Here is a 54,921-nt window from a genome sequence, read left to right as displayed (position 1 = left end):
GCCGCCGTATTCGCATCCGCGTCCGCCGCCGCCTGAGCAGCCGCCTGAGCCGAGGCGTTCGAGTCGTCATCGGCGTTCGCCGACGCCGACGCCGAAGCCGCCGCGTTCACGTTGCCATCGGCATCCGTGTCCGCGTTGGCGTCGGTGTCCGACCCGCTCGTGCCGTCCGTGACGGTGAGCTCGTCCGTGGCCGGCGTCCCGGAGGTCTCCCCCTCGGCGACCACGTCGAGGACGCCCGGCTCGGTGCCCTCCGGCACCGTCCACTCCTCGGAGAACTCGCCGTTCTCGTCCGCCGTGACCTCGATCGTGCCGATCACGTTGCCGTCGGCGTCGGTGATCTCGATGACGACCGTCTCCTCCGGCGCGAAGCCGGTGCCCTCGATCGTCGTGGTCTCGCCCGGAGCGACCTCGGTCGGCGAGACCTCGATCGACGTGTCGTACGCCACGGCGTCCGCGCGGACGGTGGCCGAGGCGAGCGACAGCGACACCACCGGCTCGTCCAGGATCGGCAGCAGCGTCAGCTCGAGGGCGCGCTGCGTGAACGAGCCCGGCGAGTGCGCGGTGTCGGTCGTGAACGTCCCCGGGTCCTCCTTCACGTTGGCTGTCAGCGACACGACGCCGTTGAGCACGTCGGTGAGCGGCGTCAGCAAGGCGTTCACCGCCTCGACCGGTGCACGGAAGATCGTGTCCGTCAGGCCGGCACCCTCCAGCACCTCGCTGAACACACCGCCCAGAACGGGCAGCACCTCCGTCGTGATCGGCGTCAGCAGCGCCTCGGCGATAGTCCCGACCGGCACCGTGACGGCGAGCGGCGGAAGCCCCACGCTGATCGAGGTTCCCGAGGCGTCCACGGCGAGCGGTTCGGCGTCGGGGTCGAGAAGCTGACCCAGCTGACCGTCGAGCTGCACGTCCAGCGTGCCGCTGACGACTCCGCCGACCGCCGAGATCTCTCCGCCGATCGCGATGTTCACGTCGGTGCTGTCGAGCGCCTGCGTGACGAGCTCGTACGCCCGTGCAGGGATCTCGTCGAGCAGCGTCCCCGCCGTCCCGTCGAGGATCGCCTGAACGAGGTCCGGCGTGAGCAGCTCGGTGTCCTCAGGCAGGTTGTTGAGGGTGCCGTCGTAGACGCCACCCTGGGTGTCCGCGATGAGGCGCGCGAGGTCGACCTCGATCGTGCCTTCGCTCAGATCGATGGTCAGCGCGGCGTCGTCGCTCGTGAACTGCTCGGTCAGGAGCGGCGCGAGTGCGTTCGACAGGTCGACGTCGACGGTCGCCTCGATGGTCACGTCATCGATCGCGACGGCCTGGCCGACGAGCGGAATGGCGCTGATCGCATCAGTGATGGGCGCGATGACCTCGTCGGTCACGGCTGACAGAGCGCTGTCGAGAGCCCCGCCCTCCCCGAGTGCACTGTTCAGGGCGTCGGAAAGCTCAGCGGCGGTTGTGTCCAGAGTCTCGGCGAGGCCTCCGATGGCAGGGCTCGTGATCACGAGCCGCCCGTCGGCGATCTGGTAGTCGCCCTCGGCCGTGCCGTCGACGGTCTTCTCCGCCGACGCGCTGACGGCGCCAAGGTCGAGCCGCAGGTCGGAGACGACCGTTTCGACCAGGTCCTCGACGCCGATCTCCGCGCCCACGACGTCGAGCAGATTCCCGAGGTCCAGGTAGGCGCTGTCAGCGGGGTCGGTGCTGCCCCAGGAGATGGCGCCGGCATCGGACACCGCGCCCGAGGCTCCGTAGGCCCGCGCCTCGTCGGTCTCGGCGTGCTGTCCGAGAGCGCCGACACCGATCACGCCGTTGTTCGTGCCGTCGGTGAACAGCTGCACGCCGTTGCCGAGGCCCAGATCGATGCCGTCGAGGAGCGACAGCGCCAACGGGCTCGCATCGACATCAGGCGAGCTCGGTACCGCCGAGTAGGCCTCCACGAGGGCGGCGACCTGATCGAGATCGATCGTGCCCTCGCTGAACGTGAGAACGCGGCCCTCCGCCTCTGTGACGTCGGACTCGAGCGCGTTCGCCCCCGATGCTCCCGCGTATGCGCCCCCGGCCACGAGCGCCGAGACGGCTACTCCGGCCAGCGGCAGGAGCCTCCTTCGTCTCAGATGCTCCTGCGCATCGGATTTACGTTCGACAGACATACACCCCTCCTGCTCGGTCATCGCAGGCTCGCCCACCGGCTCAAGCAGACGGGAGCCACCCACTCAGCGTTTACTCAGCGAGAGTGTGTCAGCCAGTCAACTGGCATGTCCAGGATATCGACATAAAAAGCGCATAAAAGACACAGGGTTGTCCGTACGGTCATTCCGGGGCGCCGTGGACACCCCGAAGAGGGCCGTGAGAACCTGCCGAAGAGCGGGAGGAAGCTCAGTTCGCGGCGATGACGGAGAGCACGGCGTCGCCGTAGGCCTCGCGCTTGCGCTCGCCGATGCCGCTGATGCCGGACAGCGCGTCGAGGCTCGCGGGACGGTGCTCGGCCAGGGCGCGCAGCGTGGCGTCGCCGAACACGATGTACGCGGGAACGCCCTGCTCGCGCGCCTGCTCGGCGCGCCACGAGCGCAGGGCCTCGAACAGCTCGCGATGCTCCGGCGCCAGCTGGTCTGCGGCCGAGGCCTTGCGCGGGCCGCCGGAGCGCGACACCCGACCGATCGCGTCTCGGCGCAGCGGCACCGGCGTCTCGCCGCGAAGGACTCCTCCGCTGGCCTCGCTCAGCGCGAGCGTGCCGTACTCGCCCTGAGCGACCAGCAGACCGCGCGCCAGCAGCTGGCGGATGACGCTTCGCCAGTCCTGCTCCGACAGGTCTGCGCCGAGGCCGTAGGTGGAGAGGGCGTCATGGCCCATCTTGCGGATGCGGTCGGTCGACCCGCCGCGCAGGATGTCGATGAGGTGCCCGGCCCCGAACGCCTGGTTGCGCTCGCGCTTCAGGCGCACGATCGTCGACAGCAGCTTCTGGGCGGGCACCAGGCCGTCCCACGTCTCGGGCGGCGTCAGGCACGTGTCGCAGTTGCCGCACGGCTCGGACGCCTGACCGAAGTAGCCGAGCAGGTTCTGCCGGCGACAGCCCACCGTCTCGCACAGGGCGAGCATCGCGTCGAGATGCTGTCCCTGGCGCTGCCGGATCGCCCGGTCGCCGTCACCCTGCTGGATCAGCCGCCGCTGCTGCACGACGTCGCCCAGCCCGTACGCCATCCACGCCTGCGCAGGCTCGCCGTCGCGGCCCGCGCGCCCCGTCTCCTGGTAGTACCCCTCGACGGACTTCGGCAGATCGATGTGGCCGACGAAGCGGACGTCGGGCTTGTCGATGCCCATGCCGAACGCGATCGTCGCGACGACGACGACGCCGTCCTCGCGCAGGAAACGGGACTGGTGACGCGCCCGCGTCGCCGCGTCGAGGCCCGCGTGGTACGGGATCGCGTCGATGCCCTGACGCGCCAGGTACTCAGCCGTCTGCTCCACCGACTTCCGGCTGAGCGCGTACACGATCCCCGCCGACCCCTCGGGCTGCGATCGGATGAACGACAGGAGCTGCGCGCGCGGCTCACTCTTCGCCTCGATGCGGTACCGGATGTTCGGCCGGTCGAAGCTCGCGACGAAGTGGCGTGCCTCCGGCAGCCGGAGGCGCTCGGTGATCTCGCGGTGCGTCTCCGGCGTCGCCGTGGCCGTGAGCGCCAGGCGCGGCACCCCCGGGAAGCGATCGGCGAGGCCGCCGAGCGCGAGATAGTCCGGGCGGAAGTCGTGCCCCCACTGGGACACGCAGTGCGCCTCGTCGATCGCGATCACGCTGAGCGTGCCGCGCTCGAGCAGGCGCAGCGTCTGCTCGCCGCCCAGGCGCTCCGGCGCGACGTAGAGCAGGTCGAGCTCGCCGGCGAGGTACGCGCGCTCGACTCGGGCGCGCTCGTCGGGCGCCTGCGTGGAGTTCAGATAGGCGGCGTGCACGCCGTTGGCGACGAGCGCGTCCACCTGGTCGTGCATGAGCGCGATGAGCGGGGAGACGACGAGACCGGTGCCCTCGCGCACGAGGGCGGGAACCTGGTAGCAGACGCTCTTGCCGCCGCCCGTGGGCATGAGGACCACGGCGTCCCCGCCGCCGACGACGTGCTCGACGATCTGCTGCTGGTCACCTCGGAAGGCGTCGTATCCGTAGACGGTCTTGAGCGCCTCGAGCGGGGTCGCATGCTGCGGCGCTCGCACGCCGGACGCGGGCGGCGCGACCGGCGTGCGCTGCCCCGCCGGCTCGTTCGGGGGCACCCACTCGTCCGGAGGCGGCACGTCCTGATACGGGTCGAACGGCGGCTCGTCGTACGGGATCCAGTCGCCCGGACCGCCCTGATCCTCCGGCGCGCCGTCCGGCGACGGCATCGCGGCCCACGACCCCCAGCGGGGAGCGGGATCGGGGCTGGTCGGCGTCACCCGATCGAGTCTAGGCGGGGTCGCCGACGACCGCGCCGACCGTCCACAACGGTCACGGCGCGCGGCTTCCCCGCCGTGCGGACACGACGTAGCGTGAAGGTTCCGACGAGAGGAGCCACCATGGCGGACGTGAAGGTGACACGGAACGACGACGAGGCGCGCTACGAGCTGCATGTGCCGGACGAGAACGGTCAGGAGACGCTCGCGGGCTTCGCGCGGTTCGAGGAGGAGACCGGACGCGTGCGCTTCACGGGCACCGAGATCGACCCCGCGTTCCGAGGGCAGGGGCTCGGCGACGTCCTCGCGTCGGAGGCGCTCGCCGACGCCGCCCAGCGCGGCGACACGATCGTCCCCGTGTGCCCGTTCATCGCGTCCTACCTGACGAAGAACGAGGTCGCCGGCGCGGTCGTCGACTGGCCCGGCGAGACGCCCACGGACGCCGCGACTCCGGGAGAGTCCTCGGCGTGATCCGCCGCGGGGCACCCCCGACCCGGCGCGGCCCAGGCCGCGACCATCGCCGACCCACGCGCGAGCTCACACGACGAGGGCGTCGGACGCGGCTCAGGCCACCTTCGTCAGACCGATGAACTTCATCTCGTCGACGCCGTAGAAGCAGGTCTGCAGCGCGAGCTCGCCGCCCAGACCGACCAGGTCGTCGGTGCTCGACCAGATCTTCGAGGTCAGCCGGATGTCGACGATCTCGTAGACGTCGTCGCTGCCCTCGACCTGGATGCGCTGGCCGATCTCCCACGGCAGGGCGACGTCGCCGCCGCAGTTGTTGTGAGCGGCCCACACCGGGGGCACGCCCTCGCGTTCGTACGACAGCATCTCGGTGAACGTGCCGTCGCAGCGGTCGAGCTCCGGGATGCCGCCCGACACACCGAGCTTCACGACCGGCAGCTCCTCGAAGACCTCCTCGCGCACGTCGTCGACCCGCTTCGTGACCTCGGTCTTCACCACCCCGTACGCGTGCTCGACCTGCTGCGGGGCGAAGAGCTGGAACGCCAGCACCGCGGCGCCGGCGAGCAGCAGCAGCACGCCGATGACGCGCATCGTGTAGGTCCCTGCACCGGCTCGCGCTCCCATGAGGGCATTATCCCTGCCCGGGCGCTCGCGCGCAGTGTGAAATCGCGGGCGCGGGCGACCGACCGTCGCACGCCCGACGGTCGGTCACGCCTTAGGCTCAGCACATGGCACGTTCGCTCGACACCCGCACCCTGCTCGTGTGCGCGGCGGTCGGCGTCGCCACCGGCCTGCTGGGAGCGGTGGCCGGATGGGTGACGATCGCCGTCCTGGCGGCCGCCCCCGTCGTGTACGGCTTCGTGCTCGGCGTGCACGTGCTGCCCGGCGTGATCGCCCAGCGGCTGCTGCGGCGTCCCGGTGCCGCGCTCGCCACGCACGTGCTCGCCGCCCTCGTGTCGAGCGCGTTCGCCCCCATGTACCTCTGGCAGTTCCTGCTGACCGCACTGCTCTTCGGCGGCGTCCAGGAGGCGTCGGCGGCGATCGGCCGGTACCGGTCCTGGTCGCCGCTGCGCCTGATCGCGACCGCCGTCGCGATCGGGGCCCTCGTCGCCGTGGCGGTCGCGTTCGCCGCCGACCTCGAGAACCTCGCCCTGTGGGCACAGGTGCTCTACATCGTGCTCGCGGTCGCCGGGCCCGTCGCGTGGAGCATCGTCGGCCTGTCCGTCTCGGCCGCGCTGCGCCGGGCCGGGGTCGCGGGCACCGAGGCGTCCCGACAGGGTTAGGCCGCCCTAAGTCGCTCGTATTAGGGTGAGGCCGTGCCCCTGGCCGAGACGCCTCCCCTCCTGCGCCTGACCGACGTCTCGATCACGCATCCCGACGCGGTGCGGCCGACGCCGCGCGCAGTGTCGCTCGACGTGGGGCTCGGCGAGGTCGTGCTGCTGCTGGGCCCGAGCGGCTGCGGCAAGTCGACTCTGGCGCTGTCGCTCGACGGCCTGGTGCCCCATGCGCTGCCGGCGACGCTCGACGGCACCGTCGAGGTCGACGGGCTGGACACGGCGTCGCACACCGTCGCGCAGCTCAGCACGCGCGTGGGGATGGTCTTCCAGGACCCGGACGCCCAGCTCGTCGCCGGCACGCTGCTCGACGAGGTCGCGTTCGCCGTGGAGAACCTGCTGCTGCCGCCGGACGAGGTGCTCGCACGCTCCGAGCGCGCCCTGCGCCGCATGGGCCTGTGGGAGCACCGGTCGTGGAACCCGGACCGCCTGTCCGGCGGCGGACGGCAGCGACTGGCGATCGCCTGCGCGCTCGCCATGGACCCGCCCGTCCTGGTGCTCGACGAGCCGACGGCGAACCTGGATCCGGTGGGCATCGACGACGTCTACGCCGCCCTCGCGGAGGTGGTGGCCGAGAGGGACCGCGCCATCGTCCTGGTGGAGCACAACCTCGACGCCGCAGTCGGCCTCGCGACTCGGGTGGTCGTGCTCGACGCCGTCGGCGGGGTCGCCTTCGACGGGCCGACGCAGGCGGTGCTGCGCGACCACGCCGATGCGCTCGACGCGATGGGGGTCTGGCTGCCGTCGGCGACGCTCGCAGCGCTGCGGCTGCGGGACGGCGGTCGGCCGATCGATCCGCTTCCGCTCACGCCCGACGACCTGCGCGACGCACTGGAACCCGACGAGCGCGACGCCGCGGGAGCGGCCCTGCTGGGCGGCGCCGCCTGGCAGGAGGGGGCCGAGCCGCCCGCGGTACGCGTGCGCGGCCTGAGCGTGACGAAGCACCGCGCGCAGATCCTCCGCGACGTCGACCTCGACATCCCCGCCGGGTCGTTCACCGCGGTCATCGGGCCGAACGGCGCGGGCAAGACGACTCTCGTGCAGGCGATCGCCGGTGTCGACGAGCCGCCGGCCGGTCGTATCCGCACCGCCGGGCTCGACCCGGCCGAGGCGTCGCCGCGCGCGCTGTCGGCACGGGTCGGTTACGTGTTCCAGAACCCGGAGCACCAGTTCATCGCGCACACGGTGTTCGACGAGCTCGCGCACGGGCTGCGCCTGCGCGGCGCCTCCGACGACGAGGTGCGCCCGCGCGTGGAGGCGATGCTCGATCGGTTCGGCCTGACGGAGCGCGCGCAGGCCCACCCCTTCCTGCTGTCGGGCGGCCAGAAGCGGCGCCTCTCGGTCGGGACGGCGCTGATCTCCGGAGGCGCAGGGCCGGCAGGCCCGTCTCTGCTGGCCCTGGACGAGCCGACCTTCGGGCAGGACCGGGCTCGGGCGTCCGAGCTGCTGACGCTGCTGCGCGAGCTGCACGCGGGCGGCACGACCGTGCTCATCGTCACGCACGACCTGCAGCTGGTCGCCGAGCACGCGACGCACGTCGTCGTCGTGGCGGACGGCCAGGTCGTGGCATCGGGACGCACCGTGGAGGTCTTCGCCGACGAGGGGCTGCTGGAGGGCGCCGGGCTGCGACTGCCGCCGGTCCATCGCGCGCTTCGCGCGGTCTCGACCGTCGCCGTCGGAGGACGTCCGACGGCGACGCCGTCGACGACGGGCCCGTCGCGAGATCGAGGCGACGGCACGATCGCCCCTCAGCGCACCGCCGTCATCGATCCGTACGCGCCTCTCCCGCCCGCCCCCGCATGGCGCTTCCTGCACGGCATCAACCCGCTCGCCCTCATCGCGGCCACCGCGCCGGCGATGATCGCGCTCGTGTTCACCCGCGACGTCGCGACGCCGCTCGCGATGCTGCTGCTGGCGGCGGTCGTGCTGCTCGTCGGCGCACGGCTGCCGCGTCGGCTGACGCTCGGCCTCGCGGCGGGCGTGCCGCTCGGGGTGGCGGTGGTGGGCGTCGGGTTCTCGCTGTGGATCGATCCGGCACAGGTGTCCGAGACGGCTATCGCGTTGCGCGTCGGCGACTGGACGCTGCGCACGGGCGCCTTCGCGATCGGCTTCGCCACCTCTCTGAGGCTCGCGGCGATCGTGATGCTCGCGGTGCTGAGCGGCGCGGTGACGGCGGGCCCCGACCTCGTGCGCGCCGCGGTGCAGCACCTGCGCGTGCCGTACCGCATCGGCTACACGGCGCTGGCGGCGTACCGCTTCGTGCCGCGCTTCAGCCATGAGCTCGACGTGATCAGGGCCGCGCATCGCGTGCGCGGCCAAGGCGGACGCGGACCGCTCGCGCGGCTGTCGCGCTCCTGGGGCTATGTCGTGCCCCTGCTGGCGAGCGCGATCCGACACGCCGAGCGCGTCGCCCTCGCCATGGACGCTCGCGCCTTCGGCGCCTTCCCCACGCGCACCGAGCGTCACGTCGTGCCGCTGCGAAGACGGGACCTGGTGTTCGTCCTGCTCTCCTGGGCCGCCTGCGCCGCGGTCTTCGTCGTGACCCCCACGCTCGCACCAACCCTCTGACCCGCATCGAGAGGACCACCATGGCATCTTCCGCCCGCCTCGTGAAACCGGCCCAGCAGGAGCTGCTGCGCCTCACCGTGCGTCGCGCCGAGCGCCTGTCACCGCACTGGATGCGCATCACGCTCGCCGACGGCGAGATCGAACGGTTCCGCCCCATGGGATACGACCAGTGGTTCCGGATCTTCCTGCCGGTCAGCGGCGAGGAGGGACTCGAGCGCCTGCCCGCCAAGGCGAACCGTCTGCTCGGGTACCTGAGATACCTCCGCATCCCGGACGGCCTGCGCCCGGTGATGCGCAACTACACGGTCCGCGCGTACCGCGCGTCGAGCGCCGACGGCGGGCCGGAGATCGACGTCGACTTCGTGCTCCACGGATCGGCCTCCGACGGGACGGCGGGCCCCGCGTCGCGCTGGGCCGAGACGTGCGCGCCGGGCGAGGACGTCGTGATCATCGACGAGGGCCTCGGATTCAACCCGGAGCGAGGAGTGCGACAGGTGCTCCTGGTCGCCGACGAGACCGGACAGCCGGCGATCGCCGGGGTCTGCGCGACGCTTCCCGACGACGCCTCCGGGCTCGTGCTGATCGAGGCCCCGCACGCGGACGACGTGCTGGAGTTCGATCGCCCCGCGGGAGTCGAGGTGCGGTGGCTGGTGCGGGACGACCCGCACCAGGTGCCCGGCGCCCGGGCCCTGGCGGCGCTGCGAGAGGCCGACGTGACGCAGCCCGGCCTGCACGCCTTCGTCGTCGGCGAGCAGGCGCTGGCGACCGGCGCTCGTCGCCTGCTGGTCGGCGAACGCGGCCTCGACAGGAACGCGGTCAGCTTCGTCGGCTACTGGCGGTCCGGGTCAGCGTCCCCCGCACCGAAGGCGGCACGCGCCTCGGGCGAGGCGTCGTGAGCCGCGTCTCGACGGCGTATCTCCTGACGTGCGCCGCGCTCGGGGTCGCGGGCGGGCTGCTGCTGGCGCCCGCGAACTGGGTCTCCACCGCTCTGTTCGCGACCGTGCCCTTCGCCTCCGTCGCGATCGCCGGGCTCTGGATCCTGCCGGCGGTCATCGCCCTGCGCCTGCTGCAGCGGCCGATGGCGGGGCTGCTCACGGGAGTGATCGCCGGCCTCGTGATCGCCCCGTTCTCCGGCTACGGCTTCTACAGCGTGCTCACCAACGCGTGGTGGTCGTTCTTCCCCGAGGCGCTCTTCCTCGTGGTGCTGTGGCGATTCTGGACCCTCTGGCAGCACTACGCGGGCGCCGTCGCGGTGGGCGTCGTCTACCCGATCGCCGCCGCGGCGTCCTTCGATCTCTGGTCGATGTCGCCGGTCGCGATCGTCGGATTCTTCGCCCTCACCATCGCGAGCTGCGTGGCCGCCACGGCTCTGGGGATCCTGATCGCCGATCGACTGCGCCACGCCGGCGTCGCCGCGTCGGTGCGACGCCGACGCCCGACGACCGGCGGCTGAGCGCCCATCGCCGATCGCCCCGTCGCCGCGCATCGCCCGACGGGGCGCGGCGAGGCGGGAGCGACTCAGCTCAGGTTGACGGCGGTGCCGACGAACGTGCCGACCACGGCGGCGATCAGCCCGATGATCGCCAGGTTCACGGCGATCAGCACGTAGCCGAGCACGAGCCCGGTGATCGCCATGCCCTTGCCGCCCTCACCTCTGCGGTTGATCTGCACGACGGCGATGTGCCCCAGGATCACCGCCGCCAGCGGGAAGAGGGGCGTGAACCAGCCGATGACCGGCACCCAGGCCACCGCGGCGCTGAACACCGCGGCGAGGCCGATGACCATCGAGGTGACCGCGAGCCCGTTGGTGCGGGGCGGCGGCGGATAGCCGTACACGTTGACCGTCGGGTACGCCGGCGGGGGCGGGTACGGCGCACCCTGCAGGGGCGGCTGATCGGGCGTGGGCGTGCTCATCGGTTCCTCCAACAGGGTGGCACCGCCCGCTCGCGGCGCTCAGCCCCGACTCTAGCGACACGGGCGGACACGGTGACACATGTGAACATGCGTTCTATTGTTCTTGACACCGACATGGAACGGATGTTCGATTGACGACATGCGATGGCAGGGACAGCAGCTGGCGGCGATCGACGACGACGCCCTGCCGGGGATGGAGCGGCTGGACGGTCTCGTGCGGTCCGTGACGACGCCGGAGTTCGCCGGCATCACCTTCCACGAGGTGGCCGCGAAGTCGGCGCTCAACCACGTGCCCGGGCCGAGCAGCATGCCGTTCGACTGGACGGTCAACCCGTATCGAGGCTGCAGCCATGCGTGCGTCTACTGCTTCGCTCGAGGCACACACGAGTACCTCGAGCTCGACGCGGGGAGCGACTTCGACTCGCAGATCGTCGTGAAGGTGAACGTCGCGGACGTGCTCCGGCGCGAGCTCGCCCGCGGCAGCTGGAACCGCGAGCACGTCGCGCTCGGCACCAACACCGATCCGTATCAGCGCGCCGAGGGCCGTTACCGGCTGATGCCCGGGATCGCGACCGCCCTGGCCGAGTCGGGCACGCCCTTCTCGGTGCTGACGAAGGGATCGCTGCTGCGCCGCGACCTCCCCCTGCTGTCCCGTCTGCATGGGCAGGTGCCGATCTCGATCGCGATGTCGATCGCGGTCTACGACGACGACCTGCAGCAGGCGATCGAGCCCGGCACGCCGACGGCACAGGCGCGCCTCGACACGGTGCGCGCCGCGGCGGACGGGGGCTTCGCCGTGTCGGTCTTCCTGATGCCGATCCTCCCCCACCTCACCGACTCCGCCGACGCGCTCGACGCCGCGCTCGCCCGAGTGCGCGCGGCCGGCGCCGCCCGTGTCGTGCACGGCGCGCTGCACCTGCGTCCCGGCGTGAAGCCGTGGTTCATGCGGTGGCTCGCGCGTGAGCACCCCGACCTGCTGCCGGTGTACCGCGGTCTCTACCCCGGCGCGTCCGTGAACGCGCCCCGCGCCTACCGCACCGCGCTGTCGCAGCGCATCCGTCCGCTCGTCCGTGCACACGGGCTGGACGGACGCGCCGACGGCGACCCCTGGCAGCAGCCGTCGGCGCGGCCGAACGCTGTGGCGAACCCTTCGCGCATCGTCACGACCGCGCGCGGCCGGGCTGCGGCGCGCTCGAGGCCGCCCGAGCCGGCGCGTCTGTTCTGAGACCGCGGATCATCCGTAGTCGGGGGCGGCGGGCAGCCCGAAGAACTCCTCGAGCGTACGGAACCCGCCCTCGTGGTAGACGGCCGCGAGCTCTTCGCCGATGTAGCGCAGGTGCCAGGGCTCCGGGTCGTACCCCGTCGTCTCCGTCTGGCCGTCCTCGTAACGGATGATCCACCCGAAGCGCCACGAGTTCTCGGCGAGCCACTGCCCCTGCGCCGTGTCGCCGAGCTGGTAGATGGTTCCGCACCCGCCCGCCTCGCAGGCGACCACGTCGACGGCGAGGCCGAGCTGATGCTCGCTGTGCCCCGGATGCGCAGACAGCGCGTCCGCCTCGGACTCGCCCCGGGCGCTCACCTGGGCGTCGTAGGTCGCGACCTGCGTGGCGTACGAGCGGTATCCGCTGAACAGGCTGACGCGCCCCGCGCCCTCCTCGTCGGCCGCGGCGACCATCCGCTCGAACGCGTCCACCACGTCGACGCGGAGCCCGCCCTCGACCACATGCGACGGCGGGACCTGCACCTGTGGCGCGTAGTCGACGGGCACGATCGCGCGCTGCTTGTTCACCACCACCCACGGCAGCACGGGATCGTCCAGCGGGACGCACGGCGCCGCTCCCGCGGCGACAGCCTCGCGCAGCTGTTCGGCACCGCCGAGCGCCTCGATCAGCGCGGCCGGATCCTTCGCCGTCAACGCGTCACCGGCCGCGGACGACTCGCAGCGCGGCTCCTCGGCCTCGACCTGATCGATCGTCGGCACGGGGATCGTCAGGCCGGAATCGTCCGGGCTCTGCGCGGCCAGCACGGCCGCCGACTCGTTCCGCGACACGAGCTGGCTGATCAGCGACACCTCGACGATCAGCATGAGGGCAGCGGCGAGCGCCACCAGCAGCACACGGCGGGCGCGACGCAGGAAGACCGCCCGGCGACGGTCCGCCACCCGCTGGGCGTAGCTCATGACCCCATTCTGACCCGGCGCGCGCCGCACGTCGCGGGTGTGAGCGGGGTGTCGTCGGCGAGGCGGACGCGCTCGTGCGACGGTGCGACGGACGTCGACGCCGTCGCGCGGAGCGTCCGGAGCGTCCGCGTCATCGGCCGGAGAAGCGCACGCCCCAGCGGGCCGTCCACGTGCTTCCCGGCGCCAGCCGGCGCAGGTCGACGCCCGAGTTGAAGGCGTCTGTCGGCGCCGTCATCGGCTCGACGGCGACCGCCATCGACTGGCCGGGATACCTGGTCGTGTTGAAGGCCTGGATGTATCCCCAGTTCTCGTCCTGCCACAGCGTGACGACGCGACCATCCGGCGCGGTGAGGGTCGACAGCGCGAGGCCGTCGGCGCCGCGGACCAGGGAGCCGAACCCCGTGTCGAGGTCGAGACTGCCTACGCGCGCACCGTCTCTCAGGTCGCTCGCGCCCGCCACGGGGGCCTCCCGGAGCGGCAGCAGGCGGTCGTCGACCTCGAAGACCCTCTGCGCGGGCAGGGCCAGCACGAGGTCCTCGGTCGGCACCCCGCCGATGCAGAAGAAGGGGTGCGTGCCCAGGGCCACCGGCGCGTCGCCCTCGCCGACGTTCGCGACCTCGTGGGTCACCTCGACGCCGGTGTCGGTGAGCGCATACGTGACGGCGGTGCGAAGCGTGTACGGGTAGCCGTGCTGGGGATGGATCGATGCGGTGAGCGTGGCGCTGTGCTCCGACGCGTCGATCGCATACGGCGCGTACCGCAGCAGCCCATGGATCGCGTTCGAGCGGTCGGGCTCGGTGATGTCCAGCTGACGGGCCGTCCCGCCGTCGTTCCATCGCCCGTCGCGGACCCGATTCGGCCACGGCGCCAGCACGATACCCGAGCCGAACGGCGTAGGCGTGCCCTCCGGATACCGCGCGACGATGTCCACCCCGCCGACCGTGAGCGCGCGAAGCGACGCTCCGACCTGGGCGATCTGCGCCGTGACCTCACCCTCGGCGCCGTCGCGGCGCAGGTGCGTCTGCAGACCGGTGGGGTCGATCGGGGAGGTGTCGATGCGCGTCGCTGCAGTCACCGGGAAAGCCTATCCGGGCACACGGGCGTCGAACGCGACGGACCCGCCCTCGAGGGAGGTGAGGGCGGGTCCGTCGGTGCGGCGTGCCGGCACAGCATGCGCCGGCAGGCGACGGTCAGGCGGTGAGGTCGGCGACCGTGGGCGCCCCGGCCAGCTCGTCGAGCAGGTCGTCGCCCGGGCGCACGTCGTCGAACGGGGCCTCGATCTCGGCCCGCTCGAGCATCTCGGTCATGCGACGACGGCGCTGGCGCGGGATGAGCGTGACGACGCGTCCGGTACGTCCGGCTCGTCCCGTGCGTCCGGCCCGGTGCAGGTACGTCTTGTACTCGTCGGGCGCGTCGGCCTGGATCACCAGGTCGACGTCGTCGACGTGGATGCCGCGGGCCGCGACGTCGGTGGCGACCAGCACACGGGCTCGACCCTTCGAGAAGCGGTCGATGTTCCGGGTGCGCTTGGCCTGGTTGAGGTCGCCGTGGAGCGAGATGGCGTCGACGCCGGCGTCGTCGAACTGCTCGGCGAGCATCTCGGCGTAGGCACGCGTGCGGGTGAACACGAGCGTCTTGCCCTCGCGCGCCACGAGCTGGTCGAGGATCTCCGGCTTGCTGCGGTGCTCGACGACGAGGATGCGGTGCTCGATCGTCCCGGTCTCCTGCGTCTCGCCGGCGACCTCGTAGACCTGCGGGGCGACGAGGAACTCGTCGACGAGCGCGGCGACCTCGCGGTCGAGGGTCGCCGAGAACAGCAGCTTCTGGCCGCCCTCGGCGGTCTGTCGCAGGATCTCCTGCACCGGCTCCAGGAAGCCGAGCTCGCACATGTGGTCGGCCTCGTCGAGCACCGACACAGACACCTGCGAGAGGTCGAGCTTGCCCTGACGGTGCAGGTCGCCGATGCGGCCCGGGGTGCCGATGACGATGTCGACGCCCTTCTTGAGCGCGCCGACCTGGCGGCCCTGGGGCACGCCGCCGTATACCTGCGTGGTGAACAGCCCGACGCTGCGGGCGAGCGCCTGGACGGTGCGGTCGATCTGGAGCGCCAGCTCACGCGTGGGCGCCATGATGAGCGCGACCGGGGCACGACCGAAGTCGCGCTTGACGCCCGCCTTCGCGCGCAGCACCTTCTCGACGAGCGGGGCGCCGAAGGCGATGGTCTTGCCCGAGCCGGTGCGTCCGCGGGCCAGCACGTCGCGGCCGTCGATGATGGACGCCGCGGTGGACGCCTGGATCGGGAACGGCTTCTCGGCGCCGAGCGCGGCGAGCGCACGCACGATGTTGTCGCCGAGACCGAGGTCGGCGAAGGTCATCTCGGAGACCTCGTCGGCCTGCACGGCCTGCGCCTCCAGGCGCTCGTGCACGACGTCGATCCGGTCCTCGGCGGCCTGCGTGCGCACGGGACGCTCCTGACGGCGCTCCTCCCAACGGCGCTCGCCCTCGGCACGCGGGCGCTCGGCGCGGGCGGGCCGCTCGTCACGATCGAAGGAACGGCGCTCGCCCTCGCGAGAGAACCGCGGGCGCTCGTTCCGGTCGTATCGGGGACGGTCGTCACGGCCGAAGGGACGCTCGCCGTCACGCGCGGGACGCGCGGGACGGTCGTAGCGACGCTCGCCGTCACGGGCAGGACGCTCGGCACGGTCGTAGCGCGGACGCTCCGTCCGGTCGAACCGACGCTCGCCATCACGCGACGGACGCTGATCGCGGTCGAAACGACGCTCACCGTCACGGGCAGGACGCTCGGTACGGTCGTAGCGCGGACGCTCCGTCCGGTCGAAACGACGGTCTCCGTCACGGGCGGGACGGTCGGCACGGTCGTAGCGCGGACGCTCCGTCCGGTCGAAACGACGGTCTCCGTCACGGGCGGGACGGTCGGCACGGTCGTAGCGGCCGGCACCCTCGTCCCGGCGCGGGCCGCGCGCTCCGCCGTCGTTGCCGCGGAAGGGTCCGCCGGCACGCTTCTTGGCGTAACGCGGGTCGAAGTTCTGCGAAGGGCGGCCGCCGGCCGGCTTCTTGTTCTTGGGCATACGAAAACGAACCTCTCAGAAGGGGGTGATCTAGCGGCCAACAGGACACACCGTCACCCGCGCTTCTTGCGCGGCATCCCAAGCCGACCGTTCAGGATACCAAGGCGGCCTGTGAGAACGCCGGTGGGCCGTGCGGGGCGCATCCGGCCGGCGTCAGCGGGTGAGCGCGCGGCCGGAACGGGTCGCTCCCCACCGCACCCCCTTGAGCAGCGGGTAGATCGCCGAGAACACCCACATCGGCACCCGCAGCTTCGCGTCCTGTATGCCGTGAGCGTCATACGTCCGCTCCCAGCGCATGACATAGCTGTAGTAGTCGCGTGGGCCGTCGTCGAGCCGCCTGGCGGACATGCCCGCCACCATCGCCGAGCGATAGACCGCGCGGTGCCCTCGCTCGTGCAGATGGATGGAGATGTCGATGTCCTCGTGCATCTCGTCAGCCGCGTCCCGGCAGACGTGCGACCGGATGTCCCGCCAGGCGCTCGCCCGCAGTGCCATGTTGCTGCCGAAGATGTAGTGGAAGTCTCGTGCCAGGCGATGCACTGCCCGGCGGAGCGCATCGTCGGCGCGGTGTCCCCAGCGACGCAGCGGCATGTCGTAATAGATCATCGGCCCGGTCGCGGCCGACACGGTCTCGTCGCGGAAGATGCGCCGGACCTGCTCGACCCAGTCGTGCTCGAGCACGGTGTCGGCGTCGATGCGCCCGAGCACGTCGCCCGTCGCGGCGTCGAGCCCCAGGTCGCGCGTCGGGACGAGCCCCTGGCACGTCCCCTGGGACATCAGCCGCAGCGGCGCATCCGGGCGTTCCCGTTGCAGCGCCCGCACGATGTCCACGGTGGCGTCCGTGGACAGGTTGTCGACCACGATGATCTCGGCGGCCGGCTGGGTCTGGTCGATGGCCGCCAGCACGCACGCGCGGATCGTCCGCTGCTCGTTGAAGGCGGGGATGACGATCGATATCGCAGGACCTTCGGAGCGCAGGTCGGCGATCATGGGCCCGACACTAGCCGGGCCGGCACGGGCGCGCACCCGTCATGACGCCACGACTCCCCGCCGACAGCGGCACCCTCCCCGCCACTGCGGCGCCGGTCGCGGCGCCCTCGCCTCAGCTGCGGCGCCGGTCGCGGCGCCGCAGTGGCACCTGGACGCTGGTGGCGCTGGGCAGCGCGGTCGTGCTCGGCGCGATGTCGGCGTCGGCCGGGCGGCCTGTGCCGTGCTGAGCCGCTGTCACGGGTGCCGCCGGCTCCTGCGCGGCGACCGCAGGATCGGTGTGCGTCGGTGCGTCCAGGTCGCCCGAGCGCCTCTCCCGCCGGGCGCGACGCCGCTCGCTCGCGCCCTCGACGAGGTTGTAGAGCGTCGGCAGCACGATCAGGGTCAGCACGGTCGACGACAGCAGGCCGCCGATCACGACGATCGCGAGCGGCTGCGAGATGAAGCCGCTGTGACCCGTGATGCCGAGCGCCATCGGGGTGAGCGCGAAGATCGTCGCGAGGGCCGTCATCAGGATGGGGCGCAGGCGCTTGGACGCACCGGCGACCGTCGCATCGTGCGCGCTGAGGCCCCGCTCACGGTACTGATTGACGAGATCGACCAGCACGATCGCGTTGGTGACCACGATTCCGATCAGCATCAGCACGCCGATCAGCGAGGCGACGCCCAGCGGGACTCCCGTGGCGATCTGCAGCAGGATCGCGCCGGTCGCCGCGAACGGCACCGACACCAGCAGCAGCAACGGCTGCCGCAGCGATCGGAACGTCGCGACCATGATGACGTACACGATCAGGATCGCCGCGAGCATCGCCAGGCCGAGCTGCGTGAACGACTCGACCTGGTCCTCCGCGACGCCGCCGATCTCCGCGTCGGCCCCGTCCGGCAGGTCGACGTCGGCGAGGGCCGCGTCGATCGATGCGGTGGCCTGGGCGAGGTCGTCGCCGACCGGCGGCACGGTGATCGTCGCGGTACGGCGCCCCTGCTCGGTCGTGATCGACGTGGGGCTGTCGGCCATCTCGATCGTCGCGACGTCGTCCAGCGCGACCGGTCCGACCGCAGTGGGCACCGTGAGACGGCGCAGCTGCTCGATCGTCGTCGGCGGCTCGTCCGTGGCGATGTACACCGTCAGCGCGGTGCCGTCGATCTCGACCGATCCGGCCTGCTGCGGCCGCATCGTCCCCGACACGATGGTGCCGATCGCGACCTCCGACAGGCCGCGCGCCGCGGCCGCGTCCCGATCGACCTCGACCGCGATGTACGGCAGCGACGCCGCGAGGTCGTCGGTGACCCGGCCGATGCCGTCCCGGCCGTCGAGGGCCGCGACGATGTCGGACGTCGCCTGCTGCAGCTCGTCGGGCCCGGGGGCGGTGACGGTGATGGCGATGTCGGTCGAGCCGAAGCCCGCAGCGGCGTTCACGGTGATCTCGCCGGCGTCCTCGAGCCCGTCGATCGCGCGCTCGACGTCCTCCCGAAGGACCTCCTGGTCCGCGTCCGAGTCGGTCATGATCGAGTACGTCACGCTGCCGCCGCCCGAGAACGCGTCCTGGAGCGCCGACCCGCTCGAGCCGATCGACACCTGGACGTTCTCGATGCCCTCGACGCCCTGCAGCGCCTCCTCGACCTCCCGGGCGGCCTCGTCGGCCGTGTCCAGGCTCGCGGTCGGGTCGAGCTCCTGCGAGATCGTCAACGTGTTCTGACCCGAGTCGCCGAGGAAGTTGAGCTTCATCAGGGGCGCCGCCGCCAGGGTGCCGCCGAGCACCAGCACGGCGAGAAGCAGCGTCACCCACGAGTGCCGCAGGGTCCAGCGGAGGACGGGCAGATAGGCGCGCTGCAGCCGGGACGGCGGCGCGTCCGGGTGCTCGGGGTCGATGGCGTCGCCGTTCGCGTCGCGAAGCGGCTTGCCGGGGCGCAGGAACCAGTACGCCAGCACCGGCACGATCGTGAGCGACACCAGGAGCGACGCGACCATCGCGATGGTGACCGTCATCGCGAACGGCCGGAACAGCTCGCCCACCATGTCGCCGACGAACACGATCGGCAGGAAGACGGCCACGGTCGTCAGGGTGGACGCGGTGATCGCCATCGCGACCTCCCGCACGCCCAGCCGGATCGCCGCGCCCTTGTCGGCGCCCTCCACGTAGTGGCGCTTGATGTTCTCGATCACGACGATCGAGTCGTCCACGACGCGCCCGATGGCGATCGTCAGCGCCCCGAGCGTCAGCATGTTGAGCGAGTACCCGAACGCCTGCAGGCCCACGAACGTGATGAGCACGCTGGTCGGGATCGAGATCGCCGTCACGATCGTCGACCGCAGCGACAGCAGGAAGACGAGGATGACGAGCACGGCGAACACCAGCCCGAGCACCCCCTCCGTCGCGAGCGTCTCGATCGACTGGGTGATGAACGGCGCCTGATCGAAGACGACGGTGAACTCGGCGTCCGGGAACGTCTCGCGCAGGTCGGGCAGCACGTCGAGCACGCCCTCGGACACCTCGACGGTGTTCGCGGCCGGAAGCTTGGTGACCGCGATCGTCAGCGCGTCCTCGCCGTTGACGCGCGAGATGGACGAGACCGGGTCGGTGTTCTGTTCGACCTGGGCCACGTCGCCGATGGTCGTGACCGTTCCCGGCTCGACGGTCGTCGCGCCGAGCAGCGGCAGAGCGGACAGGTCGTCGGCGCTCGCGAGCTTGACGCCGGTCTGCACGGTGAAGGTCGAGCCGTCCTCGGTGATCTCACCGCCCGGGAACAGCACGCCGTTCTGCTGCAGCGCGTCGTTGATCGCCTGCTGCGACAGACCGCGCGCGGCGAGCGCCGCCTGGTCCGGGGTGATCGTGATGCGCTGCCCGATGCCGCCGACGATCGACGCGGAGCCGACCCCGTCGACGTCCTCGATGTCGGGGATGGCGACGGCCTCGAGATCCGCCTGCGCCGACTCGCCATCGGCGAAGCCGGTGACGGCGATCTGGATGACGGGCAGGTCGTCGAGGCTGATCGACAGCACCTGCGGGGAGACGTCCTCGGGAAGGTCGCCCGAGATGCGGTTGACGGCCTGCTGCAGCTTCTGCTCGGCGGTGGCCAGGTCGGTGCCGTAGGTGAACGAGGCCTGCACGACCGAGGCGTTCGTGGTGCTCGTGGCGCTCGTCGCCTCGAGCCCGGCCACGCCCTGGATGGCCGTCTCGATGGGCGTGGAGACGTCGTTCTCGACGACCTCCGGGGACGCCCCGGGGTACTGCGTCATCACGAGCAGCTGCGGCAGCTCGATCGCGGGGATCAGCTCCTGCTTGAGGGTCGTGAGCGAGAGGCCGCCGAAGATCGCGGCGCAGATCGTGATCAACGCGATGAGAGCGCGGTTCTTCAGGCTGAGTTCGGCAAGTCTCGACACGTCGGCTGTCTCTCGTTCGCAGGCGGCGGGGATCCGCAGGGCGGCGGAGCCGCCGATACGGTGCTGTATCCCCCGCGTTCATTCTGACACGCACCGCGTACGCGGCCCCGCCCGGTCCCCTGGGGTTATCCGGAGACTTTCAGCGGGTCATCCGGACGCGCCGAGCGCCAGACCGGCGAGCGCCGCGGCCACGGCGAGCGCGAGCGTGCCGAGCGCGTCGGCCCAGGCAGCGCCGCCTCTCCCCTCGCCCGCCAGCACCTGGGTGTCGACCGCGACGGTGCTGAAGGTCGTGTACCCGCCGAGCAGGCCGGTGCCGAGCACCGCGAGCCATTCCGTCCCGAGGGCGGCGCCGGTGATCAGACCGAGGGCGAACGACCCCGTCGTGTTGACGACCAGGATCGCCCAGGGGAAGCCCGACGGCAGGAGCCGCGACAGCAGCACGTCGGCGAGCCAGCGCAGGCCGGCGCCGACTCCGCCGGCGAGGGCGACCAGAAGGAAGAGCACGGCGGGGCTCACGGGGCTCCCCTCCTGCGGGCGATGTCGGCGCCGGCCCGCAGGCCGAGCGTCGCGCATGCGGCGGCGGCGATCAGGGCGCCGGCGGCGAGCGCCGCGGCGGCGAGGCCCAGGCCCTCGCGGAGAGGCTCGGCCAGCAGGACGGCGAAGCCGCTGTAGGTCGTGAAGCCGCCGATCACCCCGGTGCCGAGGAAGGCGCGCAGCAGCGGTCGCCCGCCGGCCAGCCCGCCGACGACCAGTCCGAGGACGCCGGCGCCGACGGTGTTGATCCCGATCGTCGCCAGCAGAGCGCCGAGCGACAGCCCGCCGTCGCCGGCCTGGCCGGCGAACGGCAGCAGCAGCGCCTCCCGCACCGCGACGCCGATGACGCCGCCGCCCACGACGAGCGGCAGCATCGCCCACCGGATCGGCTGCCTGGTCACCGGCTCAGCCTACGGGCGCGCGCCACTGCCGCCTGTCCCCGAAAGGCGTCGGGCGCCGTCCCTCCGCGCAGGCGCCCGGAGGAGGGGCTGGACAACTCGAGATATATCGTGTCTAATCCTCCTATCGAGATATATCTCGACTTCATCGCGAAGGGATGCAGAGCCATGACTCTGGAGAAATGGATCGTCCAGCCCGGTCAGCACCGTGTCATTGACCTCGAAGACGTGCACCGGCTCAAGGTCGGCCTCGCCGGCGGCCAGATCGACATCATCGGCCATGACGAGCCCGGCACCCGCGTGGAGGTCCACGGCGTCACGGTCAAGGACCTGCGGATCGAGGTCTCCGGCGACGAGCTCGAGATCGACCACCCGCAGCTGCGCTGGGACAACTTCCTCGAGGTGTTCCGGAACTTCGGATCCGGCGGGCCACGCGCCGAGATCAGCGTCGCCGTCCCGCGGGACGTGGCCCTCACGCTCGGCGTCGTGAGCGCCGGCGCCCTCGTCGCGGGCCTCGCGAACGACGCGCGTGTCAACACGGTCTCCGGCGACGTGCTCGTCGACGGCCTGTCCGGCGACCTGTCGGCCAACGCCGTCTCGGGCGACGTCCAGGCGCGCGGGCTCGACGGCGCGTTCTCGGCGAACACCGTCTCCGGCGACGTGACCGTCAGCGGCCGCGTCCGACGGGCGTCCGTCGACTCGGTCTCCGGCGCGACCATCGTGGACGGCGAGGGGACGATCGACTCGGTGTCCATCAACACCGTCAGCGGCGCGGCGACCCTGCGCCTCGACGACGGCCTCGCGGCGAACTACCTCGTCCGCTCGGCCAGCGGGAAGATCGTGCTGGACGGCGTCGTCCGCTCCTCGGGCGGCCCGAGCACCGTCAACACGTCCCACGGCGAACTCTCGGGGACGTTCGTGGACGTGCGGGCCAACACGGTCTCCGGCGACGTGACCGTGCTGCGACGCGCGGCCGCCGAGACGACCGGGGCGTCGGCACCCGCCGAGGCCGCAGCACCCGCCGAGCCGTCCGCCCCCGCCGAGACGTCGGGACCTGAAGAGGGGAGCATCTGATGCCCCCGGTGTTCTCCCACGGAGATCTGCGCCTGTACCTGCTGAACCTGCTGGCCGAGACGCCGCGTCACGGCTACGACATCATGCAGTCGCTCGCCGAGCGGACCGGCGGCACCTACACGCCGAGCGCCGGAACGATCTACCCCCGGCTCGCGAAGCTCGAGGACGAGGGCCTCGTCACCAAGACGACCGACGGCCGCAAGACCGTCTACGAGATCACCGACGCCGGCCGCGCCGAGCTGCAGGAGCGCGCCGGCGACATCGAGGGCATCGAGGCGGGGCTCGCCGACACCGTGCGGCTGATCGCCGACGAGGTGCGCCTCAACGTGCGGGAGGCGATGCGGAGCCTCCGCGCCGATCTCGCCGCGGCCGCGACGCAGGCGCCGCGCGAATCTCCCACGACCGCGTCGGACGACGCCCGAGTGCGCTCGCGCGAGCAGCTGCAGCGGGCGGAGGCCGCGATCGCCGAGTTCCGCGGCCGCGTGCGCGGCGAGCTGCGCACCCATGTCGCCCGAGGCGGGGAGCTCGCGTCGGACGTGGTCGACGCCCTGAACACGTCGCTCGACGACGCCGCCCGGGCGATCGGCGAGGCGCTGCGCCGCTGAGCCGGCGCCCTCCCTCAGACGGCGGGAGCCCCGAGGCCGGCAGGCCCCGGGGCTCCCGCCTGTCCGCTCGTCAGCCCTCGACCTCCGGGAAGGCCTCGTCGTCGCCCAGCGGGGCGTCCTGCGGCACGACGAGGATCGGGCGGTGCTGGCGGTGCGAGAGCCGCGCGGCGACCGAGCCGGTGAAGAACTCGCGGATGGACTCGCCGAAGCCGCGCTTGCGCGTGCCGACGACGATCAGCGACGCGTCGATCTTCTCGGCGAGGCTCTTGATCGCCAGAGCAGGGTCGCCGACCAGCTGACGGACCTCCCACGAGACGCTCGTGTTCGCCAGATGCGTCTCGGCCGCGGACCGCACCACCTGGAGCTCGCCCTCCCCCGCCTGCACGTTGATGTCGACGGGAGCCGAGTGCACGTACCCGTCGGGATCCTCGTAGGTCACGAAGCGGGTCACGTCGACATGCACGACGGCGAGCGGCGCGCCGAGAAGAGCCGCATACCGGGCGGCCGCCTTCAGGACCCGAGGCGACTGATCCGGGATCACCGCGGCGATCACCGCCCCCTGCAGCGCTGCGTCGACAGGCGCTTCGCGGCGGCTGCCCGCCGCCTCATCCATCGGCTGTTCGGTCATCTCAGACCCCTCTCCGCTGCCGCGGCCGGCCGAGGCGCCAGGGCCGCGTGGTAATCTGAACTCTACTCTTCACCGGCGTCCCTGCCGGTTTCAGACAAGCGCATCCGGGCATGTTCCCGGCAGCCACACGTGAGGGGGTCTCGCCCATGGGCCGTGGCCGTCAGAAGGCGAAGCACACCAAGCTCGCCCGCGAACTGAAGTCGTTCAGCCCGAGTGTCAACTACTCGGCGCTCGAGCGCGAGCTCGGGCACCCGAGCGACGAGAACGAGTACGTCGACAAGTGGGCCGACCTGTACGGCGACGAGAGCGACGACTCGGACGAGGACGAGGACGAGTATCAGGCTCAGCAGGCCTGACTCCCTCCCTCACTGACGCGACCGCGAAAGGCGGCCCGGTCATCGACCGTGCCGCCTTTCGCGGTGCGCGCAAACGAGCGAGACGCCGCCGGACATCCCGCATCCGGGAGCCGGGGACGCCGCCGGCTCAGGAGCTCTGCGTGCCCTCGACCCAGGCGAGGTACTCCGCGCTCACCGTGCCGGTCACGTAGCGGCCGTCGAAGCAGCTCAGGTCGAGGTCGTCGAACGTTCCGCCGTCCTGCGCGCTCTCCATGATGGCGGCCTTGAGGTCCTCGACCTCCTGGTACACGAGGTAGTCGCAGCCGAGCTCGGTCGCGATCTCGGGGATCGTGCGGTCGTGCGCGATCAGCTCTTCCCGCGACGGCATGTTGATGCCGTAGACGTGCGGATGCCGGACGGGCGGGGCCGCCGACGCGAACGTCACCGACGCCGCGCCCGCGTCGCGCGCCATCTGCACGATCTGCTTGCTCGTCGTGCCGCGCACGATCGAGTCGTCGATCAGCAGCACGTTCTTGCCCTTGAACTCGCTCGACATCGCGTTGAGCTTCTGGCGCACGCTCTTCTTCCGTGCCGCCTGGCCGGGCATGATGAACGTCCGGCCGACGTAGCGGTTCTTGTAGAAGCCCTCGCGGTACTCGATGCCGAGCACGCGCGAGACCTCCATCGCCGCGGGACGAGACGAGTCGGGGATGGGCATGACCACGTCGATGAGCCCCTCGGGCACGTGCTTCGCGATCGTCGCGGCCAGCTTCTCCCCCATGCGCAGGCGCGACTCGTAGACCGGCACGCCGTTCATGATCGAGTCGGGGCGGGCGAGGTAGACGTACTCGAACGAGCAGGGCATCAGCTGAGGCTCGTCGGCGCACTGCTTGGTGAACAGCTCGCCGTCGCTCGTGATGAACACCGCCTCGCCGGGCTCGACGTCGCGGACGATCTCGTAGTCCGCGTTCTCGAGCACGAGCGACTCGCTGGTCACGACCCACTCGTCCGTGCCGTCCTCGCCCGTCCGGCGGCCGAGGATCAGGGGGCGGATGCCGAACGGGTCGCGGAAGGCCAGCAGGCCGTAGCCGGCGATGATCGAGATCACTGCGTAGGCGCCCTCGATGCGGCGGTGCGTTCGCGAGACGGCCTCGAAGATCCGCTCGGGCTCGAGGTCGACGGGGCTCGTGGTGGCCTGCAGCTCGTTCGCGAGCACGTTCAGCAGCAGCTCGGTGTCGCTCGAGGAGTTGAGGTGCCGGCGGTCGCGCTGGCCCATGTCGGCGGTCAGCTCACGGGTGTTGGTGAGGTTGCCGTTGTGGATCAGGATGATGCCGTACGGCGAGTTCACGTAGAAGGGCTGGGCCTCCTCCTCACTCGAGGCCGTGCCCTTCGTCGCGTACCGCACGTGCCCGAGACCGACGTTGCCGAGCAGCGAGCGCATGTCGCGCGTGCGGAAGGCCTCGCGCACCATCCCGCTCGCCTTGTGCGTGTGCATCACGCCGCTCGGCTCGGCGGTGGCGATGCCGGTCGCGTCCTGACCCCGGTGCTGGAGGAGGAGGAGAGCGTCGTAGATGTCCTGGTTGACCGGGGCGCGCCCGACCATTCCGACGATGCCGCACATGGGGACTTACTTCACTCCGTCCGCGACGTTGTCGTGAGAATAGGCTCCGACGAGCCGCACGGCCCCGCCGTCGACGCCCTTGGCGCCCTGTTCGAAGTCGCCCTCCGGCAGCGCGGCGTCGCTCACCACGCCGACCTGCCATGCCGAGATGCCCGCGCTCTCGATCAGCGCGACCGCCTCGTCGGCCTGATCGCCCGCGACCACGGCCAGGAAGCCGATGCCGAGGTTCCAGGTGCCCTCGCTCGACTCGAGCGAGGTGCCGGCGACGTCGCTCAGCACGCGGAAGATCGGCGACGGCGACCACGTCGCGCGGTCGACGTCGACCCACGTCCCGCGGGGCAGCACACGCGCGAGGTTCGCGGCGATGCCGCCGCCCGTGACATGGCTCAGCGAGTGGACCGCGCTGCCGCCGTCCTCTTCGCGGAGCTTCGCGATCAGCTCGAGCAGGGGGGTCGTGTAGAGCCGGGTCGGCTCGAGCAGCGCCTCGCCCCAGGTCGTGCCGAAATCGGCCGCGCGGTCGCCGTACGAGATGCCGGCGCGGGTGACGATGTGGCGCACGAGGGAGAAGCCGTTGGAGTGGATGCCGCTCGATGCGAGCGCGATGACCGCGTCACCGGCTCGCACGCGATCGGCACCGAGCACCGCGTCCGCCTCGACCGCACCGGTCGCGGCGCCGGCGACGTCGTAGTCGTTCGCGCCCAGCAGCCCGGGGTGCTCGGCGGTCTCGCCCCCCACCAGCGCGGTGCCGGTGAGAGCGCAGGCCTCGGCGATGCCGCGCACGATGTCGGCGATCCGCTGGGGGAAGACCTTGCCCGTGGCGATGTAGTCGGTCATGTACAGCGGCTTGGCCCCGACCACGACGATGTCGTCGACGACCATCCCGACGAGGTCGTGTCCGATCGTGTCGTGCTTGTCGATCGCCTGGGCGATCGCCACCTTGGTGCCCACGCCGTCGGTGCTCGTGGCGAGCAGCGGGCGCTTCATGCCCACGAGCGCGCTCGCGTCGAACAGCCCGGCGAACCCGCCGACGCCGCCGAGCACCTCGGGGCCGTGCGTCGCCTTGACGGACGACTTCATCAGCTCGACCGCCAGATCGCCGGCAGCGGTGTCGACGCCGGCTTCGGCGTACGTCGAGGAGGAGGACTGCGGGGAGGAGGGGGTGGGTGCGTCGGCCACGCTGACAGACTACCGGCCGAGATACGCGGAGAAGGCCACAGCCCCGCCTGCCGGCGGCCTGAGGGGATAATGGCCGCATGGCGCAGCCGGACTGGCATCAGGTGCACGAGGAGTGCAGCGCGTCCGTGCTGGTCGCGCTCTATCTGCGCCAGGCGCTCGGGGTCAGGCATCCGGATGCGCTGCCGCAGCTGCGCGGCGTGGCCCGGGGCGAGGACGCCGTCGACGACGTCGAGCGGCTGTGGCGGGGATACTGGGACATGACCGTCGAGCCCGAGGCGCACCACTCCCCCGCGCCGCTCGAGCTGGTCGACGGGTTCGGCACGCACGTCGCGCTGCCCGCCGACGCCGTCGCGCTGCGCGACGCGGCGCTGCCGCACGGCGCGAGCGCGCTCGCGTACGCGCACGAGGCCGCCGACAGGTACGAGCGGCTGCGCAGGTCGTACCGCGGCTACGCGGGCGCCGTGGTCGAGTTCGAACGTCGAGCCGGGCGGCGTGCGCACGACTTCCGGCTGAACGTGCAGGTGCTGCCGCTGTCGCAGCGCGGCATCTGGTGGATCGGCGCCCTGACCGTCGCGGTCTCCGACAGCCTGCGCGGCGACGTCGCGGCCTTCGACGCCGCCATGCAGCCGATCCTGCGCGAGCTCGCCTGAGCGAACGGGCACCACGACGACAGGTCGCCGCGTCAGGCGCGGGACCTCCGTAGGAGCCAGACGAAGTACGGGGCGCCGATCAGGGCGATCATCAGTCCCGCGGGCAGCTGGGACGGCGCGATCAGGGTGCGCCCCAGCAGGTCCGCCACGCAGACGAGCAGGGCGCCGAGCATCATCGCGACGGGGATGATGCGGCCGTGTCGGGCACCGACGAGGGCGCGGGCGAGGTGCGGAGCGACCAGGCCCACGAACCCGACGACGCCGATCGCGACCACGCTGACGGCGGCCAGCACGGCGGCGATCGCGAGCACCGCGATCCGGGTCCGCTCCAGACGGATCCCCAGCACCCGAGGCGTGTCGTCGTCGATGGACACGAGGTCCAGTCTCCGTCGCAGCCCGAACAGCACCGGCGTCGCGACGAGCAGCGCGACGGCTACGGGGATCACGTCCGGTAGCGAGCGCCCGTAGGTGGTGCCCGAGAGCCAGGTGTAGATGCGGGGCGTGTCCCAGGGGTCGGCGCGCAGCAGCATGAACGCCATGACGGCGCTCAGCGCGTATCCGACGCCGATGCCGATCAGGACGAAGCGGTCCGGCAGCAGTCCGCCGCGCCAGGCCAGGAACGAGATCAGGCCGAAGGCGGCCAGTCCGCACACGACGGCGAGCGCGATCAGCACGGGGCGACCGCCGCCGAGCGTGGTGACCACGAGGACGGCGCCGACGCCCGCGCCGGTGGTGATGCCGAGCAGGCCCGGCTCGGCCAGGGGGTTGCGGACGGTGCCCTGCACGACGGTTCCCGCCAGCGCGAGCGCGGCGCCCGCGAGCAGAGCGGCGGCGACGCGCGGCACGCGTTCGTCCAGCGCGCGCCCGACGAGACCGGGCGCCGCCCCCTGTGCCCACAGCACCAGGTCGCCGGTGCGCAGCCAGAGGCTGCCGGCGAGCACGGCGACGACGCCCGCCGCCGCCAGCAGCACTCCCACGACGCACAGCGCGACGACGAACGACCGTCGCGTGCGCACCCCGCCGCGCGCCCGCGGCGGCCGGGCGGAGCCGGCGTCCCGCAGGCGCAGCGCCAGCACGACGATCAGCACGCCGCCGAGCAGCGCCGTCGGCACGCCGGTCGGGATCGAGGCGGCCGCCTCGGCGCCGAGGACGAGCCGCAGGGCGACGTCGGCGAGCAGCACGAGCAGCGCGCCGAGCAGGCCGGCGACGGGCACGAGCAGCACGTGACGGTGCAGGACGCGGACGCGCGCGGCCAGGAGCCGCGCGACCACCGGCGCGCCGAGCCCCACGAACGCGATCGGGCCGGCCACGGTGACGGCCGTGCTGGTCAGCAGCACCGCGGCGAGCACCGCGACCAGGCGGGTGGAACGGATGGGGACCCCGAGCGACGAGGCGGTGTCGTCGCCGAGCCGCAGCACGTCCAGGCGACGCGAGAGCAGCAGCACGGCGAGAACGGTGACGAGGATCAGCGGCGTCGCGCGCGCCGAGGCGTCGATGTTCAGCTGGGCCAGCGAGCCGCTGCCCCACGCGAACAGGCCCGTCGTGTTCTCTCGGAACAGGATCAGCAGCGCCGCGGTCCCGGCGTCGAGCGCCATCGCCATCGCGGAGCCCGCCAGGATCAGCCGCGTGGTCGCCGTGCTCGCGCCGCCGGCCAGGGCGAGCACCACGGCCGCGGCGAGGAGGCCTCCGACGAACGCGACGGCCCCGGAGGCCCAGAGCGGCACGGAGAGGTTGAAGGCCGCGACGACGGACAGCGCGAAGTACGACCCGGCGGTCACCGCCACCGTGTCGGGAGACGCGAGGGGGTTGCGCGTCACCGACTGCAGGATCGCGCCGGCGGCGCCCAGCGCGAAGCCGACGGCGACGCCCGCGGCGAGGCGAGGCAGCCGCGAGCCGGAGAGGATCTCCGACACCGGCACGCCGCCGACGCTCTCCCGCGCGCCGAAGGCGTACCGCAGGAGGTCCCACGCGCCGACGCCGCTGGTGCCCTGCGTCACGTGCCAGGCGCCGACGAGGCACACGGCGACGGCGAGGGCGAGCAGCACGGCCGCCCCGCCCAGGCCTCCCCCGAGGCCCAGGCGGGGCAGCGCGCGCTGCGCGGGTGCGGCGGCGGGCGCCTCGCTCACTCCGCGGTCAGGATCTCGACGAACGCGTCGATGGCCTGCTCGTTGGACAGGGGTCCGCCGGCGCCCCAGATGCCGCCGGGGAACGCGAAGGCACGGCCGTCCTCGACCGCCGGCAGCGACGTCCAGATCGGACTCTTCTCGAGCTCGACGACGTAGCTGTCCGCGGGGTCGCCCTCGGCGTAGATCAGGTTCGCGTCGCCCACCGCCGTGAGTCCCTCGATGTCGGTGAGCGCGAGGCCGTAGGACGGGTCGACGCCGCCGTCGCCGTACGCGGCGTCGATCTCGTCGGTCCAGGCGCCGCTCAGGCCGAGCTGCTCGCCGAGCTCCGTGAACAGCGCGCCGGTGCCGTAGGGACGGATGACGACGTTGCCGCTCTGGATCCACCCGTCGAAGAACACGAAGTCGTTCGTCGGCAGATCGACGCTCGAGACCTTCTCCTTCGCCTCGGCCAGGTGCGCGTCGAAGTCGGCGAGCACCTGCTCGGCACGCTCGGTGCGCCCCGTCGCCTCGGCGATCATCGAGAACACGCCCTTCATGTTCTCGATCTGACCGGAGGCGTCCGCCCCGACGGTGGCGAGCACGGGCACGTCGCCCTTCTCGAGCTGGGCGATCAGCTCGTCGTCGGCCGAGTACGCCTCGACGACGATGAGGTCGGGCTCGGCACCGTAGAGCGCGTCGAGATCGGGCTCGCCGCGGTCGCCCACGTCGACGACGTCCTCCGGAAGGGTCTCGGCGCTGACGTAGGTGCTGTAGCCGTCGACGTCCGAGACGGCGACGGGGCTGATGCACAGCGTCAGCGTGTCCTCCATCTGCTGCCACTCCAACACGGCGACGCGCTCGGCGGGCTTGTCGAGCTCGACCGTGCGGCCGACGCCGTCGACGATGGTCACCGGCTCGGTCGACGTCGCCGTCGTGTCCGCGGCGCAGGCCTCGGACGTGCCGCCGGCGGCGTCCGTAGGGGCGGCGGCATCGACCTGGGTGGTGCCGCAGGCGGTGGCGGTGAGGCCGATGGCGGCGATCGTCGCGGTGACGGCCGCGAGACGACGGAAGCGGATCATGAGGGGTCCTCTCTGGTGGGGCTCGGGGCCGCCGCGTGCCGCTGCACGTCGTGGCGCCCGATGGGATCGATGCGGAGCCTGCCGCTGCGCGGGTCGACGCCGACCTCGACGCGGATGTCGTAGACGTCGCCGATGTTCGCGGCGGTGAGCACATCGCCGGGCGCGCCTGCGGCGTGGATCCGGCCGGCGCTCAGCAGCAGCAGCTCGTCGGCCACGCGTGCCGCGTGGTCGAGGTCGTGCAGCACGATGCCGACCGCGACGTCGTGCTCGTCGGCGAGGTCGCGCACGAGGTCGAGCGTCTCGATCTGGTAGCGCAGGTCGAGGTGGTTGGTCGGCTCGTCGAGCAGCACGACCGCCGTGCTCTGCGCCAGGCACGCCGCCAGCCAGACCCGCTGCATCTCGCCGCCCGAGAGCTCTCCGACCGCGCGGTCCGCCATCGGGTGCAGACCCGTGACGTCCATCGCACGCGAGATCGCCTCGCGGTCCTCGCTCGAGAGCCCCGCGAAGCGCCGACGGTGCGGATGGCGGCCGAAGGCGACGACGTCGCTGACGGCGAGGCCCTGCGGCACCGGACGCGACTGCGAGAAGAGGGTGACCTCCCGCGCGAACTCGCGCCCGCTGAGCAGGCCGGCGGGCCGCGTGCCGCCCGAGCCGTCGCCCGCGGCGACGCTGACCGTGCCGTCGTCGAGGCCGTGCAGGCGGGCGAGCGAGCGGAGCAGCGTCGATTTGCCGCTTCCGTTGGGACCGACGAGGGCTGTCACGCGGCCGGCCCGCAGGGCCAACGAGACGCCGTGCACGACCGTTGTGCGCCCGTGGCTCAGCACGAGACCCGATCCGGCGAGCGCGGCGTCCTGCATCGCGTTCCCTCCGCTGACCTCGGTGCTGACATCGGCGCAGCAGGTAAGGATCGCCTTGCCTCAGGCAGACTACGATTCCCGCGGATTGACCGCAATCAGGAGTCGTGGACAGTCAGTACGGATTATCAGACACCCGAGTGGGTGCCCGCCATCAGCGCGACGAAGGCACCCGGCGTCGTGCCCATCACCCGCCGGAAGGCGTCGATGAAGGTGCTCGGCTGCCGATAGCCCACCTGCGCCGCGACGTCCTGCACCTCCCACCCCTCCGAGAGCAGGGAGACGGCCCGGTGGATCCGCAACGACTGACGCCACTGCGCGAACGACAGGCCGGTGGCCTCCCGGAACGCGCGGGCGACCGTCCGTCCGCTGATGCCCACCACGTGCGACCACTCCTCGAGCGACCGCGAGTCGGCCGGATCGTCCAGCAGCTCCGCGACGATGGCGTCGATCCTGTCGTCGGCCGGCATGGGCAGCGCGAGCGACGCGTCGGCGGGGCGGAGCACGTCGAACACGACGGCCTCTGCGCGCGCCCTTGCATCGTCGTCGAGGTCTCGCCGCGCGAGATGGCCGAGCAGCGACTCCAGCACCGGCGTCATCTCGATCACCGCCGAGTCGGCGCTCGTGAACGGCGTCCGCTCCGGCGCGAAGAACGCGTCGTGCAGCTCGACGCCCGCGGTGAGGCGCCCCGCGTGCACCGTGCCGGCCGGGTGCCAGAGACCTCGCCCCTCCGGGACGGTGAAGATCCTGTCGTCCACGCGGGCGGTCAGCGTGCCGCCCCGCACCCAGACGAGCTCGTGCATCGGATGCGCGTGCGGCTCCCACTCGAGCGGCACGCTCGTGACATCCGACTCCGCGAAGATCACGAACGGCGTCGGCGCGTCGTCCGGCACGTCGACGGCCCGCAGCGTGAGCGTCTTCGGCTCCCTGCGCCACGCGCCGAGACCGAGGCCGTCGTTCGTGCCGGGGGTCATGCCCCAGAGTGTAGGACTCCGCGATCCGCTCGAGCGGTCGTCAGCGGTGCCGCAACGGATCGTCCCGCGTCAGTCGGCGAGGGTCTCGTGGACGACGGACACGCGACGCGTGCGGCGGCCGATGGTCCACTCGAGCACGAGCGCCACGATCATCGCGAGCAGGATGCCGGCGGGCACGCACCACAGCAGGATGAAGCCGAACGCCTGCGACGGCGAGTAGACGACCTCCGTGAACGGGCTGGGGTTGCCGCTGCCGTCGAATGCCGTCGCGAGGATCATCGCGACGATCACGCCCAAGGCAGCGCCGAGACCGGCGAACACCCCGTACCGCGGCGACCGACGCACCGCCGCCTGCTCGGCGACGAGCTCTTCGGCGGGCTTCTCGGGGGGCGTGGGCATGACCTCGATTCTTCCACTCCCTTCCTGAATACGGGTCGTGCGTCTGCCCCGCGAACGCTCCATCGAAGCCCGCTCAGGGGCGCAGCGGCAGCACCGGCGACAGGTCGGCGCGCACCCCGGACGCGTGCACGCGGCCCTGGGCGGAGGCCTCGTCCCACCCGATCGCACCGGTGGCGAGCTCGATCCAGGTCCGCGGATCCATCTCCACGACGTTGGGAGGCGTGCCGCGGGTGTGACGCGGCCCCTGGATCACCTGAGCCGCGCCGAACGGCGGCACCCTCACCTCGACGCTGTTTCCCGGAGCCTTCTCCGCCAGCAGCTGCAGCAGGTAGCGCACCGCCGTCGCGTGGACGCCCCGTGCCGGGCGCTCGTCGGCGGCGACGGCGGCCGCCACCGCGGCGAGCGCGTCCCGCCCGTCACCGGTGTCGATCCTGCGGGTGGCCATGCGGTCCAGGTTAGGCGTCGGCGAGGGTCGCGGCCTCTCGTGCGACCGCAGAGTGCGCCGACAATGCCTCTCGATAGGCTGGCGGGGTGAAGATCCTCGTCCTCGGTTCCGGCGCGCGGGAGCACGCCATCGTCCTCGCCCTCGCGTCGGAGGACGCCGGTCACGAGCTGCTCGCCGCCCCCGGCAACGCCGGGATCGGCCGCGACGCGACGATCGTCGACCTCGACATGCTCGATCCGGCCGCCGTCGCCGGGTTCGCGCTCGACCGCGCCGTCGACCTCGTCGTCGTCGGCCCCGAGGCGCCGCTCATCGCGGGCGTCGCGGACGAGCTCCGCGAGCGGGGCATCCCGGTCTTCGGCCCCGGCCGCGCGGCCGCGCAGATGGAGGGGTCGAAGGCGTTCGCGAAGCGCATCATGGCGGCGGCCGAGGTGCCCACCGGCCGCGCCGCGTACGCGCGCACGCCGGATGAGGTCGCCGCCGCCCTCGACGAGTTCGGCGCCCCGTACGTCGTGAAGGCCGACGGCCTGGCCGCCGGCAAGGGCGTCGTGGTGACCGAGGACCGCGACGCCGCGCTCGCCCACGCCGCCGCCTACCTGCCGAGCGGCCCCGTCCTGGTCGAGGAGTTCCTGTCCGGCCCCGAGGTGTCGCTGTTCTTCGTGAGCGACGGCGACACCGTCCGCGCCCTCAGCCCGGCGCAGGACTTCAAGCGCGCCCTCGACGGCGATGCGGGACCGAACACCGGCGGCATGGGCGCGTACTCGCCGCTGCCCTGGCTCGCCGACGACTTCGGATCGGAAGCGGAGTTCGTCGCTCACGTCACGGACGCGGTCGCGCTGCCGGTGATCCGCCGGCTCGACGAGGAGGGCACGCCGTTCGTCGGCCTGCTCTACGCCGGCCTGATCCTGACGCCGGCGGGCGTACGCGTCATCGAGTTCAACGCGCGCTTCGGCGATCCCGAGACGCAGGTCGTGCTGCCGCGGCTGGTCACGCCGCTGTCGCGTCTGCTCCTCGCCGCCGCGGCCGGGACGCTCGAGGACGAGCCGCAGCCGGAGTTCTCCGACGACGTCGCCATCACGGTGGTGCTCGCGAGCGAGGGCTATCCGGAGAAGCCCGTCACCGGGCGCCCGCTCGGCGGCGTCGCCGAGGCCGGGGACGTGCCGGGCGTGCACGTCGCGCATGCCGCGACGGCGGCCTCGCACGACGGGCTGGTCGCCACGGGCGGCCGCGTGCTGAACGTCGTCGCGACCGCGCCGGACTTCGCCACCGCCCGCGACCGCGCCTACGAGGCGGTCGGCCGCATCTCGCTCGAGGGCTCGCACCACCGCTCGGACATCGCCGCCCGCGTGGCGCAGTAGCCGGCGGACGCCTACCCCTCTTTCGGTCCGGAGTTCGGGTCGCGCGCGGGGATCAGCGCGATCGGCGCGGCAGCCCGAGCGTCGCCAGCGCGGCGACGCCCACCAGCAGCATGGCGGCGAGCGTGACGGCGGGCCAGCGGGCGACGTCCCACGCCCACCCGAGCAGCAGGGCCCCGGCCGACGACCCCGCGTAGTAGAACAGCGTGTACCAGGCTTGTCCGACCGACGGCCGGGGCGAGACGGAGGGCACCGTCGCGCTCGCGCCGGTGTGCAGCATGAAGAACCCCGCGGCGAGCACCAGCAGCCCCGCGATGACCGCCGCGACGTGCTCGACGAGCAGGAGCACCGCCCCGGCGGCCATGATCCCGGCGCCGAGCAGGATGGTCGTGCGCACCCCGATCCGGTCCAGCAGCGCCCCCGTGCGCATCGACGAGACCGTGCCGGCCGCGTAGGTGAGGAACAGCAGCGACGTCACTCCCAGCCCGAGCGAGAAGGGCGGCTCGTGCACACGGAACGCGATCGCGTTGAACACGCCCATGAACGCCGCCATCCCGGCGAAGGCGACGACGAACAGCCGCGCCCGCACGCCCCGGCCGACGCGTCGCACCACCGGCACCGGGCCCGACTCCGGCGCCCGGCGCCGACGGCGGACCATCGCCGCCACGGCCAGCACCCCGCCGACGGAGGCGGCGAGCACGAGCGCGTCGACCGCGATGACCCCCGCGCGCCAGCCCCACCACTCCGCGACGACGCCCGCGACGATCCGCCCCGCCATGCCGCCCGCCGTCGTGCCGGCGACGTACATCGCCGCGACGCGACGACGGCGCATCGCCGGCGCCGCCTCGGACGACCACACGAGGGCGGAGACGAGGACGCCGCTGAGCACGACGCCCGCGAGAAGACGCGAGGCGACGAGCACCGGCCACTCCGTCGCGGACGCCGTGAGCGCGGTCAGCACGACGCCGACCCCCAGCGACGCGGCGATCACCGCTCCCCGCCCCGCGCGCTCGGCGAGCCACGCCGCGGGGAAGACGCCGACGGCGATGCCGAGCGTCGTCATCGACACCACCAGGTTCGCCTCGAAGGCCGACCTGCCGAACTCCCGCGCGATCGCCGCGAGCAGCGGCTGCGGCGCGTAGATCGCCGCCATGACCGCGACGCCCAGCAGCTGGGCGCCCGCCGCGGCCAGCCGCCATCGGTCGGGTGTGGGCTCGCGCATCCCCTCCATCCTGCCCCGGACGGGCGGTCGTCAGAGCGCAGGAGGGCCGAAGCCCGCCCGCTCCACGAGCACGCACACGAGAGCGCGGTTGCGGGCGCCGAGCTTGATACGGACCTGATCGAGGTGCGTCTTGACCGTGGCCACCGACAGGTGCATGGCGGCCGCGATCTCGTCGTTGGTCGCTCCGCCCGCGACATGGACGGCGACGTCACGCTCGCGCGCGGTAAGCGTCGCGAACCGCTCCGCGGCATGCCGGCGTGCTGCATCGCCTGACGTCGCGGCGAAGCGCCGAACGAGATGCGCCGTACTCCGCGGTGAGACCACGCTGTCGCCGGCGGCGACCGTTCGCACGGCCTGGATGATGTCGAGCGGAGCCGTGTCCTTCAACAGGAATCCCGATGCTCCCGACTCGATCATCCGGAACACGTAGTCCTCGCTGTCGAAGCTCGTGATCGCGATGACACGCGCATCGACGTGGGCGAGAAGGGCGCTCGTGGCCTCTGCGCCGGACATGCCGGGCATCCGCACATCCATGAGGACGATGTCGGGACGGTGCGCGCGTGCCGCCTCCACAGCACCCGCGCCGTCGCCGGCCTCCGCCACGACCTCGATGTCCGACGCGGTCTCGAGGATCCCCCGGAGTCCTGCGCGCGCCATGCCGTCGTCGTCGACGATGAGGACGCGGTGCGCCCGGACGGCTTCGAGAATGGTCACGTCGCGAGGATAACGAGCAGGGACCGCATCAGCCGCGTTCGGACCACGGAAGCGTCACGTCCACGATGAACGCGCCCTGGCTCGGGCCGATCCAGGCCGTTCCCTGCAGGGCTTCGGCGCGCTGTCGGACGCCCACCACGCCCTGTCCCGACCCCGGCGGCAGGGAGGCTCCGGGGCGAAGCGGGTTGGTCACGCGGATCCGGGCGCCCGTCGTGGCCGACACCTCGACATACACGGAGACCGGCGCACCGGCCGCGTGCTTGATCGCGTTCGTCAGGCTCTCCTGGACGATCCGGTACACCGCGGTGTCGAGCACGGCGCTGGCGCGGTCGGCGTCGTCGATCACCACGTACGCGTCGATCGCCGTGCCCCCGGCGCGCAGTCCCCGCAGCAGCTGTCCCACGGCCTTCATCGACGTCAGCGACGGCGGCGCGTCCTCTGCCGGGCGCTCCATCCGCAGCTGCCCCAGGAGACCCCGCAGGTCTTCGAGCGACGCGTGCGCCTGCTCGCGCAGCGTGCGGGCCCGGTTCACGAGCAGCTCGTCGGTCGCCGCGGACGCCTCGAAGGCACCGGCCTGCAAGGAGATCGCCGAGAGCCGGTGCGAGAGCGCGTCGTGAATGTCGCGCGCGAGCCTCTCCCGCTCGGCCTGCCGAGCCACCTGCTCGCCGAGGGCGTCGGCCCGCAGCTGGGCCCGATCCGCCCGGTCGCGATTGGCGTCCCGCTCGCCCCGCGTGCGCTGATAGAGCCAGACGCCCAGCGCAGTGGCGATCGAGAGGACGGCGATGACCGGCGAGGCGATGCTGGCGGCGACGGCGTCCACCGTGCCCTCCGCCCCGAGCAGGAAGAAGTGGCCGAACGCGGCGCCCCAGGGAGTGAGCAGCTCGCGGATGACGAAGATCAAGAGCGCGACGGCGGCGATCGCCCAGATCACGCCGGGCCGGGCCGACCGACGTCGCGTGACGATGACGACCCCGACGAGGAAGAGCACGTACGTCGACCCCACGATCAGCGGCACTGCTCCCGCGACGAGCGGCGCCCAGGGTGCACGCCGCCGGAGGGGCACGGAGAGCCAGCACGCACTGATCAGCAGCCACGCGGCGATGCCCAGCGCGGTGATCTGCGGCTGACCCGCCCGGTCGAAGACGGCGGCCCCCGGCACGTTGACCACACCGAGGGTGTCGATCAGCCACCCAGCTCCCATAAGCAGCGCGGTGCGCGCCATCTCGGCGATACGACGCCAGGGAGAGACGGGAGGAGGCTGGGACATGGATCCGAGCGTAGGGCGCGGCCGAACGACCGCACCTCGTCCCGGTGGCGCCGTGAGTCCAGCCGATCGGCTGCCCGACGCGAGCCGAACGGCCGATGGGCGACGACGGGGCGCGATCACATCCTGAGTGCGGGAGACATCTGCCGCGCAAGAGCGACGCGAGTCACGATCCGCGCACGTGCCTTCCGAGCAGAGGCGGACAGCCGCCATCGGTCGACACAGCCAACAGGAGAGACCACCATGTCGTTCGACAACACCCAGCCGCCCGCGGCGCCGCCGCAGGGCCCGCCCGCGCCCTCGTCTGCAGAGGCCTCATCCGCGTCGTCCGCAGCGAGCGCTCGACCCCGTCGCAACGCCGTCGGCGTCATCGCCCTCGTCGCAGCCGTTCTCGGTCTCGTCTTCGCCGTGACCCCCGGGGCGTTCGGCCTGGGCTGGTTCCTGCTCGCCGTCGGCTTCCTGCTGGCGCTGGTGTCGTTCTTCCTCAAGGGGACACGCAAGGCCGTCGGCGTCTGGGCGCTCGTGCTCAGCATCGTGGGGAGCATCGTCGGCGGCATCGTGTTCGCGATCACGGCGGTCAATGCCATCGACGATGCCCTGAGCGGCGAGACCACCGTCTCGACGCCGTCCGGCGGAACAGGAAACGAGGGCGCGGCGGAGTCCCCCGCCGAACCCGAGGCAGGCTCCCGCGAGAACCCGCTGCCGATCGGCAGTGCCGTCTCCACCAGCGATTGGACAGTGACCGTCAACAGCGTGACGCGCTCCGCGACCGACGCGGTGATGAGCGGAAACGAGTTCAACGAGGCCCCCGAGGACGGGTACGAGTACATCCTCGTGAACGCGACGATGACGTACACGGGCGCGGACAGCAGCGTGCCCGCGGTCGGCACGGCGATCGACTACGTCACGGCCGACGGGGTCACCATCAATGCCTGGGACTCGTTCGCCGTCCCCGAGGACGCTCTCGACAGCACGACGGAGGTCTACACGGATGGGTCGGTGAGCGGCAACGTCGCCCTCTCGGTGCCCTCGGCGACCGCGGGCGACGGCGTGCTCGCGGTCAGGGCCGGTTTCGTCGCCGATCCGGTGTTCGTCGCAGTGCAGTAGGACTCGCCGTCCGGTCCGATGCGGCGGCACGCATCAGACCGGACGGCCGGTCGTCACCGAAGATCGGGCGCGGCCGAAGTCAGTGGGATGATGGGCGCGTGAGCGAAGCCCTGGAACTGCCCGGTTGGAACCACGTCTACTCGGGGAAGGTGCGCGACCTGTACGCGCCTGCCGACGGAGGCGAGCGGATCCTCGTGGTCGCCAGCGATCGCGTGAGCGCGTTCGATCACGTGCTCTCCCCCGGCATCCCCGGCAAGGGCGAGCTGCTGACCACGCTGAGCCTGTGGTGGTTCGACCAGCTCGCCGGCGGCGACGGAGGAGAGCCGATCCCGAACCACCTCACGGGCGAGGCCGCGCCCGGCCCCGTCGCCGGACGGGCGATGATCGTGCGGTCGCTCGACATGCTCCCGGTGGAATGCGTCGTCCGCGGCTACCTCACCGGCTCGGGCTGGGCCGAGTACCGCGAGCAGGGCACGGTGTGCGGCATCGCGCTACCGGACGGCCTGCAGGACGGCGACCGCTTGCCCGAGCCGATCTACACCCCGGCTTACAAGGCGCCTCTCGGCGAGCACGACGAGAACATCTCGTACGAGCAGACGATCGAGCTCGTCGGCGCGGACCGCGCCGCGCAGCTACGCGATCTGTCGCTCGAGATCTACCGCCGTGCGGCAGCGACCACGGAGGCGCACGGCCTGATCCTCGCCGACACCAAGTTCGAGTTCGGCGCCGATGACGACGGCCGGCTGCGACTCGGCGACGAGGTGCTCACGAGCGACTCGTCGCGCTACTGGGACGCCGAGTCCTGGCGCACCGGCCAGACGCCGAAGGAGCGCATGGCGAGCTTCGACAAGCAGATCGTGCGCGACTGGCTCGCCGCGAACTGGGACAAGCAGGGCACCCCGCCGGAGCTGCCCGCCGACGTCATCGACCGCACCGTGGCCCGGTACCGGGAGCTGATCGGACGACTCACCGCCTGACCGGCGGGGCGCGGGCGGAAGCCGGCCCATCTGCTATCCATGAGATCGGAGGTTCCTATGACGACTGCACGTCGATCCCGTTCCCTCGCCATGACCGCCGCCACGCTGGTCGGGCTCGGACTCGCGCTCACCGCATGCGCGCCAGGAGAGGACGCCGCCACACCGGCGTCGTCTTCCGCCGCCGCCGACCCCGGCGCGTCCGCGGAGCCGTCCGGCGAGCCGTCGCAGGACGCGGGCGCGTCCGCCAACAGCGACGCCGTCCTGGCGGAGGCCGCCACCGACCTCGGCGACAAGGGGGTCATAACCTCGGTCGTGCGGTCGATCACCGCCGACGGCGAGGTGATGCACCTGCGCTACGCGCTCACCCGCGACGGCGGCGAGCCCGCCGACGCCAGCTTCTCCGACCTGGGCCTCGGCGTCGCCCCGACGATCACCGACGCCGCGGCGCTGAAGGCGTACCGGCCGTTCAGCACGAGCCCGGGCTGCGACTGGAACGGAGACGTGCTCGCCCGCCAGCAGTGCGACCTCTACGTCATGGGCACCGTGTCGAACGGCGCCCTCGGCGAGCTGCCCGCCGGCAGCACGATCGAGATGAGCGTGCTGCTGCCCTCGCCGGAGGGCGAGCCGGAGACCGTCGACGTGCTGCTCGGCGACGGCCTGCCCGGGTTCACGCAGATCCCCGTCGAGTACGTGGACGACGCACGATGACCCGCCTCACCGTGGCCGCGGCCGCCGCGGCGGCGCTCGTCCTCCTCGGGGGCGCGGCGCACGCGGACACGTCAGACGACGTCCTCGACAGCGAGATCACCGCCGAGATGATCGCCGCGTCGACCATCGACCTGGACCCCGCAGCTTCGACCGTCGAGGCCGAGCAGACCGTCGAGGAGAACGAGCACCGGACCGTGCGCCTGACGTCGGACCTGCTGTTCGCGTTCGACTCCGCCGACCTCACCGACGCGGCGAGCGCCGCGATCGCCGACCTGGCGGACGAGATCCCCGACGGCGCCGCCGTCGCCGTCGACGGGCACACCGACTCGATCGGCGACGACGCCTACAACGACGACCTGTCCCAGCGGCGCGCGGACGCCGTCGCCGACGTGCTTCGCGACGCCCGCCCCGACGTGCAGCTCACCGTCACCGGGCACGGTGAGAGCGAGCTGCTCGTCCAGGAGGGGAAGGGCGACCAGTCCGTCAACCGCCGCGTCGAGATCTCGTACGACACCGCTTCCTAGGGGCGCACGCCCCGAGAGGCGCGCGGTCCCGGGTGACGGCCGTCGTCAGGCGTCGGCCGGCGGCTCCGCGGGCGGCTCCGGCGTCTGAGCGGGGCGGCGGGCTCGACGGCCCTCGCCGACGACCAGCGACGCCTCGCCCGACGCGGCGTGGTCGGGACGCTCCGCGCCCTTCGGCTGGATGCGCCCCGGCTCGAGCGTGCGCCGCACGTCGTCGGCCGTGACGATCGGGATCTGCTCGGTCGCCGTGGCGTACCACTCCACCAGAGCCGGGTCCTCGGTGTCGATGCCGGCTCCGGCGCCCTGGTCGGAGGCGACCTCCGTCGCCCCGAACACGAAGTCGTCGCCGTGCTCCTCGATGCCGAGGCGCACGCCCTGCGCGATCGCCGCGCGGGCGAACCGGCGTCGCAGGATGTACGGATCGGTGGAGAGCTCGCGCGCCCACGACACGATGATGCCGATGACGATCAGCGCGAACGGCAGCGCCGTCACGACCATGATCGACTGCAGGCCCGACAGCGCGGTCTGGCCGCCGGCGAGGAGCAGCGCGAGCGCGGCGGCGCCGAGCAGCACGCCCCACGCGATCGTGACCCACGTGGACGGCTCGGGCTTGCCGCGCTGGCTCATCGAGCCCATCACGATCGCGGCCGAGTCGGCGGACGTCACGAAGAACAGGATGATAGAGATCATGGCGAGAACCGACAGCACGCCGCCGAGCGGGAGCTGATCGAGCACGGCGAAGAGCACCGCCTCGGTGCCGCCGTCGGCCATCGCCTGGCCGACGGTGCCGGTGAGCTCGTCGAAGTACATCGCCGAGCCGCCCATGATGCCGAACCAGACGATGCAGACGAACGCGGGCACGACGATGACCACGGTGGTGAACTCGCGGATCGTGCGACCACGGGAGATCTTCGCGATGAACATGCCGACGAACGGCGTCCACGAGATCCACCACGCCCAGTAGTAGTTGGTCCAGCTGTCGACGAACGCGGCTGCATCCTCGCCCTGCGCCGGGTTCCTCATCAGCATCGTGCCGAGCTCTGCGAAGAACGCCGACACCGACGCCGGCACCATGTTGAGCAGCAGCAGGGTCGGTCCGAGCACGAACAGCAGGACGCCGATGACGAGGGCGATCACCATGTTGATGTTCGACAGCAGACGGATGCCGCGCTTGACCCCCGAGACCGCCGACACCACGAACGCCGCGGTCAGCACGGTGACGATGACGATGAGCGCGCCGTTGCCCAGCGGGCCGATCCCCGTGACGAACTCGGCTCCGCTCGCGATCTGCAGCGCACCCATGCCCAGCGTCACCGCGGTGCCGAACAGCGTGACGATGATCGCGAAGACGTCGATCACCGCACCCATCCAGCCTTCGGTGCGCTCCTTGAAGATCGGGGCGAAGATCGCCGAGATGAGCGGGGCGCGGCCGCGTCGGTACGCGGCGTAGGCGATCGCGCCGCCGACCAGCGCGTAGAACGCCCAGGCCATCGGACCCCAGTGCAGGTACGACTGGGCGAGGGCGAGATGCATCGCCTCGCGCGAGCCGTCGGCGGCGTCGAAGCCGGTCGGCACGTCGAGGAAGTAGGACAGCGGCTCTGCCGGCCCCCAGAACAGCAGGCCGATGCCCATGCCCGCGGAGAAGAGCATCGCGATCCATGACACCGTCGAGAACTCCGGGGTCTCCTCGTCGGAGCCGAGGCGGATGCCGCCCGTGCGGCCGTAGCCGACGACCATCATGAACACCACGGTCGCGATGGCGAGCAGGGAGAACATCCAGCCGAAGTTCTCCATCACCCAGCCGAGCGATGCCGCGCCGGTGTCGCTGATGCTCTGCGGCGCGGCGAAGCCCCACACCACCACCGCGAGCACCAGCACGCCGGCGATGCCGAAGACGAGCCAGTTCGTCGAGAACTTCTTGCCCGTGTCCTCCACGCCGATCCCGGGGATGAGGGCGGGGTGCGTCACCTCCCTGATCACCTTGGTGACGGGCTTGTCCTGCGGCCTCGCATCGGCCCCGTCTGCGTGTACATCTTCACTCATCTTCATCTCGCTCATCGATCGGATCGCTCGTTACGTATGTCGGTCGCGTAAGCCTCAAGCCTACGGAGGCACGCGACGGTCCCGCGAACCGGCGCCGGTTGCGTCCGCTGCCCCGCGGTGTCCACGCCTCAGTCGGTGACGCACGTGAACGACGACGCGTCGTCCACCGACCCGGTGCCCGAGTACTGCGGCCACGCCGGGTACTCGCACATCGGCCGGGTGCGGTCGGCGCCCTCGTTGCCGTCCCGCGCGACGAGCCCGGACGGCGGCGTGCCGCTCTCGACCCAGTCGACGATCGCCGAGAGGCCGTCGTACTGGGCGGCGAAGACGCCCAGTCCGTGGCCCCAGCCGGGCACCATGTAGAACCGGGCGAAGCCGTCGAGCCGGTGGCCGAACTCCTGCTCCAGCCGGTCGTGGTACTGCACGGTGTTGTACGGCGTGATGAAGTCGTCGATCGTGCCGTGCGTCAGGATGACCTTGCCGCCGTGGGCGCGGAACCGGCTGAGCGAGACGTCGGTGACGTCCATGATCTCGCCGAGCCGCTGGATGCGTCGCACGTGCTCGGCGGGATCGAACGCGTACGTGTCGTGATCGGGGTCGCCGCGCGCCACGCCATAGCGCGACGTCGCGTCGAGGACCGAGAACTGCAGTCCCTGGGCGTACGGCCCCGCGCCGAATCCCGCGACGCCCTGATAGAGCGCGCCCTGCAGCAGCGCGCTCTTGGCGAAGATGCTGTTGCCCTCGATCTCGATGCCGAGGTCGTAGTCGGTGGCCATCTTCTCGACGGCCTGGATCTGCGCATCCGACAGGCAGTCGTCGCCGGTGTCGGCGCCGTCGGGGCATCGCACCGTCGACACGTCGAAGATCGCGTCGCACCCGCCGACGTCGCTGACGATGCCGTCGACCGCGCCGTCCAGGGGATCGCAGGTCTCGTAGACGGCGTCGGTGAGCGTCGTCACCTCGGCCGAGCTCATCCACCCCGCGCCGCCGTCGATGAGGAGCGCGTCGCGGAAGTTGACGGCGCCGATATGCATCATCGTGACGTTGTACGCCGGATAGTTGGCGATGACGCCGTCGTAGTCCCGCGGGTAGCGGGCGGCGGCGTCCAGCGCCTCGTGGCCGCCCTGCGAGCCGCCGATGAAGTACGACCAGTCGGGCGTTCGCCCGTAGGCTCTGCCGATCACCGCCCAGGCCGCGTCGTGGGCCTTCTTCACCGACTCCTGACCGAAGTTGCGCAGCAGCTCCGGATCCGTCTGGAACGAGCCGTCGAAACCCGGACCGCCCTGGTGCCCGCCGTCGCTGCCGAGCGTCACCCAGCCCTGCTCCAGCGCCGTCGGCTCGCCCGCGGGCTGGGCGGTGTAGGCGCCCGTCGCGGTGACGAGAGTGCCGTCGAAGCCGCCGCCGCCGAACTGCAGCGCGCGCCCGTTCCAGTCGGCCGGCAGGTTGACCTGGAACTGCATGTCCTGCGGTGCGCTGACCGCGCGGATCCACCCGGTCACCGCGCAATAGCCGTCCTGCCACGTCGCCGTCTCGACGAACGCGCCCCTCGTGCGCAGATCGATCCGCTTGGCGGAGATCGCATAGCCCGGCAGCTCGGCGCAGCTCTCGGCGGTGAGCGGCTTCGGGGAGGGCGGCCTCTTCGCGGGAGCCACCGCCCCGGCGGTCAGGGCGAGGACCGCCGCGACGCCGACAGCCAGGGCCGCGAGGCCGCGCGGTGCGCGCCGGCCGGACAGATGCTTCATCACACGCTCCCTTCGCGCGTCCGCGGCCGCGAGGTCCCCCCTCTGCCCCCGCGACGCTCGTCCCACGCCGCCGGAGGGTGCCCGACGCGCTCATGCTAGCGACGCGGACGACCGCCGGATAGGCCACTCCCGACGCCGATCCCCTCCGACACGGGCGCGAAACCTCGTGGGCAGTATCGTTGACCGATTGCCTTCCGCCCCCTCTCCGCCTGAAGGAGCCCCATGCCCCTGTGGACCGTCCACGGCAACGGCCGCACCGTCGAAGCCGGCAGCGTCGTCGCCCCCCACGAACGCCTGAACTGGCCCGCCACGATCGCGATGGGCGTCCAGCATGTCGTCGCGATGTTCGGGGCGACGTTCCTGGTGCCCACCATCACCGGCTTCCCCGTGTCGACGACGCTGCTGTTCAGCGGCCTCGGCACCCTGTTGTTCCTGCTCGTCACCCGCAACCGGCTGCCCAGCTACCTCGGCTCGTCGTTCGCCTTCATCGCGCCGGTGACGGCGGCGACCGCGTCGGCGGGCATGGGATCGGCGCTCGCCGGCATCGTCGCGGTGGGCGTGCTGCTCGCCGCGATCGGCTTCGTCGTGCAGTTCGCGGGCCTCGCCTGGGTCGACCGGCTGATGCCTCCGGTCGTCGCCGGCGCCATCGTCGCGCTGATCGGCTTCAACCTCGCGCCCGTCGCCTGGTCCAGCTTCCAGGCGGACGCGCTGACCGCCACGGTCACGCTGGCGTCCGTCATCCTGTTCGCCGTGCTGTTCAAGGGCTTCCTGGGACGGATCTCGATCTTCCTCGGGGTCGTCGTCGGATACGTGTTCGCGGCGGCGCGCGGCTACTTCGGGGTGGTGAACGCCGACACCGGCAAGACGCCCGCCGAGACGATCGGCGACGCGGCGTGGATCGGGCTGCCCGAGTTCCATGCACCCGACTTCGCCTCGAGCGGCACGTGGTCGGCGATCGCGATGTTCCTGCCGGTCGTGCTCGTGCTCATCGCCGAGAACGTCGGCCACGTGCGCGGCGTGGCGACCATGACCGACTCGTCGGTCAACCAGCACACGGGTCGCGCGCTCATCGCCGACGGCGCGGCCACGACCCTCGCCGGCCTCGGCGGCGGATCGGGCACGACGACCTACGGCGAGAACATCGGCGTCATGGCGGCGACCCGCGTCTACTCCACCGCCGTCTACTGGGTCGCGGGCTTCGCGGCGATCCTGCTGGCGTTCTCGCCGAAGATCGGCGCGGTGTTCAACTCGATCCCCGCGGGCGTGCTGGGCGGCGTGACCACGGCGCTGTACGGCCTCATCGGCATCATCGGCATCAAGATCTGGGTCGACAACCGCGTGGACTTCTCCCGCCCCGTCAACCAGTACACGGCGGCGGTCGCGCTGGTCATCGGCATCGCCGGGTTCGCGATGAGCTGGGACGGCTTCGAGCTCGGCGGCATCGTGCTCGGCACCATCGCGGCGCTCGTGATCTACCACCTGGGCAACCTCATCGCCCGCGCCCGGCGCACCGGTGCGGACGACGGCGGCCCCATCCCCGCCGTCGGCCAGCTCGGCGGCGACCCGCAGGACTGACCCTCCCCGCCGAAGGCGGGCAGATCGGACGAAGTCAGCGAGATCCACCCGGATCTTCACCTCCTCGGCCGATCTGCCCGTCTTGGGCCGGATGCCGACGCGGCGGGGTCAGCAGGCTCCGGTCGCGGACCAGGGGCCCCACGGGTCGCCGGGCCGCTGGTCCCGCGTCCACCACTTCGCCTCGAACACCTGGCCGTCGAAGGCCACGCGCTCACCGCCCGTGTAGACCTGCGAGGTGGTCCAGGCGCGCACATCGCCCTCGGCGCAGGCCACGGGCTCGCCCCGCTCCATCCAGGACCCGGTCGTCGACGCTCCGGGCACCTCCGTCGTCCACCACTGGGCGACGTAGACAGCGCCGTCGTGCGAGACGACGTCGCCGTGGTCGTAGACCCGGCCCGCGACCCACGCCGGCGCCTCCGGCTCGCTCGCCTCCAGGCATGCCTCGCCGCAGACGACGAAGTCCGCCTGCAGCGCCTTGTGATCGCTCGTCCACGCCGCCTCCGGCGTGTAGATCGGATCGCTCGTCACCGGCAGGGCCCGCTCGCCGCGCACGATGTCGCCCTGCGGTCCGACGATGCGGGTGCTCTCAAGGCTCAGCCGCTCGTCGGGCGCGTAGAAGATGTAGTCGATGCGGTCACGCTCATCAGCCTCCGGAGCCCACGCGAGGCTCGAGACCGGAACGTTCGGGGTGTCCGCCGGCCACGTCATCCCGGGGTGGCTCACCGGGTCGGGATAGGTCGATCGGTACGCGTCGACCAGACCGGCCTCGTCGAGGATGCTCGTGGTCTGCCACGGGACCGCCGTCCCGTTGTGGTCGTAGAGGTCGGCCGTGCGCTCGTCCCAGTCGAAGACGGACGCCTCGTTCATGTCCATGCCGGCGACGGCGATCCTGCCGGCCGCGCGCTCGCTCTCCATGTCCTCGACGAGGAGGGCAGCGGCGGCGGGCCGACCGGACGCCTCGTTGGCGGCGAGGAGGGCGTCGACGTCGGTCACGGGCGCCGCCAGCCGATCCCACCCCTGCCACTCGCTCGGGAAGTCCGCTCCGCGCACGTCCCCGGCGTAGCCGCGCGGCAGGTAGTTCGCGTAGTACCGGTACTCGAGGTGCCCGCCGTACGCGGCGATCTCCGTGGCGCCGACCTGGATCACCGCCTTCATCCAGCCGCCCTGGGTGCCGGGCGTCTGCAGCACGTCCGTCTCGACGATCGGGTATCGGGAGATCACGCCGGCGCTGCCTCCCGTCGAGTGGTACTCGAAGCCGAGATCCGACGCCAGCGCCCGCGCGCCCTGCTGCGCCTCCTCGACGAAGACGACGTCCGCGCCGAGCTCCGCGAGGACGTCGGCCGAGGTGGTCTTGCCCCACAGGTTGAACTGCAGGACGGTGAGGTCGATCGGCGCGGCGGGGTCGACGGGCGTCTCGCCGCCCGCGGCCTCTCGCTCGACGGCGATCGGCTCCGGACCGCTCGTGGCGGGGTTCGGAGACGCCGCGGCGACCAGCGTGGGAGACAGCAGGAGCGCGCCCAGCGCGACGGGCACCGCGAGGAGGGGTGCGCGTCGGCGACGGCCCGTGTCGGCTACCGGGAACAGAGACATGTCTGCGAGGTCCTTCCAGGAACGAAGCGAGGGCGAGAGCCCTCCGGTCAAGCGAACGATCCGCGGGTGACGGGAGGGTGAACGCCCGGCATCGGGCTCCCGACCGGCGCGGCGATCGCGCGAATCGACCGCGCCCGCCGCGCGCACCTGTACCGAAACGCCTCACGCCTCGGCGCGGCCGACCATCTGTCGCGTCGCCGTCGCGTGCACCTCGAACGTGATCGTGTCGGGCGCGTACCGGTCGTCGCCCCATTCGATCGGCCGGCCGTCGCGCGCCGACGTCTCTCGGCGCACGCGCAGGAGCCGCATCGAGCGGCGCACCCCGAGCAGCTCCGCATCCTCGCCGGAGGCCGCGACGGTGTCGATCCGGTGGCTGCCGTAGGACGTCGCGATCCCCTCCGCGAGCATCGCGGCCATGACGGACGGCTCGTCGACCGGCAGCGCCTCGATCGCCGGGATCGTCCACGGCGCGTACGTCGTCCGCTCCACCATGACCGGTCGCCCGTCGAGGGTGCGGACGCGCGTCACGCGCAGGACGTCGTCGCCCACGGGCATCCGCAGCCTCCGCGCGTCCTCGGCATCGGCGGGAACGCGGCGCTGTCGCACGACACGGCCGCCCGGCGTCATGCGTCGCGACCGCGCCCACTGGGCGAACGAGCGGAGCTCGGCGAACTCCTGAGGCTGGAACGCCGGACTCACCTGCCATCCCGCTCCCGGGTGCGATGTGACGAGACCGCGGCGCTGCAGTGCGGCGAGGGCGTTGCGGATGACTCCGCGGGAGACGCCGTAGTCGGCCGCCAGGGCCATCTCGGCCGGCAGCCTCGCGCCCGCGGGCAGCTCGCCCTGCAGGACTCGGCGGCGCAGGTCGTCGGCGATCTCCGGATAGCGGGTCATCGACAGCCGCCCCGTCCTCTGTCCCGGGCGTTCACGACGCACAGGGTAGAGGACGCAGGGAAACGACCGGCGACGAGCCCACATCCGGTCTGCGAGCCGGCATGGGATCCGATGCCGGCTCGGCGCAGGCATGCCGGGTCGGCGCGCGCGCAGGCTCAGTGCCGCCAACGCACCAGCCAGTCCCCCACCGGCGCCGCCGGCTCCCAGCCGTGACGCCCGTACAGGGTGTGCGCGTCGCGGGTCATCAGCAGGGTGCGCCGGAGGCCGAGGGCGTCGAGCTCCTCGACGATCCCCTCCACGAGCAGCTTGCCCAGGCCGAGGCCGCGGCGCTCCGGATCGACGATCACGTCGGCGAGCCAGCCGAACGTGGCGCCGTCCGTGACCACCCGCGCGAACGCGACCTGCCGGCCCGTCCCACGCTCGTAGACGCCGAAGCACCGCGATCCGGCGTTCGCCGCGTCCTGCACCTCGCGAGAGCGGTCGTGCGCCCAGTACGCGTGCTCTCGCAGCGTCCGATGCACCCAGTCGCCGTCGAGGAGCGCGGCATCGGATGAGAACTCGTACTCGCTCATCCTCCGATCCTGCCGCCCGCGGCGGGCACGGCGCGCGGGCCAATCGCGCCCCCGCGGACGCCTACGATGACGAGGTGCACGAGACGGGACGGGCCGGATGACGGCGGGGCTGCACCACGTGGAGATCTGGGTCGGCTCCGCCGAGCAGGCGGCGGCGGAGTGGGGCTGGTTGCTGGGCGAGCTCGGGTGGCAGCCGGACGGCGAGTGGGCGGGCGGCTTCGCGTGGCGCGCGGGGGCGACCTACCTCGCCTTCACCGAGGCGCCGCTGCAGGCGGGCGGGCATGACAGACGCCGCGAGGGGCTGAACCATCTGGCGTTCCACGGCGGATCGCGGGCGGACGTCGACCGGATCGTGGGCGGGGCGGCGCGGCACGGCTGGACGCCGCTGTACGCGGACCGGTACCCGCACGCCGGCGGCCCCGACCACTACGCCGGGTGGCTGGAGAGCCCGTCAGGCTTCAAGGCCGAGATCGTCGCAGCGCCCTGAACCCGCGCCGCCTCCTAGGCTTCGCCGCGCTCGCTCCGGCGACGTGCGATCTCGGCGCGCAGCCGCTCCTCCTCGATCTCCCGTTCGAGATCTGCCAACTGCTGCTCCGTGGTGCGGGCGTCCATCCGGCGATCGTCGACGATGCGCACGCGCGGCGTCGACGCGCCCCGGCCGCCCGACGAATAGGCAGGCGCCTGCCGCACGGGCCGCTCGGGGTACTCACGCCCGACGGCCCACCAGCAGATGCCGCCCACCACCGGGATGATGATCGCGAGGATGATCCAGAACAGCTTCGGCAGGTGCTTCACCTGGCCCTCGTCGCGCGTGATGATGTCGATCAGCGTCACGATGGAGAACGCCAGCACCAGCAGCGAGAAGACGAACGGCATGCCGCCACGCTACCGGCCGGCACGACCCGCCGTCGAGGGCTCGGACCCGGCGGCGAGACGCGCGGCTACGCGGTGTCTCGGATGAGCAGCTCGGTCTGCAGGATCGTCGCGTGCGGCGGGTCGAGCCCGGCCAGGCGCGCGAGCAGCACCTCGGTCATCGCCTCGCCCTGATCGCGCGACGGCTGGCGCACGGTGGTGAGCCGCGGGGGCAGGCTGGTCGCGACGGGCGAGTCGTCGAAGCCGACGATCGCGACGTCGTCGGGCACGCGCAGCCCGCGCTCCTGCAGCACGCCGATCGCGCCGCGCGCCATGAGGTCGCTCGCGACGAACAGCGCGTCGGGCCGATCGCCGGCGGCGAGGACGCGTCGCATCGCGGCCGCCCCGCCGTCGGCGGTGAAGTCGCCGTCCTCGACCGGACCGGGGGCGAGCCCGGCGTCGGCCAGCACCTCGCGGAACCCCCGCAGGCGGTCGACGCCCGCGGGCATGTCGAGAGGGCCGGCGATGGTCGCGATGCGCCGATGTCCCCGCTCGACGAGGTGCCGGGTCGCGATCCTGCCGCCCTCCACGTTGTCGACGTCGACGTAGTAGTCGTCCTCGCGGCCTCGCGGGGAACGCCCGCCGAAGACCACCGGGACCGACTGGTTGATGCGCTCGACGAACGTGTCGCTGGTGTGGTGCGAGACCACCAGCGCCCCGTCGACGTTGCCCGCCGTGAGGTACGAGGTGGCCTTGTCCCCCGGGTCGTCCGAGGCGATGAACAGGTTCAGCACGTGGTCGGATCGCGACAGGCGCGCGTTGATGCCGGTGACGATCGCCGCGAAGAACGGGTCGCCGAAGAACCGGGTGGTGTCCTCGGGGACGACGAGGGCGACGGCGTGCGTCTGCCGACTCGCGAGCGAGCGCGCGGCACGGTTGGGCACGTAGTTGAGCTCGGCGATCGCGTGGCGCACCGCCTCGAGCGCCTGCGGGCTGACCCGGTCGCCGCCGCCCAGCACACGTGACACCGTGGAGCGGGACACGCCGGCGCGCGCCGCGACCTCTTCGATCGTGGCGGCGCCGGCGCGTTCCATGGACATCGTGCTCAGGCTACGGGTGCGGCGACCGTCTGAGCGTCGACGGCGCGCGCCGCGATGATGCGCGCGTACTCGTGTCCGCTGTCCTTGACGGTCCGTACCTGCGAGTCGTAGTCGACGTGCACGATGCCGAAGCGCTTCTCGTAGCCCCAGGCCCACTCGTAGTTGTCGAGCAGCGACCAGTAGAAGTAGCCCCGGACGTCCGCTCCCGCCTCGATCGCGTCGAGCACCGCGGCCACGTGGCCGCGGACGAAGGCGACGCGCTCGGCGTCGTGCACCGCGCCGTCCGTCACCTCGTCGTCGTAGGCCGCGCCGTTCTCGGTGACGTACAGGGGCACGCCGGCGGCTGCGGCGTAGTCGTCCGAGACCCGCGTGAGCAGGTCGGTCAGACCGGCGAAGTCGACCTCCCAGCCCATGTTGGTGCGGTCATAGCCTCGCTCATGCCAGAAGACGCTCTGCGCCGCCGGGAAGGGCGACCCGGTGGGACGGTCGGTGGGCGCCTCGCCACCCCGGACGGGCGTCTCGGACGGCCGTCCGGACACGAACTCTCCGTGGTAGTAGTTCACGCCGAGGAAGTCGATCGGCGCCGCCGCCGCCGCGAGGTCGCCGTCCTGGACGGCCGCCTCGAACTCGGCGACCGCCGCCGCGTCGACCGCGCGGATGTCCTCGACCGCGTCGGCCGGGTAGGCGCCGCGGAAGATGGGCTCGAGGAACCACCGGTTGAACTGGCCGTCGATGCGCCGCGCGGCGTCGCGGTCGCCCGGGTCCTGCGGGTCGACCGGCTCGCCGTTGGTGAGGTTCAGCGTGATGCCGAGGTCCAGGCCCTCGTCGCGGCCACGCAGCTCCTGCACGGTACGGCCGTGGGAGAGCAGGAGGTGGTGCGAGGCGAGCAGCCCGTCGCGCACGCTCTGGCGTCCGGGCGCGTGGGCGCCGGCCGTGTAGGACAGGAACGACGAGCACCACGGCTCGTTGTGCGTCGTCCACTTCGTGACGCGGTCGCCGAGCGCGTCGTGCATGCTGAGCGCGTACTCGACGAAGCGGTCGACGGTGTCGCGCGACGTCCAGCCGCCCTTCTCCTCGAGCGCCTGCGGCATGTCCCAGTGGTGCAGCGTGAGCCAGGGCAGGATGTCGGCCTCGAGCAGCTCGTCGACGAGACGGCTGTAGAAGTCGATGCCCTTCTGGTTGACCGGGCCGCCGTCGGGACGAACGCGCGACCAGGACGTCGAGAAGCGGTACGTCTGCAGGCCGAGCCGCTTCATCAGCGCGACGTCCTCGCGGTAGAGGCGGTAGTGGTCGGTGGCCACGTCGCCGTTGTCGGCGTTGATGACCGCGCCGGGTACCCGGGCGAAGTGGTCCCAGATGGACGCGGTGCGGCCGTCCTCGAAGGCCGCGCCCTCGATCTGGTACGCCGCCGTGGCGGCGCCGAACAGGAAGGCGGGAGGGAACGAACGGGTCATAGCGGGGTCATCCCTTCACAGCGCCGGCCATGATGCCGCTGACAAGCTGCTTGCCCGCGACCACGAAGAGCAGCAGGAGCGGCAGCGTGGCGAGCACCACACCGGCGAGAACGATCGAGTAGTCGACGAAGTAGTTGGACTGCAGCAGCGCGAGCGCCACGGGCAGCGTCGGGTTCTGGCGGTCGAGCACGATGAACGGCCAGAAGAAGTTGTTCCACGCGGTCACGAACGTGAACAGGAACAGCATCGCGGCGGCCGGGCGTGCGGCGGTGACGCCGACCGTCCAGAACGTGCGGATCATGGACGCGCCGTCCATTCGCGCCGCCTCGATGAGCTCGTCCGGCACCGTCTGACGCAGGTACTGCGTCATCCAGAAGACCCCGAACGCGCTCGTGAGGGCCGGGACGATGATCGCGCCGACCTGACCGGTCCAGCCGAACTCGCTGAACAGCACGTACAGCGGGACGACCGCCAGCTGCTGCGGCACCGCCATCGTCGCGACGACGAAGGCGAGCAGGGCGGGGCCGCCGGGGAAGCGCAGCTTGGCGAACGCCCAGCCCGCCAGCGTCGAGAACACCACGACGCTGAGGGCGATGACGGTCGAGCTCCAGATGCTGTTCCACAGCGCGGGCCAGAAGTTGACCGCGGGCTGGTTGATGACCGACAGCGCGTTCTCGATGAAGTTGCCGCCCGGGATCCACGACTTGTCGGGGTTGCGCAGCGTCTGCGCGTCCCCCGATCCGATCAGGAACGAGAAGTACAGCGGGAAGACGCTGGCGACGAGCACCACGGCGAGTCCGGCGTACACCCAGAAGCCCGGCCGACTGCCGCGGATGCGCACGGCTCGGCGGCCCGTCCGGCCCGTCACGATCGTGGCGGTCGCGACGCTCTCGCCCGCGGGGGCCTTGAAGACCTGCTGATCTGTCATCGCTGCGTCTCCTTCGCCGAGGAAGCTCGCCGGGCCGCCGCGCGCTTCGCCGCGCGGCGCTGTGCCCGCGTGACCGCTCCGCCGCGTGCTCCCTCATCGCGCACGAGGGTGCGGGTGACGAGCAGGTTGATGAGGCCGATGGCCAGGATGATGATGAACAGCAGCCAGGCGAGCGCGGCCGCGCGGCCGAAGTTCCACTCCTCCCAGCCGATGTCGTAGAGGTACAGGGTGATCGTGAGCCACTGCTGCGCGGCGCCGCCGCGACCGAACTGGTCGAACATGCGGGGCTCGTCGAAGATCTGCAGTCCGCCGATGGTCGACGTGATGATCACGAAGATCAGCGTCGGCTTCAGCGAGGGCAGCGTGATGCTCCAGAACTGGCGGAACGTGCCCGCCCCGTCGACCGTCGCCGCCTCGTAGTAGTCGCGCGGGATGGCCTGCATCGCGGCGAGCAGGATGAGGGCGTTGTAGCCGGTCCAGCGGTAGTTGACCATCGTCGAGATGGCGACGTGGCTCCAGAACGGCTCGACGTGCCAGGGGATGGGGCCGAGCCCGAAGAACCCGAGCCAGGCGTTGATCTGGCCGGACTGGTCGGCGAACAGCGCGTTGAAGATGAGGCCGACGGCGACGGGCGCCACCACGTAGGGCAGCAGCACGCTCATGCGCCAGAACGTCTTGGCCCGGATGTGCTTGTCGAGCATGACCGCGATGAACATCGCGAGGATCAGCTGGGGGACGCTCGAGAGCAGGAAGATGCTGAACGTGTTGCGCAGGGCGACCCAGAACTTGGGCTGCGACAGGATCCACGTGTACTGGTCGAAGCCGATGAACTCGCCCGAGCGGCGGATCTGGTCCCAGTCCATGAAGGAGATGACGGCCGTGTACACGATCGGGAACAGGCCGACGACCGCGAACAGGAGGAAGAACGGCGAGATGTAGAGGTACGGCGAGATCCGCACGTCCCAGCGGCTGAGCCTCTGCGAGAAGGACAGCACGCGCACCGGGCGCTCGGAGGGCGAGGGGTCCCCGGAGGGGGGGGGGGGGGGGGGGGGGGGGGGGGGGCCCCCCCGGGGGGGGGGGGGGGGGGCGCGCCCCCCCCCGGGCGGGGGG

General features: G+C 72.0%; 50 protein-coding genes. 17 read left to right on the top strand and 33 right to left on the bottom strand.

Annotated elements, in window-relative coordinates; translation table 11 throughout:
• Positions 1 to 2,135 (bottom strand): choice-of-anchor G family protein (locus K5S26_RS16725; protein ID WP_221860298.1); only part of this gene is annotated, 2,135 nt, incomplete at its 3' end.
• A gap of 226 nt (positions 2,136 to 2,361) precedes the next feature.
• Positions 2,362 to 4,353: a DNA helicase RecQ gene (gene recQ / locus K5S26_RS16720; RefSeq protein ID WP_221860311.1), complete on the bottom strand. Its 1,992-nt coding sequence runs from the start codon at positions 4,351 to 4,353 to the stop codon at positions 2,362 to 2,364.
• Between the two features lie 171 nt (positions 4,354 to 4,524).
• On the opposite strand from recQ, the gene K5S26_RS16715 reads away from it, so the two are divergent.
• Positions 4,525 to 4,872 carry a GNAT family N-acetyltransferase gene (locus tag K5S26_RS16715; protein ID WP_221860296.1) on the top strand — a complete coding sequence of 116 codons (348 nt, stop codon included), beginning with the start codon at positions 4,525 to 4,527 and terminating at the stop codon, positions 4,870 to 4,872.
• Between the two features lie 93 nt (positions 4,873 to 4,965).
• Here the strand turns inward: K5S26_RS16715 and K5S26_RS16710 are convergent, their stop codons facing one another.
• The gene (locus K5S26_RS16710) at positions 4,966 to 5,490 is read right to left on the bottom strand and encodes a hypothetical protein (protein WP_221860293.1); all 525 of its coding nucleotides are present in this window, start codon (positions 5,488 to 5,490) and stop codon (positions 4,966 to 4,968) included.
• A gap of 104 nt (positions 5,491 to 5,594) precedes the next feature.
• Here K5S26_RS16710 and K5S26_RS16705 point away from each other — a divergent pair, with 104 nt between their 5' ends.
• From K5S26_RS16705 to K5S26_RS16685, 4 genes are read left to right on the top strand one after another with little or no spacing between them, the layout of a single operon-like run.
• Positions 5,595 to 6,149, top strand: coding sequence for an ECF transporter S component (locus K5S26_RS16705; RefSeq protein WP_221860290.1), 555 nt, complete (start codon positions 5,595 to 5,597; stop codon positions 6,147 to 6,149).
• Positions 6,150 to 6,182: 33 nt separating this feature from the next.
• Entirely contained in the window at positions 6,183 to 8,768 is a 2,586-nt protein-coding gene (locus tag K5S26_RS19250; RefSeq protein ID WP_372454421.1) for an ATP-binding cassette domain-containing protein, read from the top strand.
• Positions 8,769 to 8,788: 20 nt separating this feature from the next.
• Positions 8,789 to 9,664 (top strand): siderophore-interacting protein, encoded by an 876-nt coding sequence (locus K5S26_RS16690; protein ID WP_221860288.1) that lies wholly within the window; start codon positions 8,789 to 8,791, stop codon positions 9,662 to 9,664.
• A complete protein-coding gene (locus tag K5S26_RS16685; RefSeq protein WP_221860286.1) occupies positions 9,661 to 10,221 on the top strand; it encodes an ECF transporter S component in 561 nt (186 codons plus the stop codon). The genes K5S26_RS16690 and K5S26_RS16685 overlap by 4 nt, the downstream gene beginning before the upstream one ends.
• Before the next feature lie 65 nt (positions 10,222 to 10,286).
• Here the strand turns inward: K5S26_RS16685 and K5S26_RS16680 are convergent, their stop codons facing one another.
• Positions 10,287 to 10,682 carry a DUF4190 domain-containing protein gene (locus K5S26_RS16680; RefSeq protein WP_221860284.1) on the bottom strand — a complete coding sequence of 132 codons (396 nt, stop codon included), beginning with the start codon at positions 10,680 to 10,682 and terminating at the stop codon, positions 10,287 to 10,289.
• A 139-nt stretch (positions 10,683 to 10,821) separates the two neighbouring features.
• Here K5S26_RS16680 and K5S26_RS16675 point away from each other — a divergent pair, with 139 nt between their 5' ends.
• Positions 10,822 to 11,907 carry an Rv2578c family radical SAM protein gene (locus K5S26_RS16675; protein ID WP_221860282.1) on the top strand — a complete coding sequence of 362 codons (1,086 nt, stop codon included), beginning with the start codon at positions 10,822 to 10,824 and terminating at the stop codon, positions 11,905 to 11,907.
• Between the two features lie 9 nt (positions 11,908 to 11,916).
• Here K5S26_RS16675 and K5S26_RS16670 read toward each other — a convergent pair whose 3' ends face one another.
• From K5S26_RS16670 to K5S26_RS16640, 7 genes are all read right to left on the bottom strand, one after another.
• On the bottom strand, positions 11,917 to 12,861 hold the full coding sequence (locus K5S26_RS16670) for a M15 family metallopeptidase (RefSeq protein WP_221860280.1): 945 nt from the start codon (positions 12,859 to 12,861) through the stop codon (positions 11,917 to 11,919).
• 130 nt (positions 12,862 to 12,991) lie between these two features.
• Positions 12,992 to 13,936 (bottom strand): aldose 1-epimerase family protein, encoded by a 945-nt coding sequence (locus tag K5S26_RS16665; RefSeq protein WP_308123041.1) that lies wholly within the window; start codon positions 13,934 to 13,936, stop codon positions 12,992 to 12,994.
• 115 nt (positions 13,937 to 14,051) lie between these two features.
• Positions 14,052 to 15,950, bottom strand: a complete 1,899-nt coding sequence (locus K5S26_RS16660) for a DEAD/DEAH box helicase (protein WP_221860278.1) — start codon at positions 15,948 to 15,950, stop codon at positions 14,052 to 14,054.
• A 153-nt stretch (positions 15,951 to 16,103) separates the two neighbouring features.
• Positions 16,104 to 16,940, bottom strand: a complete 837-nt coding sequence (locus tag K5S26_RS16655) for a glycosyltransferase family 2 protein (RefSeq protein ID WP_221860276.1) — start codon at positions 16,938 to 16,940, stop codon at positions 16,104 to 16,106.
• Positions 16,941 to 17,052: 112 nt separating this feature from the next.
• Positions 17,053 to 20,319: an efflux RND transporter permease subunit gene (locus K5S26_RS16650; RefSeq protein WP_221860274.1), complete on the bottom strand. Its 3,267-nt coding sequence runs from the start codon at positions 20,317 to 20,319 to the stop codon at positions 17,053 to 17,055.
• Between the two features lie 147 nt (positions 20,320 to 20,466).
• The gene (locus K5S26_RS16645) at positions 20,467 to 20,835 is read right to left on the bottom strand and encodes a fluoride efflux transporter FluC (protein WP_221860272.1); all 369 of its coding nucleotides are present in this window, start codon (positions 20,833 to 20,835) and stop codon (positions 20,467 to 20,469) included.
• Entirely contained in the window at positions 20,832 to 21,254 is a 423-nt protein-coding gene (locus tag K5S26_RS16640) for a CrcB family protein (protein ID WP_221860270.1), read from the bottom strand. Before K5S26_RS16640 ends, K5S26_RS16645 begins: the two co-directional genes overlap by 4 nt.
• Before the next feature lie 165 nt (positions 21,255 to 21,419).
• Between K5S26_RS16640 and K5S26_RS16635 the strand changes: the two genes are divergently transcribed.
• Both K5S26_RS16635 and K5S26_RS16630 read left to right on the top strand, forming a co-directional pair.
• Entirely contained in the window at positions 21,420 to 22,325 is a 906-nt protein-coding gene (locus K5S26_RS16635; protein ID WP_221860268.1) for a DUF4097 family beta strand repeat-containing protein, read from the top strand.
• Entirely contained in the window at positions 22,325 to 22,930 is a 606-nt protein-coding gene (locus K5S26_RS16630) for a PadR family transcriptional regulator (protein ID WP_221860266.1), read from the top strand. Before K5S26_RS16635 ends, K5S26_RS16630 begins: the two co-directional genes overlap by 1 nt.
• A 70-nt stretch (positions 22,931 to 23,000) precedes the next feature.
• On the opposite strand, the gene K5S26_RS16625 is transcribed toward K5S26_RS16630, so the two are convergent.
• Positions 23,001 to 23,558 carry a universal stress protein gene (locus tag K5S26_RS16625; protein WP_372454420.1) on the bottom strand — a complete coding sequence of 186 codons (558 nt, stop codon included), beginning with the start codon at positions 23,556 to 23,558 and terminating at the stop codon, positions 23,001 to 23,003.
• A 146-nt stretch (positions 23,559 to 23,704) separates the two neighbouring features.
• Between K5S26_RS16625 and K5S26_RS16620 the strand changes: the two genes are divergently transcribed.
• Entirely contained in the window at positions 23,705 to 23,914 is a 210-nt protein-coding gene (locus tag K5S26_RS16620; protein WP_221860264.1) for a DUF3073 domain-containing protein, read from the top strand.
• A gap of 127 nt (positions 23,915 to 24,041) precedes the next feature.
• On the opposite strand, the gene purF is transcribed toward K5S26_RS16620, so the two are convergent.
• Positions 24,042 to 25,514 carry an amidophosphoribosyltransferase gene (purF, locus tag K5S26_RS16615; protein ID WP_221860262.1) on the bottom strand — a complete coding sequence of 491 codons (1,473 nt, stop codon included), beginning with the start codon at positions 25,512 to 25,514 and terminating at the stop codon, positions 24,042 to 24,044.
• Between the two features lie 6 nt (positions 25,515 to 25,520).
• Positions 25,521 to 26,690 carry a phosphoribosylformylglycinamidine cyclo-ligase gene (purM, locus tag K5S26_RS16610; protein ID WP_221860260.1) on the bottom strand — a complete coding sequence of 390 codons (1,170 nt, stop codon included), beginning with the start codon at positions 26,688 to 26,690 and terminating at the stop codon, positions 25,521 to 25,523.
• Between the two features lie 77 nt (positions 26,691 to 26,767).
• Here purM and K5S26_RS16605 point away from each other — a divergent pair, with 77 nt between their 5' ends.
• A complete protein-coding gene (locus K5S26_RS16605) occupies positions 26,768 to 27,340 on the top strand; it encodes a zinc-binding alcohol dehydrogenase (RefSeq protein ID WP_221860258.1) in 573 nt (190 codons plus the stop codon).
• A 32-nt stretch (positions 27,341 to 27,372) separates the two neighbouring features.
• Here the strand turns inward: K5S26_RS16605 and K5S26_RS16600 are convergent, their stop codons facing one another.
• From K5S26_RS16600 to K5S26_RS16575, 6 genes are all read right to left on the bottom strand, one after another.
• A complete protein-coding gene (locus K5S26_RS16600) occupies positions 27,373 to 29,466 on the bottom strand; it encodes an iron ABC transporter permease (protein WP_221860256.1) in 2,094 nt (697 codons plus the stop codon).
• Entirely contained in the window at positions 29,463 to 30,524 is a 1,062-nt protein-coding gene (locus K5S26_RS16595) for an iron-siderophore ABC transporter substrate-binding protein (RefSeq protein ID WP_221860254.1), read from the bottom strand. Before K5S26_RS16595 ends, K5S26_RS16600 begins: the two co-directional genes overlap by 4 nt.
• The gene (locus tag K5S26_RS16590; RefSeq protein WP_221860252.1) at positions 30,521 to 31,381 is read right to left on the bottom strand and encodes an ABC transporter ATP-binding protein; all 861 of its coding nucleotides are present in this window, start codon (positions 31,379 to 31,381) and stop codon (positions 30,521 to 30,523) included. The genes K5S26_RS16595 and K5S26_RS16590 overlap by 4 nt, the downstream gene beginning before the upstream one ends.
• Positions 31,382 to 31,506: 125 nt before the next feature.
• On the bottom strand, positions 31,507 to 32,352 hold the full coding sequence (locus tag K5S26_RS16585) for a helix-turn-helix domain-containing protein (protein ID WP_221860249.1): 846 nt from the start codon (positions 32,350 to 32,352) through the stop codon (positions 31,507 to 31,509).
• A gap of 69 nt (positions 32,353 to 32,421) precedes the next feature.
• Positions 32,422 to 32,751 (bottom strand): potassium transporter Trk, encoded by a 330-nt coding sequence (locus K5S26_RS16580; protein WP_221860248.1) that lies wholly within the window; start codon positions 32,749 to 32,751, stop codon positions 32,422 to 32,424.
• Between the two features lie 73 nt (positions 32,752 to 32,824).
• Positions 32,825 to 33,196 (bottom strand): sterol carrier family protein, encoded by a 372-nt coding sequence (locus K5S26_RS16575; protein ID WP_221860246.1) that lies wholly within the window; start codon positions 33,194 to 33,196, stop codon positions 32,825 to 32,827.
• A gap of 86 nt (positions 33,197 to 33,282) precedes the next feature.
• On the opposite strand from K5S26_RS16575, the gene purD reads away from it, so the two are divergent.
• Complete coding sequence (gene purD, locus K5S26_RS16570) at positions 33,283 to 34,551, top strand: phosphoribosylamine--glycine ligase (RefSeq protein WP_221860244.1); 1,269 nt, start codon at positions 33,283 to 33,285, stop codon at positions 34,549 to 34,551.
• A 52-nt stretch (positions 34,552 to 34,603) separates the two neighbouring features.
• On the opposite strand, the gene K5S26_RS16565 is transcribed toward purD, so the two are convergent.
• From K5S26_RS16565 to K5S26_RS16555, 3 genes are read right to left on the bottom strand one after another with little or no spacing between them, the layout of a single operon-like run.
• Positions 34,604 to 35,770, bottom strand: coding sequence for an MFS transporter (locus tag K5S26_RS16565; protein WP_221860242.1), 1,167 nt, complete (start codon positions 35,768 to 35,770; stop codon positions 34,604 to 34,606).
• Between the two features lie 30 nt (positions 35,771 to 35,800).
• Positions 35,801 to 36,484, bottom strand: a complete 684-nt coding sequence (locus K5S26_RS16560; RefSeq protein ID WP_308123040.1) for a response regulator — start codon at positions 36,482 to 36,484, stop codon at positions 35,801 to 35,803.
• A 28-nt stretch (positions 36,485 to 36,512) separates the two neighbouring features.
• Positions 36,513 to 37,751 carry a sensor histidine kinase gene (locus tag K5S26_RS16555; protein WP_221860240.1) on the bottom strand — a complete coding sequence of 413 codons (1,239 nt, stop codon included), beginning with the start codon at positions 37,749 to 37,751 and terminating at the stop codon, positions 36,513 to 36,515.
• A gap of 240 nt (positions 37,752 to 37,991) precedes the next feature.
• On the opposite strand from K5S26_RS16555, the gene K5S26_RS16550 reads away from it, so the two are divergent.
• The 4 genes from K5S26_RS16550 (at position 37,992) to K5S26_RS16535 (ending at position 41,064) form a co-directional block, all read left to right on the top strand.
• On the top strand, positions 37,992 to 38,855 hold the full coding sequence (locus K5S26_RS16550; protein ID WP_246604166.1) for a DUF308 domain-containing protein: 864 nt from the start codon (positions 37,992 to 37,994) through the stop codon (positions 38,853 to 38,855).
• Between the two features lie 98 nt (positions 38,856 to 38,953).
• Positions 38,954 to 39,832: a phosphoribosylaminoimidazolesuccinocarboxamide synthase gene (locus K5S26_RS16545; RefSeq protein ID WP_221860238.1), complete on the top strand. Its 879-nt coding sequence runs from the start codon at positions 38,954 to 38,956 to the stop codon at positions 39,830 to 39,832.
• A gap of 57 nt (positions 39,833 to 39,889) precedes the next feature.
• The gene (locus tag K5S26_RS16540; RefSeq protein WP_221860236.1) at positions 39,890 to 40,540 is read left to right on the top strand and encodes a hypothetical protein; all 651 of its coding nucleotides are present in this window, start codon (positions 39,890 to 39,892) and stop codon (positions 40,538 to 40,540) included.
• Entirely contained in the window at positions 40,537 to 41,064 is a 528-nt protein-coding gene (locus tag K5S26_RS16535; protein ID WP_221860234.1) for an OmpA family protein, read from the top strand. The genes K5S26_RS16540 and K5S26_RS16535 overlap by 4 nt, the downstream gene beginning before the upstream one ends.
• Before the next feature lie 45 nt (positions 41,065 to 41,109).
• On the opposite strand, the gene K5S26_RS16530 is transcribed toward K5S26_RS16535, so the two are convergent.
• Together K5S26_RS16530 and K5S26_RS16525 are read right to left on the bottom strand one after the other, a co-directional pair.
• Positions 41,110 to 43,104 (bottom strand): BCCT family transporter, encoded by a 1,995-nt coding sequence (locus tag K5S26_RS16530; protein ID WP_246604165.1) that lies wholly within the window; start codon positions 43,102 to 43,104, stop codon positions 41,110 to 41,112.
• A 128-nt stretch (positions 43,105 to 43,232) separates the two neighbouring features.
• The gene (locus tag K5S26_RS16525; protein WP_221860230.1) at positions 43,233 to 44,846 is read right to left on the bottom strand and encodes a tannase/feruloyl esterase family alpha/beta hydrolase; all 1,614 of its coding nucleotides are present in this window, start codon (positions 44,844 to 44,846) and stop codon (positions 43,233 to 43,235) included.
• 222 nt (positions 44,847 to 45,068) lie between these two features.
• Here K5S26_RS16525 and K5S26_RS16520 point away from each other — a divergent pair, with 222 nt between their 5' ends.
• A complete protein-coding gene (locus tag K5S26_RS16520) occupies positions 45,069 to 46,421 on the top strand; it encodes a uracil-xanthine permease family protein (RefSeq protein WP_221860228.1) in 1,353 nt (450 codons plus the stop codon).
• 108 nt (positions 46,422 to 46,529) lie between these two features.
• Here K5S26_RS16520 and K5S26_RS16515 read toward each other — a convergent pair whose 3' ends face one another.
• The 3 genes from K5S26_RS16515 to K5S26_RS16505 form a co-directional block, all read right to left on the bottom strand.
• A complete protein-coding gene (locus K5S26_RS16515) occupies positions 46,530 to 48,011 on the bottom strand; it encodes a carbohydrate-binding protein (RefSeq protein WP_246604164.1) in 1,482 nt (493 codons plus the stop codon).
• A gap of 162 nt (positions 48,012 to 48,173) precedes the next feature.
• Positions 48,174 to 48,905 (bottom strand): GntR family transcriptional regulator, encoded by a 732-nt coding sequence (locus tag K5S26_RS16510; RefSeq protein WP_221860226.1) that lies wholly within the window; start codon positions 48,903 to 48,905, stop codon positions 48,174 to 48,176.
• A gap of 155 nt (positions 48,906 to 49,060) precedes the next feature.
• On the bottom strand, positions 49,061 to 49,477 hold the full coding sequence (locus K5S26_RS16505; RefSeq protein ID WP_221860224.1) for a GNAT family N-acetyltransferase: 417 nt from the start codon (positions 49,475 to 49,477) through the stop codon (positions 49,061 to 49,063).
• 97 nt (positions 49,478 to 49,574) lie between these two features.
• Between K5S26_RS16505 and K5S26_RS16500 the strand changes: the two genes are divergently transcribed.
• Positions 49,575 to 49,964, top strand: a complete 390-nt coding sequence (locus tag K5S26_RS16500) for a VOC family protein (protein WP_221860223.1) — start codon at positions 49,575 to 49,577, stop codon at positions 49,962 to 49,964.
• Positions 49,965 to 49,978: 14 nt separating this feature from the next.
• On the opposite strand, the gene K5S26_RS16495 is transcribed toward K5S26_RS16500, so the two are convergent.
• The 5 genes from K5S26_RS16495 to K5S26_RS16475 all read right to left on the bottom strand — a co-directional run bounded on the left by K5S26_RS16495 (position 49,979) and on the right by K5S26_RS16475 (position 54,812).
• A complete protein-coding gene (locus K5S26_RS16495; protein WP_221860222.1) occupies positions 49,979 to 50,353 on the bottom strand; it encodes a PLD nuclease N-terminal domain-containing protein in 375 nt (124 codons plus the stop codon).
• 65 nt (positions 50,354 to 50,418) lie between these two features.
• Positions 50,419 to 51,429: a LacI family DNA-binding transcriptional regulator gene (locus K5S26_RS16490; protein ID WP_372454419.1), complete on the bottom strand. Its 1,011-nt coding sequence runs from the start codon at positions 51,427 to 51,429 to the stop codon at positions 50,419 to 50,421.
• A gap of 5 nt (positions 51,430 to 51,434) precedes the next feature.
• A complete protein-coding gene (locus K5S26_RS16485; protein WP_221860221.1) occupies positions 51,435 to 52,883 on the bottom strand; it encodes a GH1 family beta-glucosidase in 1,449 nt (482 codons plus the stop codon).
• Positions 52,884 to 52,890: 7 nt separating this feature from the next.
• Positions 52,891 to 53,811: a carbohydrate ABC transporter permease gene (locus K5S26_RS16480; protein ID WP_221860220.1), complete on the bottom strand. Its 921-nt coding sequence runs from the start codon at positions 53,809 to 53,811 to the stop codon at positions 52,891 to 52,893.
• Positions 53,808 to 54,812: a carbohydrate ABC transporter permease gene (locus K5S26_RS16475; protein WP_221860219.1), complete on the bottom strand. Its 1,005-nt coding sequence runs from the start codon at positions 54,810 to 54,812 to the stop codon at positions 53,808 to 53,810. The genes K5S26_RS16480 and K5S26_RS16475 overlap by 4 nt, the downstream gene beginning before the upstream one ends.
• Positions 54,813 to 54,921 lie beyond the last annotated feature (109 nt).

Source organism: Microbacterium marinilacus, assembly GCF_019753765.1.
Taxonomy (GTDB): Bacteria; Actinomycetota; Actinomycetes; order Actinomycetales; family Microbacteriaceae; genus Microbacterium; species Microbacterium marinilacus.
The sequence above is the reverse complement of the archived record's forward strand: the minus strand, read 5'-3'. Positions and strand labels throughout refer to the sequence as shown.

Excerpts from the sequence above, each read along its gene's own strand:
- recQ (WP_221860311.1), bottom strand. The coding sequence starts at position 4,353 with ATGCCGTCGCCGGACGGCGCGCCGGAGGATCAGGGCGGTCCGGGCGAC.
- K5S26_RS16715 (WP_221860296.1), top strand. The coding sequence starts at position 4,525 with ATGGCGGACGTGAAGGTGACACGGAACGACGACGAGGCGCGCTACGAG.
- K5S26_RS16710 (WP_221860293.1), bottom strand. The coding sequence starts at position 5,490 with ATGGGAGCGCGAGCCGGTGCAGGGACCTACACGATGCGCGTCATCGGC.
- K5S26_RS16705 (WP_221860290.1), top strand. The coding sequence starts at position 5,595 with ATGGCACGTTCGCTCGACACCCGCACCCTGCTCGTGTGCGCGGCGGTC.
- K5S26_RS16690 (WP_221860288.1), top strand. The coding sequence starts at position 8,789 with ATGGCATCTTCCGCCCGCCTCGTGAAACCGGCCCAGCAGGAGCTGCTG.
- K5S26_RS16680 (WP_221860284.1), bottom strand. The coding sequence starts at position 10,682 with ATGAGCACGCCCACGCCCGATCAGCCGCCCCTGCAGGGTGCGCCGTAC.
- K5S26_RS16675 (WP_221860282.1), top strand. The coding sequence starts at position 10,822 with ATGCGATGGCAGGGACAGCAGCTGGCGGCGATCGACGACGACGCCCTG.
- K5S26_RS16670 (WP_221860280.1), bottom strand. The coding sequence starts at position 12,861 with ATGAGCTACGCCCAGCGGGTGGCGGACCGTCGCCGGGCGGTCTTCCTG.
- K5S26_RS16660 (WP_221860278.1), bottom strand. The coding sequence starts at position 15,950 with ATGCCCAAGAACAAGAAGCCGGCCGGCGGCCGCCCTTCGCAGAACTTC.
- K5S26_RS16655 (WP_221860276.1), bottom strand. The coding sequence starts at position 16,940 with ATGATCGCCGACCTGCGCTCCGAAGGTCCTGCGATATCGATCGTCATC.
- K5S26_RS16635 (WP_221860268.1), top strand. The coding sequence starts at position 21,420 with ATGACTCTGGAGAAATGGATCGTCCAGCCCGGTCAGCACCGTGTCATT.
- K5S26_RS16630 (WP_221860266.1), top strand. The coding sequence starts at position 22,325 with ATGCCCCCGGTGTTCTCCCACGGAGATCTGCGCCTGTACCTGCTGAAC.
- K5S26_RS16625 (WP_372454420.1), bottom strand. The coding sequence starts at position 23,558 with ATGACCGAACAGCCGATGGATGAGGCGGCGGGCAGCCGCCGCGAAGCG.
- K5S26_RS16620 (WP_221860264.1), top strand. The coding sequence starts at position 23,705 with ATGGGCCGTGGCCGTCAGAAGGCGAAGCACACCAAGCTCGCCCGCGAA.
- purF (WP_221860262.1), bottom strand. The coding sequence starts at position 25,514 with ATGTGCGGCATCGTCGGAATGGTCGGGCGCGCCCCGGTCAACCAGGAC.
- K5S26_RS16605 (WP_221860258.1), top strand. The coding sequence starts at position 26,768 with ATGGCGCAGCCGGACTGGCATCAGGTGCACGAGGAGTGCAGCGCGTCC.
- K5S26_RS16595 (WP_221860254.1), bottom strand. The coding sequence starts at position 30,524 with ATGATCCGCTTCCGTCGTCTCGCGGCCGTCACCGCGACGATCGCCGCC.
- K5S26_RS16590 (WP_221860252.1), bottom strand. The coding sequence starts at position 31,381 with ATGCAGGACGCCGCGCTCGCCGGATCGGGTCTCGTGCTGAGCCACGGG.
- K5S26_RS16585 (WP_221860249.1), bottom strand. The coding sequence starts at position 32,352 with ATGACCCCCGGCACGAACGACGGCCTCGGTCTCGGCGCGTGGCGCAGG.
- K5S26_RS16580 (WP_221860248.1), bottom strand. The coding sequence starts at position 32,751 with ATGCCCACGCCCCCCGAGAAGCCCGCCGAAGAGCTCGTCGCCGAGCAG.
- K5S26_RS16575 (WP_221860246.1), bottom strand. The coding sequence starts at position 33,196 with ATGGCCACCCGCAGGATCGACACCGGTGACGGGCGGGACGCGCTCGCC.
- K5S26_RS16565 (WP_221860242.1), bottom strand. The coding sequence starts at position 35,770 with ATGCGCGAGCCCACACCCGACCGATGGCGGCTGGCCGCGGCGGGCGCC.
- K5S26_RS16555 (WP_221860240.1), bottom strand. The coding sequence starts at position 37,751 with ATGTCCCAGCCTCCTCCCGTCTCTCCCTGGCGTCGTATCGCCGAGATG.
- K5S26_RS16550 (WP_246604166.1), top strand. The coding sequence starts at position 37,992 with ATGTCGTTCGACAACACCCAGCCGCCCGCGGCGCCGCCGCAGGGCCCG.
- K5S26_RS16540 (WP_221860236.1), top strand. The coding sequence starts at position 39,890 with ATGACGACTGCACGTCGATCCCGTTCCCTCGCCATGACCGCCGCCACG.
- K5S26_RS16535 (WP_221860234.1), top strand. The coding sequence starts at position 40,537 with ATGACCCGCCTCACCGTGGCCGCGGCCGCCGCGGCGGCGCTCGTCCTC.
- K5S26_RS16530 (WP_246604165.1), bottom strand. The coding sequence starts at position 43,104 with ATGAGTGAAGATGTACACGCAGACGGGGCCGATGCGAGGCCGCAGGAC.
- K5S26_RS16525 (WP_221860230.1), bottom strand. The coding sequence starts at position 44,846 with ATGAAGCATCTGTCCGGCCGGCGCGCACCGCGCGGCCTCGCGGCCCTG.
- K5S26_RS16520 (WP_221860228.1), top strand. The coding sequence starts at position 45,069 with ATGCCCCTGTGGACCGTCCACGGCAACGGCCGCACCGTCGAAGCCGGC.
- K5S26_RS16515 (WP_246604164.1), bottom strand. The coding sequence starts at position 48,011 with ATGTCTCTGTTCCCGGTAGCCGACACGGGCCGTCGCCGACGCGCACCC.
- K5S26_RS16510 (WP_221860226.1), bottom strand. The coding sequence starts at position 48,905 with ATGACCCGCTATCCGGAGATCGCCGACGACCTGCGCCGCCGAGTCCTG.
- K5S26_RS16505 (WP_221860224.1), bottom strand. The coding sequence starts at position 49,477 with ATGAGCGAGTACGAGTTCTCATCCGATGCCGCGCTCCTCGACGGCGAC.
- K5S26_RS16500 (WP_221860223.1), top strand. The coding sequence starts at position 49,575 with ATGACGGCGGGGCTGCACCACGTGGAGATCTGGGTCGGCTCCGCCGAG.
- K5S26_RS16495 (WP_221860222.1), bottom strand. The coding sequence starts at position 50,353 with ATGCCGTTCGTCTTCTCGCTGCTGGTGCTGGCGTTCTCCATCGTGACG.
- K5S26_RS16490 (WP_372454419.1), bottom strand. The coding sequence starts at position 51,429 with ATGTCCATGGAACGCGCCGGCGCCGCCACGATCGAAGAGGTCGCGGCG.
- K5S26_RS16485 (WP_221860221.1), bottom strand. The coding sequence starts at position 52,883 with ATGACCCGTTCGTTCCCTCCCGCCTTCCTGTTCGGCGCCGCCACGGCG.
- K5S26_RS16480 (WP_221860220.1), bottom strand. The coding sequence starts at position 53,811 with ATGACAGATCAGCAGGTCTTCAAGGCCCCCGCGGGCGAGAGCGTCGCG.